Origin of the sequence: Paenibacillus sp. yr247 (genome assembly GCF_900103825.1) — a bacterium.
Lineage (GTDB): Bacteria > Bacillota > Bacilli > Paenibacillales > NBRC-103111 > Paenibacillus_E.
In genome coordinates this window covers 115,344-173,014 of record NZ_FNIF01000008.1, presented here as the reverse complement: position 1 = coordinate 173,014, position 57,671 = coordinate 115,344, and the positions used below count along the sequence as shown (strand labels likewise).

The following is a 57,671-nucleotide window of genomic DNA, read 5'->3' as shown; positions in this document are numbered from 1 at the left end:
ACATCGCGAACGCTATTGCATTTATACGAAAATATAAGTAATTCATTCCAAATCGAAAGAGCTTTGCAAAAGCAAAAAGAGCCTTGTAAAAAGGCTCTTTTTGCTTTATTACTTATTTTACTAATTTCAAAGCTTCGTTTAATTTATTAATTTGTTCCTTCAAAATGGCTTGATCCAATTTACTTTGTTTTACACCTGCTTGAATCACTCCAAGCGGGTCTTCAACTTTACCGTATACATCGGCTTGATTCTTTTTCACATCGTCCTCAAATGTTTGCCAGTTCTTTTCAAGAGCTTCTGCATTTTCTTTTACTTTTGCTGCATCATTTGCTTCTACGTTTTTTTGCATTTCTGTCAGGATGCTCTGCATTTTTTTTGCACCGTCTGTCGTAGATACGGATTTTGTAGAGCAAGCTGAAAGAACTAATACCAAACTTAGAATCAATAGTAAACCTTTTGTTATTTTCATTTCATAACCCCCATTAAATTATTGTTAATTTATAATGATCTTGTGCTGAAGTTTTTGTTCTCGGAGACGTTTCCAGACAACCACAACTACTGCAGCAAGCAAAAGCACGCCTTGAGGAATGATATTTTCCCAAGTAGGATAAAGACCAAGGAATTCTACTGTAGGTAAAGCATAAGTATGGTTGGCACTCAGTATTCCCGCTAATTGTAGACCGTGAATTCCCATGCCCAAAAATTTAAAGCATAAATAATAAACGAGAATGCTAGAAATTAAGAAAAACGGTCTCATCGGAATTTTTATTCCGACCTTGAGAATCAAAAAGGCAAGCGCACCTAATATCAAAAGACCAATCATAATTCCTGTTAGCAGAGTTGCCAAGCTAATGGAAGATGCCATTCCAATAAAGAAAAGTACAGTTTCTGTTCCTTCTCGAAACACAGCCAGAAACGCTAGAATAGCAATGGACCATAAACTTCCGGTAGCTAACGCTTGCGTGCTTTTGTTGTTAATGTATTGGTTCCAACTAGCAATACTTGATTTACTGTGGAGCCAATAGCTCATATAAATGAGCATGACAGCGGCGAAAAGTCCTGTGCAGCCTGCAATCAAGAAATTGTTGTTTCCAAACGTGCCTGAGGAAAACAAAAGCTGGACCACAATGCCAATCACAACACTGACAAAAACGCCTGCACCTATTCCAAACCAGAGCCAATTTTTTTTCTCACCATGTCCGGATTTATTTAAATAGCCAAGGAGAGCGACAATGACCAAAAGGGCTTCCAGACCTTCACGCAGCAAAATGGTAATTACATCTACCATGGTGTAGCTTGTTTTTGAGGAAAGGGGAATCAAGTAGTCACGCATGTTAAGTACTGTTTGCTTCGCATCTACAACTTTTGGTGGATTCGACGTGAGCAGCGCATAGGAGGAGACCATGTCTCTTTCAGCGTCTGCGTAGACCTTGGAGGATTGACTCAAAACAAGTCCTTCAATTTCTAACCACGAATTTCGGAAAGTTTGGATATGTTCTTTAGCTGCTTGAACATCATTCTTATCCAAGGAAGAATTTACTTGATCTAATAGTTTAATGAGATCATCGATTGTTGTTTTCCCATTTGAAGTTGGATCTTTGAAAGAGGACAAGTCCCCTGAAATCATTTTTTGGTTGGTTTCATTCAATTTTTTCAAACTAGAAATAACTGATTCTTTAGTTGTGGGTTTCTGGGCAAAAGCAAATTGAACTTCTCCCATATTTTCTTCAATAGAGCGATATGCACCTTTTGATTTTTTCTTAATTCCTTCTTCAATCCGATACCAGTCTGTATTGTACTTATCGTATTGTTCTTTCGATTGGATTAAATCGTTTTGTTCTGCAAAATTAATTGCTTTTACTATGTAATCATTTACTTTTTGGAGATCATCAGAAGCTGTATCTGCGAAAAGAGAAGAAGGAAACAATAAAATTAGGAGTAGAAACAGAGCAGGTATTTTCAACTTCAATTCCTCACCTCAAATATGAATGATAATCGTTATCAGTTGTTCGACTTGTATTATAATAAACAGATCAGCTTAAATTGTCAATAGTGATTTTCATTCTCATTAATATTTGTGAACGATGATTAATACGTTATCCTAGCAGATAAAAGATAAATTGCAGTACTATTTATTGCAAAAATAAGCAATGCAAGTGATATAATAGACTTGTTGTTTTACATATTCTGGTGTATAGAAGGAGAGACAAGAATGAGTGCTAATCTATCCTTACCAAGAAGCAAGCCTGAGCTCCAAGGTATTTCGTCTGCCTCGATTACGAGTTTTCTAAAAGCAGTTCAAGATCGCAGTCTAGAGCTTCACAGCTTCATGCTCGTCCGACACGGGCACGTTGTATCGGAAGGCTGGTGGGCTCCTTATTTGCCTGATCGTCCTCATATGCTATTTTCTTTAAGTAAAAGCTTCACTTCAACGGCCATCGGATTATTAGTAGGAGAGGGGCGAATCTCACTGGATGATAGGGTTATCTCCTTTTTTCCCAAAGATGTGCCGGCGGAAGTTTCACCAAATCTATCTGCGATGACGATTCGACATTTGCTTATGATGGGTACAGGTCACGCGGAAGATACTACGGGAAAGATGCAGGTAACCGACAACTGGATTAGCAATTTCTTAAAGCTTCCCGTAGAGCATGAGCCAGGTACGCAGTTCGTATATAACAGCGGGGCTACCTATATGCTTTCGGCCATCTTGCAGAAGGTTACCGATCAAACGTTGCTGGACTACCTGCAGCCACGACTGTTTGAACCGCTCGGCATTCAAGGCGCTACTTCGGAAAGCTGCCCCCGCGGCATCCATATTGGTGGCTGGGGAATGAAGATCAAAACCGAAGATATTGCCAAGTTTGGACAGCTATACCTGCAAAAAGGTCAATGGGCTATGAAACAGCTCATTCCTGATTCTTGGGTGGAAGAAGCGACATTTAAGCAAATTTCCAATGATTCCAACACAAAAATAGACTGGGCTCAGGGGTATGGGTATCAATTCTGGAAATGCCGTCACGGTGCTTATCGAGGTGACGGAGCTTTCGGACAGTTCTGCATTGTTCTCCCGGAGCAGGACGCTGTCATCGCAATAACGTCCGGACTGGAAGATATGCAAGCCGTTCTTGATACGATATGGGAGCATCTGCTGCCAGCCATGAAATCTGAGGAGCTGCCTGGCGACAAGGAAGCGGCTGACGTGCTAACCCAAGAGCTGCATGGACTGCGCTTGGAACCGCCTAGATTTCATTCAAACTCAACGCGGGAGACCGACATTTCGGGAATCGAGTTCGAGTTAGAAGACAATGAAGAACAACTCCGTACAATTTCTATTGATTTTACAGAGGAATCTGCCAACGTAACGCTTCAAAATAACACCGGAAAGCATACTGTTTATTTTGGTAGAAACGAATGGTATGAGGGAACGTACACGCTATATATGCGAAAGGAAAATGTGGCATTTTGCTCAGCAACATGGCAGGATTCGAACACGCTCTTATTAACGCTAAGATATGTGGAGACGCCATTCTGCCTGACTACAGTTTGCACGTTCCAAGATGGAAACATCCAACTCCAAATTCGACAGAACGTTTCTTTCGGCAATGAGGAACCTAAGACGATTCTTGGAAAAGTTAGATGAACCTGTGAAATTATATCATATTCAATTCGATGCCAGACACGAAGCAGGTCATAAGTCATAAGACCTGCTTCTTTTTATGGTTTTGTCTTATAAAGAGATACGTTTTAGGAGTTCGTCAATCCCACAGGTATGACAGAACACAACCTGGCATATGGATACAAGTAAACCGATATTTTTGGAGGTTACTTGGATGAGTAAAGCATCTTTTTTTGACTTTGATGCGGAGTACGGCAACAAGTATGAGGTCACGATCCGCAAAATTCTTCCCGCATACGATAACCTGTATGTAGCAATGAACGCCTTGCTTCAGAATCAGCTAAGGGAAAAGGCTTTTGTACTGATTGTGGGAGCGGGGGGCGGCAAGGAACTGTTGACCTTTGGCGGAAATAACCCGAAATGGAACTTTACCGGTGTTGATATTAGTGAGCAGATGATGCATCATGCTAAACGTAAAATTGCCGGAAGCGATATCGAAAGCAGGACTTCATTGCACGTGGGTCAACTGCAGGATTTAGAAAAGACGCGTCAATATGACGGGGCAACCTGCATTCTTGTAATGCACTTTGTACCTGATGATGGAGCTAAAGAGTCACTTTTGCGTAACATCGCAAGCCGCTTAAAGCCAGGGGCTCCCCTCCTTCTGGTAGACATCAATGGTGATCCGCAAAGTGAGGAGTTCCAGATTTATTTTCACGCATTAAAAAGAAAGCTATCCCTCTCCAACTCCATGAGTGATCAGGAAGCAGAAAGCGTACTGAGGCATGCGCTGAATGAGATGCACTTTTGCACCAGAGCTCGAATGAATGAGTTGATGACATTAACCGGTTTTTCTACCCAGTATCACTTTTTTGCGGATTTGCAATTTGACGGATGGCTCGCCATCCGGAACTGAATGAAGCCAACCTTCTCAAACAGGAGGTTGGTTTTTTATGCGTTCTTAGCTGGACTAGTATAAGTAGGGAGTATGACTGGTTGTAAGTAAATAACAAGAATAGTTTTTTGAAATTTCTGATAGAAATTATTAACGAGTATATTTTTGCGTAATAGAATTATCAAAACTGTCTATAAAGGAAGTGAGGCCATGAGGAGATATCGATGGATCAAGTGGCGTAAAATTCTTCTCTGGCTCGTAGCCCTCGCTCTTGTCGGCGTGCTATTTTGGGCTGGGGGGCCGACATCCTGGATGATCGGATTGAGTCTTGTCAGCGTTGTGTTGCAGCTGCTTTTCGCTATTATGATGGTCATCATTCAATTCGTTGCCCTCTTCTGGTTTCTTGCTCGGGGGCGAACGTACTGGATCCTGCCTGGTGAAACCGGCGCCACCTGGGACGATTACCGGGGCAATCCCGAAATCGTTGAAAATGCGAAAAGGATTGTTACTCTACTCAAGGGAGTCAAGGAATTCAAGGAGATGGGTGGCGAGGCGATAAGGGGGTTCCTGCTTTGTGGACCGCCAGGGACCGGAAAGTCTTATTTGGCTCAGGTCATCGCCAATGAAGCACAGGTCCCGTTTGCTTACGCCTCGGCCCCGAGTTTCCAAAACATGTTCTTCGGCGTAGGTAACCTGAAGGTAATGAGCCTCTATAAGAAGGCTAGGAAGCTCGCGACAGTTTACGGCGCCTGCATCATCTTCATCGACGAGATCGACGCCATCGGCATGAAGCGGCAGGCTGGCGGAGGTGGAATGATGTTTGGCATGGGCGGTGGCTCTGGCTTGCTCAACGAACTGCTTTTGCAGATGGACCCGCCGAATCTCGACAGCTCCCGGTTCGCCAAGCTGCTCCGCTCGCTCGGGCTGCGGCGCAAGAAGGCAGAGCGGCCGGCGGTACTGACGGTCGCAGCGACCAACTTGCCCGATGTTCTCGATCCCGCGCTGCTCAGGCCAGGTCGCTTCGACCGGCAGCTTTGGGTTGATTCTCCTGACTACGATGGTCGGGTGGACGTCTTTCAGTACTATCTACAAAAGGTGAAGCGGGACTCTACCCTTACCTCAGAGCGGGCGGCGCTCGACACGATCGGATATAGCCCGGCGCAGATCAAACACATCGTCAACGAGTCGGTCGTTATCGCCCACCAACGAGGCGCGCAGGTTGCCGGTTACGAGGACTTCCGAGCCGCCATGGAAACCTATGAGTGGGGAATTAAGCAGCCGCTCCGCTCCATGAGCGAAGACGAGAAACGGAACGTCGCCTACCATGAGGCCGGCCATGCGGTCGCCCAATATCTGCTGAAGCCCCATGAACGTGTCTGGAAGGTTACGATTATCCGCCGTGGCGGCGCGCTTGGTCTCGCTGCCACCAAGCCAACGCATGAACGGTATAACAGAAGTGACAGTGAAATCTTGGCTGAGATTCAAGTCTGTCTGGCTGCCCGTGCGGTAGAGGAGGAGTTCCTGGGGAAGAAATTTAATGGTGTCACCTCTGATCTTCAACAGGCTACGATGCTGGCAGGCGCATACCTTGGTATGGTCGGTATGGGCGATGAGCTGTTCAGTTGGCTTGCGTTAGGCTCTCAGGCTGATGCACTCAAAGTGCTCCGGCCAAAGATCAATGAGTTGCTGAAGAACCAGATGCTCCATGCGAAGAAGCTAGTAAGGGACCGTGGCGACTTCGTCCATGCCATTGCCGAAGAGTTGCTGAAACGAGGTGATCTGACCGGCGAGGAGATTGAGCAAATCTATGTTCGATTGTATGGACATAGTCGACCTGAGCCGCCTGAGATAAAGCCCGGGGCATATTTCGATTCGATTGCTGAGGCGGCTTCGGTGCAACTGGCGGAGGAAGACGACTATGATACGAAGGATTCCGGATAATTTTCTGCCAAACTCATGTGTTCTCTTACGAGGATTAGACTCATATGAACTAAGTACCCACAGCACGTGCTGTGGGTCTTTTTTAGCGATAGGACACTTACTTATTTAGTTAATCTTCCAACCATCGGCATTTTTGTTTATATTTTCATCCGTGATAGAGCAGGTCTGGTCAACAGAGTTGCCAATGTCTATTCTAGTATCGATGAAATTGACAATTCATTGAAGAGGGACTTTTTGGGACTAAAGGACCTGTTGAGGACAATCTTCTTTTCCGATATATCAAACGAGGTATAAAGGTAAACCTTCATTTCCAAATAAAAAAAGGAAAACAAAGTTTGCCTCAATAATGAAAACCCGATCTCAGTAGGTCGGGTTTTTGCAATGTTTATGATATGTCGCTTGCGTTTGAAATTATTTGTATGTAAAACAATCCCAATGATAACCATATATAATAATTACCTAATCGTAAAGGAAGTGTCTGTTATGCATATGCATCTGTCGAGTGTAGTTGAAACAGTATTCATCATACTGGCTTTATTAGCCATTTGGTACTCTTTTTCTAATTTCACCAACATAAAAAGGGTTTTTATAGGCAGACCAATGCGGACTAAAGAGCTGAATGCTCAGCACACCAAAATTTTCTGGATGTTAGCACTGCCCATTCTTTCTGCTGATCTATATTCGTCAGTAGCCTATGGACCGGAATCTGGAATAACTGAACTATTATCTCTTGGTCCTGCGGCAAAGTGGTTTATATTGCCAATAACAATCGCCACGGTGGTTCTCCTTGGAATTCTGATTATATCCTATATTATGGGTGTTATTGCGTATCCAAGTGGTGGAGGAGCCTATGCGATTGCAAAAGATAATTTCAAGAAATCATGGCCGTCGTTAATCGCTTCTAGTTCCTTACTTGTTGATTATTTGTTGACTGTTGCAGTTTCTGTATCGGCAGCAGTAGAAGCCATATCATCCGCGTATCCAGCAGTTGCACCCTTCGAAACCACATTGGCGATCCTTTGTGTTTTCTTGTTGGTGATAATCAATTTACGTGGTGTAGCCGAATCTGCGGTTGTCTTCGCCTGGCCAACTTTTATATTTATGGCATGTATGCTTTTCTTAATAATTACTGGCTTTTTAGATGAATTGCAGCATGGCTTCGTTCAGAATGCTACACCACCTTTTGGAACGTTTCCGCAAGGAATAACAACTTTGTTGATACTAAAGGCGTTTAGTTCCGCTTGTTCGGCTTTAACTGGAATAGAAACGATCTCGAATGCAGTACCAATTTTTCGGGAGCCTAAACAAAAAAGTGCGATCAAGACTTATATCGCCCTAGGAATCATTACTGGAATCACATTAATAGGGTTTTCGTACCATTTGTATGTAAAAGGGATTACGCCAGATCCGAAAAATACCATGTTATCTCAACTGGCAGAGGGTTATTTTGGGCATGGGGTCATCTATCAGATCATCATTTGGTCTACATTCATTGTCTTAATATTAGCCGCGAACTCCACCTTCACTGGATTTCCTCAATTGTCAGCAATCGTAGCGTCAGACGGCTATTTACCGCGTGCCTTAACCAATCGTGGAGATCGTTTAGGGTACTCCAACGGGATTTTGGTTTTAGCCGGACTTGCCAGTATTCTGATCATTTCATTTCATGCTCAAACGAATGCATTAATACCGCTTTATGCAATCGGTGTTTTCCTCTCCTTTACCGTAGCCCAAATCGGACTTCTACGGCGATGGAAAAGAGTCAAGGGACCAAATTGGCAATTAAAATTTACGATTAATTTCATTGGCTCAGTAATAACGGCTGTTGTAGCCATGATATTTTCTATTACCAAATTTGTTGATGGAGCATGGGTTGTTTTGATTGTATTGCCACTGATTGTTGCCTTTTCGTACCTAGTAAAAAAACATTACAATCAAGTGGCAATGGAACTTAAGATTGATCCTAAACAAACACGTCCCAGTGAACATAGGATTATTTCCATTGTATTGGTGTCTGGCGTGCATCGTGTCGTCAACAATACCGTTACTTTTGCAATGAGTCTGGGAACAGAAGTGATTGCTGTTTATGTGGGTTTTGATGATGATGCCATCGAAAAGATGGAATCGAAGTGGGAGGAATGGGGAAACCCGTGTAGGTTAGTTACCCTCAAAAGTTCATATCGTTCCATTCTTGAGCCAATTTCACGGTTCATTCAAACAATTGAAAGATGGGAAGGGGGTAAACCTGACCATATTCATATTATTGTGCCTCAATTCATCCCGAAAAGATGGTGGCACCATATCCTACATAATCAAAGTGCGTTACTGTTGCGTGCTTGGTTATTCAGGCACAAAGATGTGATCATTACGACGGTCCCTTATCACCTTCAAAAATAAGAAAAAACAAATTTTTAATGAAGACCTCCTTTTCACTTGAAGGCGGTCTTTTGTTTTGCAAAGAAATGAAGTGAAGAAGTATTTTACTCAGATGGATGGGTATATTAATTTTCATTCGCATCTTGGGCAGTTTGTTACAAAATGTTGAGGGGGTTGGGATAATGATAAAAAAAAATGTCGCTATCTTTAGCGGTAAGACGGCGGGTAAATTAAGTCGATTATTAGGTAATAATGGGTCTACTCTTCCGGGAGTAGTGGCATTAAAAATCGATCCGAACATTATAAGGAAATTATCTCGTCATATAAAACATTTTATTTTTATAACCGGTACAAACGGTAAAACGACAACTTCAAATTTATTAGCACACCTCTTAAGATCAACGGGAATGAAAATTCTGAATAATTCCGAAGGGGCAAATATGATTTCTGGGGTAGCCGCTTGTTTAATAAATAATACTTCGATCTTGGGCCATATAGATTACGACTATGCTGTACTGGAAATTGACGAGGCAAGTCTTCCAGTTATTTTGAAACAAATCACTCCGCAAATGCTCATTATTACTAATTTTTTTCGTGATCAATTAGATCGTTACGGTGAGATAGACATGCTTATCAAAGATATTGAAAAGGCAATACATCCTATAGAAACGAAAATGATATTAAATGCGGATGATCCCAATGTTTTTCGTCTGAGCTCTCATAACAAAGATAACATTTATTACGGACTTGGTAAAAAGGCATATATGTTTGGAGATTATGGGATGAGTGAGTCAAAGTATTGCCCAATGTGCGGTGAAGAAATGCTGTATGATCACATTCATTTTAACCAGTTAGGATTTTTTTCCTGCTCCTGTGGATTTGAACGACCAATCCCAAATTACGAAATCGACAACATTCAAAGCAACCCGTTAACCTTTTCTTTAAAAAATGAAACCTACCAGATGAATATGACGGGTACCTATAATGTTTATAATGCATTGGCAGCTATTACTTGTGCAGCTGAACTTGGTATACAGGATAGAAACATAAAAAAATCCTTACATAATTTTCATTTGACCAATGGACGAATGCAGTTGTTTTTTTATAAGGGATTTCCATATATCGTTAATCTTAATAAAAATCCTTCTGGCATGAATGTCTCGTTATCAGAGATCCTCTCAACTCATTATGAGAAGCAAATTGTTTTCTTCATTAATGACTTTATTGCGGATGGGAGAGATGTTTCATGGATCTGGGACATTGATTTTGAATGCCTGCAAAGGGAAGATATCAAAAGAATAATTTGCTCTGGCAGCCGAACTTCAGACATCATGCTTCGTCTTAAGTATGCAGGTATTGATCCTAATAAAGTTATCAAAATTCCATCTATAGAGAAAGCAATACAAGATGCGTTCAGCCACCCGATGCCTACTTATTTCTTACCGACCTATACGGCATTACAAGAGGTTAAAAACCATACTGAGAGGAGTATAAAGAAGGAAAATGAATCTTGTGCTCTATAACTTATTCCCGGATAGATTAAATTTATACGGCGATAGAGGAAATGTGATTGCTCTTCAAAAACGGTGCGAATGGAGAGGCATTCATTTAAAAATTGTGGATATAAAATCGGCAAATGACATGAACTTATTGTCCGTAGATATTATTTTCATCGGTGGGGGAAGTGATCGTGAGCAAGGTCTGATTACAAAGGAATTACTAAAAATCAAAAAGGATTTTAAATTATGTGTTGAAGATGGTATAAGTTGTCTCGCCATATGTGGCGGATATCAACTTCTAGGGAGTTATTACGTCACTTCAGAAGGGAATAAGCATATGGGAATGGAAATATGTGATTTTTACTCCGCAGCACAAAAGGATCGTCAGGTCGGTAACATTTTAATTGAAACAAAGGAATTCGGTAAAGTAGTAGGTTTTGAAAATCATTCTGGGAGAACCTATCACCCGTACAAACCGTTAGGTAAAGTCATCAAAGGTTATGGTAATAATGGGGAAGATGGCACAGAGGGCCTGTGCTATAACAATGTAATTGGAACTTATCTTCATGGTCCAATTTTGCCTAAAAATCCATCATTAACGGATCATATCATTGCCGCGGCGATTGAAAGAAAATATGGAAAAAAAGAACTCATAGAACTTGATGATGCTTTGGAATACGAGACAAAACATAATGCGGAAAAAATTTGTCTTACCTTACAACGCAGCTGAAGGGGAGAAACAGCAAATTGAAATTACAATTTCTTATGAAGTTAATACTGGGACTAACCGTTGTGACTCCTATGACAGCGGCGGCTTCAGCCCCTAGCAGCGAAGTGATTTCGAAAATAGAAACCGACCATAAATGGATTGCTATCACGTTTGACGACGGTCCTAATCCCGTATATACGCCGCAAATCCTAGATCTATTGAGCCAGTACCAGGCTAAGGCTACTTTCTTTGTTTTAGGTAAACGTGTACAGATGTACCCCACAATTGCGATCCGCGAGGTAAATGAAGGTCATGAAATCGCTAATCATACATTCGATCATCATTTCCTGAAAAATTACCCTGCTCGAAAAATAATTGATGAAATCCGTCAAACGCAGGAGCTCATTTTTGACCTAACAGAACAAATGCCTCATGTTTTTCGGCCGCCGGGGGGGTTCTATAATGAAGAGCTGTTAAATTCAATGAAGGAAGATAAGCTGACCGTCGTTATATGGTCTTGGTATCAAGATACGAAAGATTGGCGTAAGCCGGGAGTGAATAAAATTGTAAACCAAGTGATCAGTAATGTTCATAATGGTGATATCATTTTATTCCATGATTTGGAGGGGGATTGCAGTCAAACCGTAGAATCACTGAAAATCATTCTTCCCGAGCTTCAAAGGCAGGGCTATCAATTTCTGACCGTTTCCGACTTAATCGCCAAAGCAAAAAAATAAGTGTTACAGCTCCCCAGAAATGGGGAATTTTTTTGTTTTCATTTGTTTTTAAGGAACTAAGAATATAATAAATCTCGTAAAAGTTTAGAAATCAAATACTGGCGTATTTTTATATAGTTAGATTGACTTTATTTGGGAGGATTTGGAATGAAGAAAGTGGTGTTCATCATCGTTATGCTCGCAGCTGTGCTGGGCCAAGTAGGAATTGCTTATGGAGAGGCCAATCCTCCAGCTATTTATAGCGGCACAGGTGTTGTGATCGATAGTTCGACAGGAGAGGTACTCTTTCAAAAAAACAAAGATGAACAAGCGTTTCCTGCTAGCTTAACAAAGCTTATGACCGCCATTCTCCTAGAAGATCATATGGCGGACGGTGAATGGATGTCCGCTAGTAAAAAAGCCACACAGCAAGAAGTAAGCAATTTTGTTTTCAATATTAAAATCGGCGAGAAGATGCAAAAAGAAGAAGCTTTGAGGGCACTGCTCGTGATCTCGGCCAATGATGTAGCGATGATGATAGCCGAACATATTGGAGGCGATGAGGCCGCTTTTGCCGCGATGATGAATACAAGGGCAGCGTCAATCGGCATGACACATACGCATTTCGTAACACCTAACGGTCTGCATGATCCAGAGCATTATACAACTACCTATGATTTGGCTCTGCTTGCCAAAGAAACCATGAAATATCCAGCCATTATGGAAGCAATGGGAACCGAAAAGATAGAGGTGAAGACGGACCAGCGGTCTGTGCTGATAAAAGATCGCAGCCTCATTTTTCAAAATCCAATAGCATTGGGCGGGAAAACAGGCTATACTAGCCAAGCTCGCAATACTTTAATTGAATATATGAAAAAAGACAATAAGACGGTCATTGCAGTCGTAATGAAATCTACGCGAGGAAATGAATATCAAGACGTGCAAATGATAGGCAATTATGGACTCGACCATCTCGATGTGCAGATGATGTTTCAAAAAGGGGATATCGCCGGTGAGACGACCTTTTATGGTGAGAACGTTCAAGGCGTCCTGGGGAATTCCTATGTTTTGACCAAACGAAAAGGTGATGCCGCTGTTTATACGTATACGCCTGTTTTTACGCCGTGGCAAAGTGGGCAGAAAACGATCGCAGCCGGCGAGGTGATTGGCGATTATCAGATTAAGAAAAACGGGGAGCTGCTGACGCAAATCCCAATTGTTTCTTCCAAACAAGTCATTCATACGGATCCTTCCCCAATCAACCAAGAGGTAAGTCAATCTTCATCAACAAATTGGCCGTTTTGGATTGTTGCGGGCATAGTCCTCTTTGCATTCGGCTCATTCAGCCTGATACAAAAGCGAAAACAACAAAAGCTAATATCTACATTCTCCCAGAAAGAGTATGATGCCTAAGTATGGCGAGTATTGGGATCTTACTTAAATATCACTAGAAGAGGGGGGAGGAACCGCACGTGATCAAAGATATGTTGCTTAGAGCGAAAAAAATTGATCTTATCATTATTGCCTTATTGTTATGTTTCATGGCTATCAGTACGATAGTGATCTACAGCGCCACACATAATACAACGAAATTTGCTGGACTGCATGTGAATAACCTAGTTATGTTCTCTGCTATGTTTGTGCCTATGCTGATCTTGGCCATGCTCGATTACCGGGGGATTGTACGACATTTATCCGTAATTCTATATGTAATCGGAATTCTGCTTTTAATCTTTGTCATGTTTAAAGGCATGAACATTAATGGATCTCAGCGATGGATCAATCTGCATTTTATGCAGTTTCAGCCTTCTGAATTAGCAAAAATATTCGTCATCTTGCTGTTAGCCAAAATGTTGGAAAACCGTAAGGGTGAATATCTACGATTGTTTCAAGATATACTTCCCATGATAGTGGTTATGGGAATACCCTGTCTGATGGTTATGAATCAACCGGATCTCGGAACATCGATTGTTTTTGTCTGTATATTGATTGGTATGTTATGGATCGGGAAGATTCGTATCAAGCATGGACTCATCGGGTTATTTGGGATAGTTGGGATTATTGGCAGTATTACAATGCTGTACTTTGTGGATGTCCCATTATTCAATAAAATTGTAAAGCCGCATCAACTTCATAGAATTCAAACTTTTATAAACCCGGCTAGCGATCCAGATCAAAGTTATCATGTTCTCAATTCCATTAAGGCAGTGAGTTCGGGTGAGTTGATGGGTGAAGGATTCCTTCACGGTAAAATGGTACAGAGCGGATACATCCCCTATGATTATGCAGATTCGATTTATGTTGTCATTGGTGAAGAATTTGGTTTTGTTGGATCAGCAGTACTTTTGCTGCTTTACTTTTTTTTGATTTATCGAATGATTCGAATTGCTATGGCAAGCGAAGATGTAGCTGGTTCCTATTTGATAATTGGTGTGATATCGATGTTTACTTTGCAAATTTTCGAAAATATAGCCATGCATACAGGACTTATGCCACTTACTGGAATTGCACTCCCATTTGTTAGCTATGGAGGAAGTTCTCTAATGACAAATATGCTTTCTATGGGTTTGGTTCTTAGTGTATCGGTTCATCAATCGAAACCTTTTCATTTTGGGGAGGAATAGAACAGTAACGGCAAAGAAGCTGAGCGACAGCTTCTATAATAACTCAGTCAAGCATTGGATAAATCGACGTAAATATTATCGATGAATAATCCCGAGTATTGAAAGAAGTCGAAGCAAAGGAATAGAGGAACGCATACGTAAACCGAGTGACAGCAGAACGAACATTTCTGCTGTTTTTTCTATATCAACCGATTGTGAAATAACCCCATGAACGCTGGCCGGTCCACAACGTTCATAAAACGTTCATTTTTTCTCATACCGACTATTGGTTTATAAATACACTGAAGTTGATTCCACAAATTGGATGTTTTGAAAATGAAACAGACGGTCATAAAGTGTAAATGTTTTTCGAAGGTTATACGGGTGCCAACCATCATACTAAATTATAGGGGTAGTATATCTTGCATAGACTAAAAGCGATTAAATTTAACGTGGAAAATGTGATGTGGTTAACTCCAGCATTGATTCTTGGGATTGGTTTTCTTCCAAATGTCGCGGATAGCGATTGGTGGAAAGCATTAGGGACTGTCCTTTTTTTGACCATCATTTCCTTATGTGGCTGGGGATGGCGTGAAAACTAAGCTATAACAGAGTATGCCATTTCTGAAATTCATCATCCCTGGTTAATCTTCTTATGTCCGTTCTGGAGCACCCAACCGTCCCCGTCCGGAGTCATTTCGCTTTTATTTAACAATTAATCTTGTTCTAATAAAATCTTAATGTTTCTATTCTATCATTGATCTAAGGGAGTGATAGATATGACATCTTCTTACTTCGATCAATGGCTGGATGAATATAATGACTATATGAGGCTATATCAGATCTTTGGAGATAAGGAATATTTAGAAGAAGCTGGAGAGATACTCAATAGTTTGGAAGTTATAGTAACTAGAGCTGAACAACATAAATCAATTGTTTCGAAGATGATGAGTAAAAAGATTCATGCATTTTGAAAAGCATGTTATGCACGGTTTTCTTTTTCCGGGAAAGTGAATGTTTGGATTCATGCGGGAGCTATTCACCTCAGCAGTGGAGCATGTAGTATTTAGGAACTTTTTTTTCGGTTTGGGCTTCTTTATCTTATGAATTGAGAGTAAAATAAAGGACAAGAGGAGGATTGATAAAGGATGAGTACGCTGAAAAGTTTCACTGATTCTGATCAACATATTTCGTTGGAGTTAAGAGATGATCATTTAACGGTGCTTCGTTTGTACGGTGAAACATCCATTTACCCTTTCAAAAATATTACTCTTGCCTCTGGGCCTATCCCTGAATATCCACTGAACCGCGTAGCTTTAACGGTTATTGATTTCAACACCGGTGTAACCGATTTCAAATTTTCTTCTAGTAAAAATGATTTTGAGATATTCGTCCAAAAACTGATAGAAGTTCATAGTGAATTTATACCAAACCACTAGACACGGCTAATAATTGAATCCCCAGAAGGACAGACGATTCCATTCGTTCTGTCCTTTTTCTATGGCTTATGCAACATATAATACGCTGGAGGTTTTTTTGAAAAACGTTTAGGATGGAGTGATCATTGAACTAACGAAATTCTTCCGGTTGGTTCTTTTTGCTGTATTGGTTTCTGAAAACTTCGGGTGTCAAACCAACTGATTTCCGAAATGTCGAGATGAAATGCGAAGCGTCGAGGAAACCGGTCGCATCGGCGACCTGTTTCACTGTGTGATCCGGCTGGGCAATCAGCAATTCTTTGGATTTCTGAAGACGCAGCTGCAGTAAGTATTGGTAAGGGGAGAGATCGAATGATTTACGAAATAACGTATTGATGTGCTGCGGGCTAACCCCAAGCACTTGAGACATCCAAGTAAGTCCGACATCAGATGATGCGAAGTTATTTTCCAATTGAAACAAAAGCGGCAGCAAACGCTCGTGACTTTGGGAAAATGATGCTCTTTTATTAACGTTACCGTGCTTTTTGAGTAAAGTGAGGAATTGATAAATTTCAAGCGAACCATTCATACCGGTGAAGTCATGACTGTAGCGGTATTTTTCGTAATAGTACTCGTGAATATTAGCAAGCGGTGTATCCACACCCCAGCTTATTTGCGTAGATAACGGTATCTCTAGCGCATATACAGTAGAGGCCGCTAGTGCGCCATCGAAGGTTAAATACCATGTTGACCACTTGGATGAAGGGACTTTGTACTCATGCGGGACGCCCGCGAGCAGGAGCATACCTTGATTCTCGCCCAATTTGACCGATCCGCTATCGAGGATGATTTCTCCGCTGCCTTCAATCGTTTGCAGCCAGTGGAAGCAGGGATAGCCTTCTTCCCTCTTGTAAAATTGCTGCTCGCTTTCGTAGCCGACTGTTTCCAAGATGAGTGGAAGTTTCCGGTCCGTTTCCGTAATGACGAAGAATTTCCTATAATCTGTAGCCATATAATGCAGTTCAGCTCTTTCATTTTTTAATATGCCATGCGTAGTATCTTATATTTTAAAAGAAAATATTGTCTTGTACAATAAGAAGGTAGTTGATAATAATTATACAACCTATAAAAGTGAGGAATTCAACTGATGGCAAAAAAATTCGTATATACACCGCCCGTAAACGGTTTCCCGGAATGGAATAATAATCCTCAGATTTTTCAATTGAACCGCATAGAAGCGTTTGCTACATTAATGCCTTATCGGTCCGAAGAGGAAGCGCTTGCAGGCGTTCGTGAAGCATCCGATTTTTACCATTCTTTGAACGGTACTTGGAAGTTCCATTTTGCTGAGAATGCACAAGACCGTCCGCAAGAATTTTATCAGAGCGACTATGATTGCAGCAGCTGGGCGGATATCGAGGTGCCTTCCCATTGGCAGCTGCAGGGCTTTGACTTTCCGCAATATACGAATATCATATATCCATGGGTGGGGCATGAAGATTTGAAGCCCCCTTTTGCTCCTGTTAGATACAATCCTGTCGGCTCCTATTCCCGCAGCTTTGCAGTACCAACGGACTGGGCAGGTCAACCCGTATATCTGAGCTTTCAAGGGGTAGAATCAGCTTTCTATGTGTGGGTAAACGGGGATTTGGTGGGCTTTAGCCAGGATTCGTTTACACCTGCGGATTTTGATATTACGCCTTACTTGGTAGAGGGTGAGAATAAACTTGCCGTAGAGGTTTACCGTTGGAGTGATGCGAGCTGGCTGGAGGATCAAGATTTCTGGCGGTTAAGCGGTATTTTCCGTGATGTATATATGTATACCACGCCAATAACGCATATTGCTGATTTCAAGGTGATGACGAATCTGGACGACGCCTTCGAGAATGCGGAGCTGCGTATTCAAGCGAAATTAACGAACTATGATGGACTTGGCATTGGTACCCGTCGTGTGGAAGCTGTCTTATATGATAGTGATTTGAAGCCGCTATGGAAGGAGCCTATATCTGTACAAGTAAATGTCAGCGGAGCCCAGCAACAGGAAGTGGAGCTCTCCACTAACGTTGATTGTCCGGCTAAATGGAGCGCGGAGAAGCCAAATCTCTATACGCTTGTTTTGAGTTTAAAAGATGAAAATGGATCGCTGGTGGAAACGGAAAGCTGCAAGGTTGGTTTCCGTAAATTTGAAATACAAGACGGTTTGATGAAGATCAATGGTGAGCGCATCGTATTCAAAGGCGTTAATCGCCATGAATTTGATACGGACCGCGGTCGTTCTGTCGATAAGGTAAGTATGCTTTCTGATATTTTGCTAATGAAACAATATAATATCAATGCTGTGCGGACCTCACACTATCCTAATAATCCGTACTGGTATGATCTATGTGATCAATATGGGTTGTATGTGATTGACGAAACGAATCTCGAGACACATGGCACATGGAGCTATGGATTAGACGATGATAGAGACGCCGTACCGGGAAGTAAGCCGGAATGGACGGGAGCGGTTCTGGATCGGGCAAACTCGATGATGCAAAGAGATAAGAACCATCCTTCGATTGTGATTTGGTCGCTGGGGAATGAGGCCTACGGTGGAGACAACTTTATTAAAATGCACGACTTCCTTCGTGAAGCAGACCCATCGAGAGTTGTCCATTACGAGGGTGTTTTTAACTTCCGCGCATCGGAAGCTTCCTCAGATATTGAAAGTCAGATGTACGCCAGAATTGAAAAAATCGAAGAGTACGCAAGAAATAAGCCAAAGAAGCCTTTTATTCTTTGTGAATACAGTCATGCTATGGGGAATTCATGCGGCAATTTATTTAAGTACTGGGAGTTGTTTGATAAATATCCCGTACTCCAAGGCGGATTTATTTGGGACTGGATTGATCAATCGATCCGTACGACAACACCTGAGGGCATCACATATCAAGCTTACGGCGGCGATTTCGGGGATACTCCGAACGACGGCAACTTCTGCGGAAATGGATTAATATTCGCAGATCGTACACTATCACCGAAAATCTATGAAGTGAAGAAGTGCTATCAGAATGTGAAGTTTGAAGCGCTGGATCTTGTTAAAGGCCAAGTCAAGGTGACGAATCAATATTTATTTACGGATCTGAGTGAGTTTGATTGGACCTGGATAATCGAGCGCAATGGGGTGTCGGTTGGAGAAGCGAAGCGTGGACAATTTGCCGTGAAACCAGGGGAATCAGCTGTTGTTGAATTAGCTTTGGATCACACGGAGGCAGCTTCGCCGAAAGATGAGTTCGTTATGACGATCAGTCTACAGTTGAAAGAAGATACACTATGGGCTCAGAAGGGGCATGAGATCGCTTGGGAGCAGTTCTTGCTTCCTGTAAGCAAGACAGCGTGGTCTCATGTTGATCTGGCTATACAAGGAGAATCCGCTGCGCCCCTTTCCGCTCTAGAAGCTATACAAATTGTATCAACAAAGGAAGAAATAAGCCTTAAGGGGGGGAACTTCTCACTTCAATTCAACGCGGCAACCGGTGATATCACTTCCTACGTTTACGAAGGAAGCGAGCTGTTTCTGACAGGTCCGGCACCTAATTTCTGGCGTGCTTATACCGATAACGATCGAGGAAATCAGCATCATATTCGCTGTGAGACATGGCAAGAGGCTGGCAGTAGAAGAACGCTGCAATCTTTGCAAGTGAAGTCGATTGCCAATGGCCGTGCAGAGGTGCTTGTTCGTTTTGAATTAGCTACAGAGCCAGCTTCCGAAGTGCAATTGGTTTACACGGTAGTGCCAAATGGGGAAGTCGAAGTGCGTCTGGAGCTCGTGCCAGGGGCTCATTTACCTGAAATTCCGGAAATCGGCGTGCTCCTCCAATTAGACGGTTCCTTCCAACAATTAAACTGGTACGGCCGTGGGCCGCAAGAGAATTATTGGGATCGTGCGCTTGGAGCCAAATTGGCTTTGCACAGCGGAACCGTAAAGGAGCAGTTCGTACCGTACCTACGCCCACAGGAATGTGGAAACAAGACGGATGTGCGTTGGGCGACTTTGACAGATGCTAAGGGCCGAGGCCTCCGAATTACAGGGCTGCCAACCGTTGAATTGAATGCACTGCCATATTTGCCATCAGAGTTGGAGGCCCATGACCATACGTATAAGTTGCCGACTAGCAACAAAGTCGTGCTGCGAGTGAACTACAAGCAAATGGGCGTCGGCGGAGATGACAGTTGGGGAGCCAGAACACATCCAGAGTTCACGCTGTATGCCAACCGTACTTACGCGTACTCCTTCACATTTAAAGGAATTTAGATCATAGAAAAAGTGCCACCTCATCTACAGATTTGCTGTAGTGAAGCGGCACTTTTTTTAATGAGACATCGATCCTTCTTGCGCAGTAAGATCCAGCTTCTCTTTGCTCATCGCAATTGCACAAATGAAGGCTAGAACAGCAGGAAGCACAGTCCATGCAAAAGTGAGGACGATGGAAGACGATAAGGCGCTTGAGATTTTCTCTAAAATAGGGGCAGGAATCTCCATACGTTTGGTTGGATCAAGCAGGGTATGCGGGTCGCCGGTAGGCATACCAGCCGGCATTTCGCCTTGACCGGCAAACGCATCTGTCAGCTTTTTCGTAAACGCATGACTTTGAATAATTCCAAACACGGTGATACCGATTGTCATCCCCAAGGAACGAAGAAAGTTCAGTGTTGAGGAGGCAGAACCACGCTGCCGTGCTTCAAAAAGATGAATGGCTGCATTGCTTAATACAGAGAAGGAAGCACCAATGCCGAGTCCGACAATAACCATGTAGATCGTTACGAGCCAACGCGGCGACTCAGGAGATAACGTAGTCAGCAGAGCTGTTCCGCCAACAAGAATGAGGGTCGTTGGAATCATAATTGCTCGGTAACTGATTTTATTCATTAAGAAACCGCCGCCTGTTGCAGTTACAACAGAACCTAACATCATAGGCAGTAGGACTAAGCCGGAATTGGTGGCAGTTCCGCCTAATACACCTTGAATGAAAATCGGGATATAGACAGATGCTGTAATGAAAGCCGCGCCGCTAAAAATAGCAACTGCATTACTTGAGGCATATAAACGATTTTTGAACATAGCAAAAGAGATAATAGGCTCGGCTGCCCGACGTTCCACAAACACGAAAATTAGTGTTAACACAGCAAATAATGCGAATAAACCAAGTATAAAAGCTGAGTCCCAAGCGTATTTCTTACCTCCTAATTCTAAAGCGAACATGAGGGAAACGATGGCGCCAACTAGCGTAAATGCCCCCCACCAATCAATCTTTTGTTTGGAATGCTCAACGGATTCCCGATAGAAGAAGGCGATAAAGATAAAGGCGATCAAACCGAGGGGGAGGTTAATGTAAAATACCCATTTCCAGTTCACATAATCCGTCATATAAGCGCCAAGCAGCGGGCCGAAAATACTGGACATCCCGAACACGGCACCGAATAATCCACCAAGTTTACCGCGGCTTTCAAGCGGAACCGCATCGAACATTATCGTAAAAGCTATCGGTACCAGAGCACCGCCGCCGATTCCTTGAATTGCGCGATAAATACTAAGCTCAATAATGGAATTCGCTGTTCCACACAGAATGGATCCAAGCATAAACACGATAATACCAAAGATGAAAAACTTCTTGCGCCCGTACATATCGGACAGTTTCCCGAAGATTGGCATTCCCGCCATTTCTGCCACCATATAGGCCGAAGTTACCCAAACGAATTTATCCAATCCGCCTAATTCCCCGACGATGGTACCCATAGCTGTGGCTACTATGGTATTGTCCATAGCGGCCATCAATATGCCCAGCAAAAGCCCGGCAATGACAATTCCTAAACCTTTGTTTTTGTTTTCCGCCGACATAACGTTGGTTTTCCTCACTTTCAGCGAATCCGATTTATTTTTTCTCTAAAGGGCAAAGGCACTAAATGATAGTAACATGACTCAAATTGGCTTTAAACCCTTTCAACAAGGCATAAGTCCCTTTATCCATCTTGGCACCATCGAAAATGGCCTTTTTGACTTCTGTTTTGAAAGAGCAGCTTTGAAAAATGGCATTGCGGAAGGAAGTACCTCTTAGACCTGTATAATGAAAGGTTGTTCCAGTAAAAGTTAGGTTATCCAAACACACGCCAGATAACTCCGAGGAGCTGAAGTCCGTGTAGTCCAAAATGCAATTTCGGAAGCTGGCTCCTTTGAGACTGGATTTTAAAATCTTTGCCCTGGTCAAGTTGGTGCCTTCGAATTTAACCCGGTCTAAGTTACTACACTTAAAGGAGGCGTTGGTTAAGTCCGAATTGCTGAGGTCAGAATCCTGCAGGTTGCTGTAATTAAATTTCCCGTCATGGACTTGGATGGCCTTCAAGTCTGACTTTTGAAGATTCTGCTTGGAAAAATCAAGGCCAATGATTTGTTGAAGCTTCGTTGTACTGGCATGAATACTTTCGATTAATTCGGATATTTCGCCTATGGATGCGATAGTCCGCTCAAAGGCGGCTTCTTCATCAAAACCATCCTCTTGCAAATCCTGAAGTCTTTCCTGCAAATCATTCGAAAGCTCTTCTTTCAATTCCTGAAGGGGCTTTAAACCCTCATAGTGTGAAAAAACATCATCCAAATAAGCTTTGAGCCTTGGATTCATTCCGCATACCGCCTTTCTTATAGTAGCAAATCGAGAATGGTCTTCGCATGTTCCCAATTTAGCTTGTTAGTGAGGTAAGTCTCTTTGCCTTTATCCGTAATGCTATAGTATTTCCTTCGGCCGCCTTGCGTTTCATCCCCCCAGTAAGAGGTAATGCTTTCTTCCTGCTCTAACCGCTTGAGACTGGAGTACATGGTGGCTTCCTTCAACTCATATTCCCCGCCAGAGGTAACCAGCACGAGCTTCGCAATTTCATAGCCATACTTGTCACCGGAAAATAAAAGCTTAAGAATTATGCTATCAGTGTGTCCACGAATGAGATCAGATGTTATTTTCAAGTCTACGATGACCCTCACCTCCTGCTTTACAATATACATCAAAGTACTTTGTCTGTCAAAGTACTTTTGTCACGGTAATACATCTTTGTTTGACCGGAATCACAGGGGATGGTAACTTAAGAGTTATAACTAGAAAAATTGATCATTTTGGGCATTATGAACTGGTTAAAATGAAAGGTGGTATTCATCGTGTCAATCAATCCGGCACAAACCGTTGTTGGCCTAGTAGGTACAGGTGTCATGGGCAAAAGTATGGCAGGTCATTTTATACAAGCAGGTTACAAGGTACAACTATATAATCGAACGAAATCCAAAGCACAGGAACTGCTGGGTCAAGGTGCTGAGTGGCAAGATTCACCGGGATTATTAGCACAGCAGTGCGATGTCATTATTACAATGGTAGGCTTCCCAAGTGACGTAGAAGAGATTTACTTAGGCGATAATGGCCTCCTACGTAACGCAAAGCCGGGGAGCTACATAATTGATATGACAACCTCAAGTCCAAAGCTTGCGAAACAGATTTATGAAGAAGCTCTCTCGCGTCAACTGTACTCCCTCGATGCACCTGTATCTGGCGGTGATGTTGGAGCCAAGGAAGCCAGATTATCGATTATGGTTGGGGGCTCGCGTGAAGCTTTTGATTACGTGCTGCCGCTTTTTCAGAAGATTGGCACCAATATCGTATACCAAGGAGAAGCGGGTGCAGGTCAGCATACGAAAATGTGCAATCAAATTGCCATTGCCAGTAATATGATGGGCGTTGTGGAAGCGCTAGTATACGCGAAAAAATCAGGTCTCGATCCGTCGACTGTGCTCAAAAGCATTGAATCGGGCGCGGCGGGCAGTTGGTCTTTAAGTAATCTGGCACCGCGGATCATTGCTGGTAATTTTGCTCCTGGCTTTTACGTAAAACACTTTATCAAAGATATGAAAATTGCCCTTCAATCTGCTGAAGAAATGAACGTGGAGCTGCCAGGACTTGCTTTGGCGAAATCCCTTTATGAGCAGTTAGCTGCTTCCGGAGAAGAAGATAGCGGTACCCAAGCGTTGTATAAAATCATTAATAACCGTGCTTATTCCCATGGCTGACGAAGAATGATTAATGCAAAAAGCGGAGCATGTGCTGCGACACTAGGGCATCCTGTGAGGGATGCCTATTTGGCGTAAGTCTATTAGTAAAATAGCTAACTGACGTTCCTTTCTAAAACGTTTTACTGGTGAAATTGGTAAGTACGGGCTTCAACGAATTATATTGTGGCGAACTCAGCATAGGAGTATGATGAAGCATCATATCAAGACAGGTTCTCGAATACATATGAAATAGGGAATGAAGGGTTGTCATATCCATATCCTATAAGCGATGAGAGCGCTTAAAACGGAGCTTCGCCATTATACTTAAGAGGTGATTTGATTATGAGTACGGAAAAGAACAAGCTTACGACCAGCTGGGGGGCACCTGTCGGGGATAACCAAAACTCCATTACAGCAGGTTCGCGTGGTCCAACATTGATCCAAGATGTCCACCTTTTGGAGAAATTGGCGCACTTCAACCGGGAGCGCGTTCCTGAGCGGGTCGTTCATGCGAAAGGTGCCGGCGCACATGGCTATTTAGAAGTCACGCAAGATTTGACGAAGTACACAAAAGCGAGCTTATTCTCAGAGGTAGGCAAGCGTACACCTTTATTCGTTCGTTTTTCGACCGTTGCCGGTGAGAGCGGTTCTTCGGACACAGTCCGGGATCCACGCGGATTCGCTGTGAAATTTTACACGGATGAAGGCAATTATGACTTGGTAGGGAATAATACGCCCGTGTTTTTCATCCGCGACGCGATTAAATTTCCTGACTTTATTCATACGCAGAAGCGTCATCCTCAAACCCACTTGAAAAATCCAAATGCTGTCTGGGATTTCTGGTCGTTATCCCCCGAATCTTTGCATCAAGTCACGATTCTGATGTCAGATCGCGGTATTCCGGCTACACTGCGGCATATGCATGGTTTCGGCAGTCATACGTTCAAATGGGTAAATGCTGAAGGTCAAGGTGTGTGGGTGAAGTATCATTTCAAAACTGAGCAAGGCGTTCAGAACTTAGCTCCGGATGTCGCAGCGCAGCTAGCAGCCGACAATCCAGATTATCATACTGAGGATTTATTTAATGCGATTGATAAAGGCGACTTCCCCGCGTGGAAGCTGTGTGTGCAGATCATGCCTTTGGAGGATGCGAACACGTATCGCTTTGACCCTTTCGATGTCACGAAAGTTTGGTCGCAGAAAGATTATCCTTTAATTGAAGTTGGGCGTATGGTGCTGGATCGTAATCCTGAAAATTATTTTGCGGAAGTGGAACAAGCCACGTTTTCGCCAGGAACACTTGTACCAGGTATCGATGTTTCCCCGGATAAAATGCTGCAAGGTCGATTGTTTGCTTATGGAGACGCACATCGGTACCGGGTAGGGGCTAATCATCAGGCATTGCCTATTAACCGCCCGCATAGTGAAGTGAATACTTATCAGCGAGATGGTCAAATGCGTGGGGATAACAACGGTGGGGGCTCCGTTTACTACGAACCGAACAGCTTAGGTGGCCCAAAAGAAACGCCTGCCAATAAACCGGCGCCCTACGAGGTATCTGGTTCAGCTGACAGTGTAGCGTATGATCATCATGATCACTATACACAACCGGGTGATTTATACCGGCTGTTAAGCGAAGAGGAACGTACTCGTCTTGTTCAAACGATTGTAGGTGCAATGAAACCAGTCGAGCAAGATGAAATCAAGCTTAGACAGATTGGTCACTTCTATAAGGCAGATCCCGAGTACGGCATCCGTGTCGCAGAGGGTCTAGGGTTATCCATACCGGAATGAATTAAATAAGTGTGAGGCAGCTACCTTTTCGCCGTAAAGGATAGCTGTCTTTTTTCTATTGGCATATGCGGTAGGTAGTAAGGCAAATAATCCGAAGAGGTGATCGAGCGTGGGAACTCGTTTATTATCCGAGCAGCTAGTGAGAAATCGTTTTCCGCATTTAAACTATATAAGAATTCATACGCCTGAAAAGCACAAAGCTACGATTTATGCATGGAATGGCGATTTACACTTACCGGAAAAGGATGCTCACAGCTTGCAAAAATATGCAAGCGGTTACTTATATCCCTATGTTTGCTTTCAAGTGAAAGCCTATAACTTGGTTCAAGCGGATAAGGTTCCACAGCTGCAGGAAGTACCTGAAGCGATCATCCAAACGGCCAAGCGCAGAAACTTGAATCAATTTGGCATCATTGAGGCGATAAATCGTTTATTTCCATGTGGTCGTTTAACATTTAATAGATATCATGCGGCTGAAAGCATCATTCATTTTGATTTTCACGCTACCAGATTACTCCATGATCGTGAAAAGGAAGGCATGTATAATTATCTTTATGAGATGATTCCTCTTGGGTCCTATTGTGAAGTTACCTTTTATTAAGGCTGTTAGCGTTCCTCTATACGGAACTCGGACTCATCCCGCAAATAATTCGTTTCGCCAATCTTTACGTAAAGAGGCGTATACTTCTCTATGACGCCGGTAGCAACGAAAACAGGGATATCATCCGCTGTCCATTGTATGACGGCGACATTAGCTTGCGCCAATGCCGCCGCGAATAATTGCATATCTGTTGACAGCGTCTTATTCATTACATATTCACCTCCGGGCTCCTTATCTCGTTAGCCGTTCCCCTGGTTCTAACACAGGAACTTTAACGTTAACGGTGTCCGGATATTTGATGCCTGCGCCTGTGTTCAGAACAACGACACATTCATCTTCGCCTATCCAGCCTGATTGTCTAAGTTTTCTTGCTGCTGCAAAAGTGGCTGCTCCCTCGGGACATACGAAGGCTCCTTCAAGCTCGGCCACGCGCTGTTGTTCTCTCAATAAATCCTCGTCGTTTATGGAAATGGCGCATCCGCCAGTTCGGTATACGGCATCCAGCACTAAGAAATCACCCAGCGCTTTAGGAACGTTAATACCGAAGGCAACTGTCTTGGATTCAGGCCAGAATTCAGATGCTTTTTCTTGGTTCTCCCAAGCTTTTACAATAGGGGCACAGCCTTCGGCTTGAACAGCCACGAGTCGCGGTAATTGGCCTTGAACCCAACCTAAGGTTTGAAGTTCCTTGAGCGCTTTATAAATACCAATTAATCCCACGCCGCCGCCAGTTGGATATAAAATGACATCGGGCAGCTTCCAGCCAAGTTGTTCTGCGATCTCAAGCCCCATCGTTTTCTTACCTTCGATACGGTAAGGTTCTTTGAGCGTAGAGGCATCATAAAGGCCATAGGATTTTACTAGGTCCGCGACGATACGGCCGGCATCGCTAATGAGGCCGTTAACCAGGTACAGATTGGATCCGGAAATCGCACATTCATTACGCGTAATGAGCGGCGCATCAACGGGCATGATGACGGTAGACTTAATCTTAGCCCTAGCCGCATATAAAGCCCAGGCGGCGCCTGCATTGCCGTTGGTTGGCATCGCAAGCTCTTGGACACCGAGTTCCTTGGCTTTAGAAATACCGACAGCCGCTCCCCTAGCTTTGAAAGAGCCGGTAGGCAATAAGCCTTCGTCTTTCATAAGCAGACCCGGAATATGCATATCTTTTCCTATGCTTGGAGTTGGAAGTAATGGTGTAAAGCCTTCTCCAAGAGTGACTACATGCTCTTGATCGATGACAGGCAGAAGCTCACGATATCTCCATAAGCTGGGTTCGCGATCGCGTAATTGGGAAGGGGCAAAGGAAAGAGCTAAACTCTCCATATCATACGCAACTAACAGAGGCGATCCGCAAATGCAAAGCTGGTGCTTGTCTTCAGTGTTATAATGGGCGTTACATTTCGGGCAAAAAAGATGAGAAACAAAACTATGCTTCATGGATGTAAGTCTCCTAAATGATCATTTTGAGGTTGTTTATACTAAGCTATCGTAATGGAAATGAATCCTAAGTGTCAACGCTGCTTTTCAAGGTGACTATCGGATCATGCCATAGTCACGAATCGTGGCTTCGACTTCCACCCGGATATCCACGCTGGGATAGATAGATTTCCAATTCAATTTGTTCCATTCCTCATAGCTCATACTATTGCGGACGTAAGTGCCGACTCCCAAATTATCCCCGCCGCTACGCTGCACTTGGCTAACAATCGCTTGTAATTGTTCACGAACGGCTTCGGACAAGTCTTGGTCTAATTTTTTTTGCTCTTCCGGTTTTTTGAATGTCGATTCTCCTGTATATTCCAAAATAATGCCGCTCAAACGAATATGGATAACGACTTCGGGGAGGTTGCCAGCACGTTCCTGTTTATTTACCTTCACTACTCTTTTACTCACGATCGAGCTAATCATTGCGCTTTCTTGCTTTCCGGAAGAATGATCCATGAATTTGATATCGAATTCGCCGCCTTTAAAGCTTTCGTGCAGGATAGCAAACAAGACAGTACGTTCTTGACTGATTTTGCCAATGTATCGATCTTTTTTGAATAGAGCGATACCGTCAATTTCCACATTGTCATTTTTCTTGATAAGCAAAGGTGCGATGGGATCAGTCCCATCGTCATAATAGTCGCGAACGAAACTGTAGAGAGTGACTTCAGGAACCTCATGGATTTTGGACTCCTGGGTTAATAGCTGATCAATGTGATTCCCAACGGGACGTATCTGTGTATAGTTATGGGTCAACATGTCCACAGCGCTGCCGTTCACGACGATAATTTTCAGTCGTTCTCCCACGGAATAATCGCGGCGATACGAATCCAGTTCCTTAAAAATCCCCTGTTTAGCCAATTCTTTCCCAAACACGATACTTCTCAATTGTCCAGCAACAAGGACTTTGTCAATCTTACGAGATAACTTGCTCCGCCCTTCTTTTGGCGAATCGGCTATTGTTTGAAGTATATTTGCTTGCTGTGTCTCCACTTTTCCAGCTATCGGGATGGAGACAGCCATGGACCGTTCTGTTTCTGAAGGTTTTCCGTTCTCATCATACACAGGGTCTAAAGCAACGGCATCTGACATTCCTATTTTCTCAATACGATATTGTTCGACACAACCAGTGAGACACAATAGAACGACAACAATGACACATCTACGCATAATTCCGCCCTCGTTTAATTAGAAGTAGGATGAATAGGAAGATCGGGAGCAAGAAGGCAACCCCTACTTCTGCATATCCAAACAAGCTTAGCCACTGACCTGTCTTTTCAAGCGTTGAAGGTATGACAAACAATGCAGCTAGTGCGAAAATAGCTAGAATTACATAGGGAATCCACTTCTTTTTAGCAGCTGGAATGAGCCATTTCATTGTTTCAAGAGCTGCCCAGCCATATAGGACATTCGTAACGAGAACTCGAAATATGGTTATATTAAATACAAGATCATCTATTCGTTTCACAAAGGGGAGTTCCAAATACGAGAGTAAATTGAGTAAAGGATATTTCATATGCTGTAGTTGATGTATACTGAAAAAGCCAAAGGAAATAAAGGCAACAAGCGTATATGAAAATGTGGTGAGGAGATTAGCTATGTAAAAGGCACGGATTAAGCGCGATTTTTCATTGGCATATGGAAACAGAAGCAAGCAAAGCTCATAGCCCAGAAAGGCTATATAAACCTCGAGCCACCCCTTGAGTGAGTGAGAGGCCTCCTTAAACCAGAAGGTAGTCATTCGCGGCATGTCAAAATCATGATAGGAATAAACAAGCAGTAAAGTATTCCAGATGATCACATAATAACCAAGAACCGCCGCATTGGAAATACCTATAATGCCCTTGGTTAAGAGTAAGAAAACAAGAATCTCAAAAATGATATACAAATAGGCGGGGTGGAGGGCTGGGAAGGATACCGACTTTAGTATGAGAATGTATTCTTTACCAACTAAACTTCCCAGGATAGCCCATAATCCAGCTAGGACACTGAAAAAAGATACCAGAATGATTTTCGGCAAAGCGGATTGTGCAATTTCGAAAATGGATCTCCCTTTGCTGAGTCGGTAAACGAATGAAATGAGCAGTATATTGAAAGCAGCGATGAATGAGCAGATTAATAAAGCAATCCATCCGTTTGTGCCGATATTCTCTGATAGAAGACGAGGAAGGCTGAATACGACGACACCGGTTTGAGCGAAGTTTGCCATAATGGTGGTCTGATAAAATGGAAGCTTTGCACGCATAAGTGTCTCCTTCACTTGTTTTGGATTAGGGGGGGGGTAGACTTTTTTAGTTTGGCCAAAATTTGTACGGGTGCCCGGATAATCAGTTCTAACCAACGACTCGGTTTCGATGGTGCTAAAGGGTATAAATAAGAGAGGCCAAACATGTTTAGACCGGAAAGTTGAACCATAATAAAGCTGAGTCCGCATACCAAGCCAAAATTTCCGAGGAGACCGGCCATAATGATGATCCCAAAGCGCAGCAAGCGAATGGAAGAGCTCATGTTATAGTTTGGAATGACGAATGAGGCGATAGCCGAGATAGCAACCGAGATAATGAGAATGTTACTTGTGATACCAGCTTGAACGGCCGCTTGGCCGATGACAATGCCGCCGACAGTGCCAATGGTAGGCCCGATTTTAGTAGGTAAGCGTGCTCCTGCTTCACGAAGCAGCTCAATGGTCATTTCCATGAAGATGGCCTCGACAAGTGGTGAAAAAGGTACTTTATTGCGGGATTCCATCAAGTTGAGCAGCAGGGAAGGTGGAATCATTTCATAGTGATAAGTAACGAGTGATACATAGAGTGCAGTAAAGCAGAGTGTAATGAATAAGGCAATGAAGCGTAGAATTCGGACAGCGGAGGCAACAGCCCATGGGAGATAATAATCGTCGGGTGAGGAGAAAAACTCGACAAAGGAGGTAGGCGCGCTAAAGGCGACTTGACTCCCGTCGAGCAGCCCAACAATTTTGCCGTTTGTTAGCTTGTCCGCCAAATGATCGGGTCGCACACTTGTCAAGAACTGTGGGAAAATCGAAAAATGATCAGGACTTAAGTATTGTATGAGTGTATTCGTATCAAAGATCGTTTGGATATCAAGCTTTTCGATCATTTCGCTTAACTGCTGCACATGAAGGGGATCTGCTAGATCCTCCAAATAAAGGAGATTCATCGTCGTACCTGTTTTTCTCCCAATTGTGAATGAAATCACTTTTAGACCAGGATCCTTGATACGCCTCCGAATCAAAGACAGGTTTGTACTCAGCGATTCGGTGAATGAGTCCATAGGACCGTTAATGACGCTTTCAGTCTCGGAATTTTGAATAGAGCGAGATTCAGGCGCGTAAGCTTCGTACAAGTAAGCTCTATTTCTATAATAAATAGCGATATTTCCTGCCAGAATGCCATTAACGATTTCGCTGGCATCAAGTTTATGATTGTAAGAAGTTCGGCTTAATGTCGTAACCACATTAGCGTCTATGACACTGAAAGGCTCGATGACATCTTTTCTAAGAGTCTCTGTGCTTACGAGGTGACCAAAATAAACGAGATCGAACTCCTGCAACGGAAAATGTTGGTACGTCAAATCCGAGCAATTACAGAGCATTTGCAGGGTTTGATCTAGCAGACTGTTCTCAGTCTTCATGTCTCCGCTCATGCTTACCGTTCTCCTTTTCAACCGTCATTCGAAATTTCACAATATTTCCATACTTTATTATGTATCTTTTCCGAAATTGCTATTCGAGTTCAGGAAACGAACATGATCACTTAAGCATATACATCGTCATCGAGACAACGTCATATGTTATCATGTATGAGAGAATGAACCAGACGATCAACAAAAAAAGGAGCTCGAACCTACATGATACGACGATCCCCCTACATTCTTTTAGTTCTTGCCACATGTATTTGGGGAGGCAATTTTGTTGCTGGCAAAGTGCTTGTGCTGCATATACCGCCCATTACGCTTGCTTCCTTGCGTTGGTGTATTGCTTTCTTATGTCTGCTGCCTTTCTTTGGCAAGCAAGCCTGGCAGTTACGAACTGATTTTCTCCGAAATTGGAAAATGATCCTGTTCTTATCTGCCACCGGTGTTGCCGGATTTAATACATTAACTTATGTGGCTGTCCAATATACGGGTTCGATTAATGCCTCTTTAATGAATTCAGCTACGCCCATTATCGTGGTGATACTAACCTGGTTAGTGATGAAAGAGAGGTTCGCTTGGACGGCATTACCTGGGATTTTGATTTCCATGGCCGGTGTAAGCTGGATTATTAGCCGAGGGAGCTTGTCAGCTCTTTTGAGTTTGTCTTTTAATAAAGGCGACTTGCTTATGTTGGTGGCGGTTTTCTGTTGGAGCTTATACTCGGTAGGGATGAAAAAGGTGGCCGGTCGGTTCCCCTCTAGTCCTTTTCTACTCGTCCAAGTCGCTATGGCCTTAGTCTTATTAATTCCACTTTCGTTGATAGAATGGGGGCTGAAATCCCCTCAGATAGATTGGAATCCTCCACTTGTGACGGGACTTATTTATATCGGTTTATTTGCTTCAATCATTGCCTTTTTAAGCTGGAATCGTGCGATCGAATTAGTTGGACCTCAGCGTTGTGCGGGTTTTCTGAATTTAATCCCTATGTTCAGTGCCATTTTTGCAACTGCTTTTACAGGGGAATCGTTACGTCTATATCATCTGTTAGGTGCTATATGGATAGTTGTTGGTGTTTATATGACGAATTATGCGATGAAAAAACGGCAATCTCGGGCCGCAGTTGAAACGTGAGGAAGGCTTTTAAGCATTTGAAAAAAGGAGCAAGCCGAATGTTGGCGAGCTCCTTATTGCATGTAATCACTTTATTACAAATGCCCATGATTGCACCGTATTAGATCAATCGCTCCAGGTGCCTATCTTTCATCCAAAATAAATTAAACTTAGAGTATTAATCGGGATGATCGGGATTATATTTGACTTTTATCTGGCATTATAAGGGGAAATATCCGAAAGGATTAAATAAATTGATTGGACATTTTCCTGACTTTAGTTCAAAATAGAATTAAGTGCAGGGGAGGTCAACCAACATGTCGATGAATAATTTACGTCAATTAAGAAGCATTTTTTGGACATTTCTTCGTATCAGTCCACTCACCTTCGGTGGTGGTTATGCCATGCTTCCTGCTATCCAAAGAGAAATTGTTGTTACGAACAAGTGGATGTCCGACGATGAGATGTCGGAACTACTCGCAATTTCAGGTGCTGCTCCAGGCGGAGTGGGCGTTAATGTATCAGCTTTAGTAGGGTATCATTTGGCAGGAATTAGAGGAGCTGTAGCAGCCGTCATCGGCATTACGCTTCCTACCTTTTTTATTGTGATGATGCTTAGTATGATTTACACATTCCTCCAAAATTATCCGAAGATGCAGGCCATTATGGAAGGCATCCATGCCGCTATCGTAGGACTGATCGCTGCTGCCGCCTTTAAAATGGCGAAATCCTCCATTATAGATAAAATGACGCTGTTTGCTGCAGTTAGCACAGTCGTTGTTCTCCTTTTCATCCCGATATCGCCTATATTGATCATCCTATTCGGTTTATTGATTGGGATTACGGTTGTTTTCCTGAAACAAAAATGGGGAATGAAGGATCCGATCCCGAGGAAAGAAGGGGCTCAACCAGGGGCAAAAAGCAATAGGGCTGCAGATTATTTCATCGCAGATGGGATATAAGGATGGGGTGGATATATGCTCTTAAGTTTGTTTATTACTTTCTTTAAAATTGGGTTTATCTCTTTCGGTGGCGGTTACGCGATGATGCCTGTTATCCAGCGTGAGGTGGATAAGCACCAATGGCTCTCTCCGGATGATTTTAATCATATGATATCCTTGGCTGGTACAGGTCCTGGACCGATTGCAACGAATTGTGCCACATTAATCGGTTTTCAGACGGCAGGTGTGCCTGGAGCCATTGTGGCTACACTTGGGATGGTGCTTCCGTCCCTCATACTTATCATTCTTTTGGCCGCATGCTTGTATAGATGGCACACGAATAAATGGTTCAAATCTTCTTTTTACGGCTTGAAGCCCGTGGTGACTGGTTTTATCATTTTTGCTGCGATACACTTCGGATGGACTGGATGGGGAACAGAGAAATTCCATATTTCCTGGAATCAGATTGCTACGCTGTTAATAACGGTTGGTGCGTTTCTGGGAATTATTAAATATAAGCTGCATCCGTTTATGATCATTGTAAGTGCGGGTATTATGGGGATTGTTTTTTTTCAATAAAGCAGACTCTTACTTGACTCTTTTTTCATTCCCTTCAAAAGGAGTGAAAGGAGAGTTTTTTGCAATCATGCTTCTCTTTGAGGTCGAAAAGTGATAAAAATTTATTTTTTGTGCTATAAACAATGTTATTTTCATTTATTTTGCTATATAATATATAATATATAATAAATAGAACACACTATATAAGTGGTTTCTACTCATTTAGGAGGGAAACATCATCGAGCTTACATCCCGCCAGTTAGAAATTATTGATCTTGTGGGCAAATATGCACCCATCACGGGGGAGCGTATCGCTGAGCTTTTGGGCATAAGCCGTCCGACGATTCGTTCAGATCTAGCCGTTTTGGTCATGCTTCGGCATATTGATGCCAAACCTAAGGTCGGTTATTTCCTTGGAAAGGCTGCTCTTGAGGTAGATTCACCTTTTAAGCACATTGAAGCTATGAAAGTAAAGGATGTCATGGGTATACCTGTCGTTCTGCGGGAAACCGTTACTGTTAGCGATGCTGTTGTGACTCTTTTTCTCGAAAATGTAGGAAGCTTAATGATTGTGAATCAACTGGGGGCCTTAGTTGGCATCGTTTCAAGAAAGGATTTACTCAAGGTTACGCTGGGGCAAGCCTCGGCAAATACGATGCCCGTTTCGCTAGTCATGACTAGGCATCCTAACATTGTTAAGGTAAACCCGGAAGACAGTGTTTTAGAAGCAGCACGGAAAATGATTCATCATCAAGTGGATGGACTGCCTGTGGTAAAGCCAGCGGCTGATCTTGATCATGAAGAAGTGGTTGGCCGAATTACGAAAACGACGATGACCAAATTGCTGCTCGATGTAGCGCTAGGGACTTAATCAGGAGGAGTGTAAGTGGGAGAGAAGATGCATACGATTTTCGTTTGTTCGGATTCTGTGGGGGAAACGGCAAATACCGTCGTACAAGCAACGATCCGTCAATTTAATGCAAGCCAAGTACATGTCAGGCGCTTCGGGTCTATCCGAACAGAAGATGAAGTACGCTCCTTAGTGGAAGAAGCATCGAAAGTGAATGGCTTTATCGCGTATACGCTAGTTTTGCCTGAGCTTAGAGAAATGATGCGGCAGGAAGCGATCCGCTTGAATGTGAATGCAATCGATATTATGGGACCGATGATGCAGGCTTTCATTGATACCTTTAAGGATTCACCAAAGAGGAAAGTTGGTTTGCTCTATCAGTTGGATGAACAGTACTATCAACGCGTAGAAGCGGTGGAGTTCACAGTAAACAGTGACGACGGCAAGGACCCAAGCGCGATGAAACAAGCGCACATAGTTTTGCTCGGACCTTCCCGAACATCCAAAACACCGCTCAGCATTTATTTGGCACACAAAGGCAATAAGGTGGCGAATTACCCGCTTGTTCCTGAGGTGAAGCCGCCTGCAATTATATATGAGTTAGAACCGAGTAAATTAATTGGCCTAACGATGAGCCCAGAGCACCTGGTACGAATTCGTACGGAACGACTGAAAGCGGTAGGACTTCCTTTTGGTGCCAAATATGCGACTGTGGAGCGAGTCGAAGAAGAGTTGGCTTTCGCGATGAAATTATATCGTGAGCTTGGCTGTACGATCATCGATGTCAGTGAGAAAGCCATTGAAGAAACGGCTGGACTCATTTTGGCTGAAAGGTAACAAGGTAACAAACATTTCCTAAGTAGAAAGGGTGAATGGATGTATGCAAAGAGATTTGTCACTGGAAATTGTACGGGTAACAGAAGCTGCTGCTTTGGCATCCGCACGTTGGACAGGAAAAGGAAACAAACACAGCGCTGACGAAGCGGCAACTTCTGCCATGCGTTCTATTTTTAGCTCCATTCCTTTCCAAGGAACTGTTGTCATTGGTGAAGGTGAGATGGATGAAGCCCCGATGCTCTACATTGGTGAGCCAGTCGGGAATGGGATGGGTCCAGAATATGATGTAGCAGTAGACCCGCTTGAAGGAACAGACATTGTCGCAAGCGGCAGGAACAATGCCCTCTCTGTAGTAGCCATTGCCGAGAAAGGGAACCTGCTGCATGCGCCAGATATGTATATGGAGAAGCTTGCCGTAGGGCCGCGCTTGGCTGGCAAACTGAATTTGGATGATCCACTGGAACTAACCATCAGAAAAGCAGCTGCACTTTTACAAAAAGAGATGACTGATCTAACCGTTTCCATCCTGGATCGAAAAAGGCATGCAGATAAAATTCTTATCTTGCGCACGCTTGGTGTCAAAATTCATTTGCTAATCGATGGCGATGTTGCGGGTGCCATGGCAGCGGCTTTCCCAGAAACGGGCATTGATTTGCACGTTGGCTCAGGGGGCGCGCCGGAAGGGGTGCTCGCAGCGGCCGCACTTCGTTGTATGGGCGGCGAATTTCAAGGGCGGCTTCTGCCAGATAATGTAGAAGAGAGACAACGCTGCATCGAAATGGGGATTGTCGATCCGTCTAAAGTGCTTGGTATGTGCGAGTTAGTGGGTGAATCTGACATTTATTTCGCAGCAACGGGTGTAACCTCAGGCGATTTCCTAAGCGGAGTTAAGTTTCTATTTGGGGGACGCGCAGAAACACATTCGGTCGTCATGAGAGCACAAACGCAGACCGTGCGTTTCATCCAATGTGTCCATCAGATGCATGAATACCACCTCGGGAGCGCCTGAAAAGACATAAGCAAGACTTCCAAGTATGCGTGAGCACACTGAAAAAAAAGGCCATGTACATCAACAATTGTTGAGATTCATGGTCTTTTCGTTGTTTAGTAATCATCCCTTAGGTTTATGGCGAGCTTTTTATTGCCTCTCATGGTCCAAGTTCTCTGCCGCATATACTTAAGTTGATAATGATGCGAAAAGAGGGATAACGATGAGTTTGACCCCAATTGATTTCCTTTCCGTCGTACGTAGCTGTATACCCAAGGAAGCAGAGGTCGTTCTATTGCAGCAGCAGGGGAATCCCGCGGCTATTCTTTATGCCGACGTGGATGGTGACGGTCAGCCCGAAATCTCGGCCTTGTACAGATATGTAGACAATCAGTATTTGTTTACTTTAAAGGATTATTCCGGTAACTGGTTTCCTATCGGATCCGCAACAACGGGGAGAATCCAAGCAGTTACCGATTTCGCGGCTGCTCCTGTGTCACGAAGAGAGGGATGGGACCTGCTTATCGGCTGGCTAAATGAGACTGGATCCTCAGAGCTCGATATTATACAGTTGACAACTACCGGCTTCCAACGTCTAATTCCACCTGGAACTACTTATAATCATTTGGAAATTGAAGATATGCCTAGCCGTGATGGGAGAGACGGTCTTTGCGAAATAGCGCTGTGGGTGCAGGATCATGATCATGCCTATCAAGTGCAAACCTATCGATGGGATCCATACAGGCTTATCCCCACGCAAGATGTACATCCGTACTATTTTCAGAAGGTCACTCGCTACTACGAGGATTTAATCCGAGAACATCCGGATCTGCAAGCCTATAGAAGCTATTTGGAAGATGCGCAAAGAAAAGCTGGTAGGAATTAGTGGTACAACAATTTTAAGATTCAACGGTATGAACCAGGGGGCTAACGACCGTCTGGTTTATTGTGTCGTAATTCCTTAGTCTAACTGTCTTAATGTTAGACTAAAAATATCGTATTTCCTGTGCTACATTTAGAACAGATGTCTTAATATCATATATAGCGAAGAGGTAATCTAATGAGCAAAACGTTGAAGATCGGCATTATTGGAAGCGGTGGTATTGCTGGCGCTCATGTTAAAGCCTATCGAGAGCTAGCCGATGTAGAGATTGTAGCGGTAGCGGATACGATACCGGGCAAAGCTGCGCAGTTCATTGATTTATGGCAAATTCCTTCGGCACAAGCCTTTGATGATTATCGACAGCTGTTGGAATTGGATCTTGATGGGGTGAGCATTTGCACACCGAATGTGGCTCATCATAGGACAACTGTAGATTCGCTGCTTGCGGGCAAGCATGTGATGCTAGAAAAGCCGATGTCGGTCACACTTGAGGAAGCGCTTGAGATGGCACAAACGGCAAAGAAAACGGGCTTCATGCTCAATGTTGGATTCCAACCGAGATATGATCCTAATATGAAAATAATTCAGGACGTGGTTCAGTCCGGTCAACTTGGCAAGGTCTATTATGTAGAAACCGGCGGAGGACGCCGCAGAGGCATGCCAGGCGGTACATTTATCAGCAAGGAAATCGCCGGCGCAGGAGCAATGGCGGATATTGGCTGCTACTCGTTAGATATGGCGCTGAATGCGATGGGGTATCCGAAACCGCTTACCGTATCCGCTTACAGCAGTAACTATTTTGGGACGAATCCGTTATATCATAAAGAAGCTAGTCGCTTCGATGTAGAAGATTTCGGTGTTGCGATGATTCGATTTGAAGACGATCTCGTGCTGAATTTTAAAATTTCTTGGGCTATGCACATGGACACGCTAGGACCGACTCTATTTCTTGGAACAGAAGGCGGACTTAAAGTGACACCTGCCGGCAAAGGACCTTGGAGTGGCGTATTTGATGGCAGTGTTGGTTCCATTTCCTTGTACCATGATATACGAGGACATCATACGGAAAGCCAAATTCCACTGATTGAGCATAAGAAAAATTTGTTTCACGAGAAAGTCCGGGATTTTGTTGAAGCGGTTCGTGAAGGCAAGCCGGCACCGATCCCCGGTGAACAAATTGTACGCAATCAAGCGATCATTGATGGCATCATCCGGTCATCGCAAATAAAACGCGAAGTCACCATCGAACTTCCTAATTAACTCAAAACTAAACCTACTCTGGGGGTATTCACATGTCACGTATTTTCCGTATTGGTATCATTGGTTGTGGAGGCATTGCAAAAGGCAAACATTTGCCAAGTTTAAAAAAGCTTGCGAATGTTGAACTGGTCGCATTTTGTGACATCGTTAACGAACGAGCAGAAGCTGCTGCTGAGAAGTACGGTGCTGAAGGCGCTAAGGTTTACGAGGATTACCGTGAGCTTTTACTGGATGCTTCCATCGATATCGTTCATGTGCTAACGCCGAATGATTCACACGCCGAAATTGCCATTGCTGCGCTTGAAGCAGGCAAGCATGTTATGTGTGAGAAGCCTATGGCTAAGACAGCGGCTGATGCAAAACGTATGGCGGAAACAGCGAAGCGTACAGGTAAGAAGCTAACAATCGGCTACAACAACCGTTTCCGGGCAGACAGCCAGCATTTGAAGCGTGTATGTGAGGAAGGGGAGCTTGGCGAGATTTATTTTGCCAAAGCGCATGCCATCCGTCGTCGCGCCGTTCCGACATGGGGCGTATTTCTGGATGAAGAGAAGCAAGGCGGAGGACCGCTGATTGATATCGGTACACATGCTTTGGATCTGACGCTTTGGATGATGAATAATTATAAGCCGAAAGTCGTGCTGGGAACGTCTTACCACGAGTTGTCCCAGAAAGAGAATGCCGCCAATGCATGGGGTCCTTGGGATCCGAGCAAATTCACCGTAGAGGATTCCGCTTTCGGGATGATCGTCATGGAAAACGGAGCTACGATTATGCTGGAATCCAGCTGGGCACTGAATACGCTGGAAGTCGACGAGGCGAAATGCTCACTTAGCGGTACCGAAGGCGGAGCCGATATGAAAGGCGGGCTTCGCATCAACGGTGAGAAGCATAGCCGCTTATTTACAACCGAAGTTGATTTGAAAGCAGGCGGGGTCGCTTTTTATGACGGTGCTAAGGAAAGCGATGCTGATCTGGAAATGCGTACATGGATTAATGCGATTGAAAATAATACAGAGCCTGTCGTGACACCTGAGCAAGCTTATGTCGTTTCGCAGATTCTTGAAGCGATTTATGAATCAGCGCGCACAGGGAAAGCCGTTTATTTGAATGCTTAGCACTTCGAAACAGGAGAGATTTAACAAGGAGCGGCCCTGAGCCTCTCCTTTTTTTTATTAAAATTTGAAAAAATGAGTGAAACAGGAGTATGCTTGAATTATTGCTGTGCCCAACTAAGGAATGATGGAAAGGAAGCGTGAAGCGATGCAATTAGGATTGCAGGGTAAGGTGGCCTTGATTACGGGAGGAAGTAAAGGAATCGGTCTGGCCACAGCGATATCCTTATCGAGAGAGGGAGCCAAAGTAGCAATTCTAGCTCGGAATGAGGAGCAGCTGCAGGAAGCCGCTAACCAGATTGCAAAAAAAACAGATGGCGAGGTGCTTACCATTCAAGCGGATGTGACCTCGGAAGCAGACTGTCAACGAGCTGTAGAACAAACCGTTCAGAAATTTGGAAGCCTGCACATTCTGGTGAACAATGCGGGTACGTCCGCAGCCCAACCATTCGAACAGGTAGGTACTGAAGTATGGCGGCAGGATCTTGAACTAAAATTGTTCGGAGCTATTCATTGCTCCCGTTATGCCATACCTTATATGCGTCAAGTCGGAGGCGGTTCGATTGTTAATATTACGACTTCCGCTGCCAAAACACCGCCAGCTTCTTCCTTACCTACATCCGTCAGCCGTGCGGCAGGACTTGCATTAACGAACGCGATGAGCAAGGATCTCGCTGCTGATCAGATTCGCGTTAATACGGTCTGTATCGGGAAGATTCGCAGTGATCAGTTGGAGAAAGGCTGGAAACGCGAGGCACCTGAACTGTCTTGGGAAGAATATGCACGAGATCCAAGACATGACATCCCGCTTGGACGCATAGGGAATGCGGAGGAAGCAGCTAACGTGATCACCTTTTTATCCTCTGATGCGGCCTCCTATGTTACAGGTACTTCCGTTAATATAGATGGCGGCAAAAGCGCATCGCTGTAAGAGGTTTCAATTATATAGGGGGAACACTCGAATGAAACTCAGTGTGTTAGATCTTATCCCGGTTATCGCTCCAGCTGACCCTGCTTTTGCTTTAGAACAGTCCGTCAAACTGGCGCAACATGCTGAAAAATGGGGCTATACGCGCTATTGGGTTGCCGAACACCATGATATGCCGGGACTAGCCTGTACGTCCCCCGAGGTACTTCTGGCGCATATTGGTGCACGAACACAGCGGATTCGGATTGGTTCGGGAGCCTTGCTGCTGCCTCACTATAAGCCATTGAAAGTGGCTGAAATCTTTCATACACTAGCAACCTTGTATCCGGGAAGGATAGATCTTGGGATAGGTAGGGCTCCTGGAGGATCAGCCCATGTAACGATCGCGTTAAGTGGCAACTTCCTAGAAAACGTTCGAGAGCTGCCGAATTCTTTGAAAGCTTTAATGGCTTTGCTTGATGACCGATTTGAGTGCGAAGGGGAAGGAGTAAGCGCAAGGCCGTTACCGTCCATACCGCCAGATGTATGGATGCTCGGCACCAACCGTAAAAGTGCTGACTTCGCAGCAGAGTTCGGAACCGGATATGTATTTGGGCAATTTATGAGCGATAGTGATCCTGTTGAGATGATAACGGCTTATCTTGAAGCCTTTCAACCGTCGAGACTAGCCCCAAAACCTCGTGTAATTGCAGCAATGGGAGTGATTTGTGCAGATACGGAGGAGGAAGCACAGGCATTAGCTTCTAAGGGAGCCCCTTGGTTGAGACCGCCAAGGGACTCGGCTTCTGTTTCTTCTCAGCTTGAGGAGAATCCACCTTTATCAAAGCATAAATTTTTTATTGGAACAGCGGAAAGTGTGAGTCTTCAATTAGGGGGTTTGGCCATAGATTGTGGTGTTGACGAATTCCTTATTGTCACCCCTATTCCTGATTATGAGAAAAGGCTTCGGTCTTATGAACTGTTGAGTTCTGTTATAAAAAGAGAAATCTAAAGTGATTGACCGTCCGAATTTATTTCCATCAATCGTAAATAGGCTGCATCCCCAGAAGAAATTCTAATGAGGATGCAGCCTATTTACTTATTTTTTTTGTAAGGATATGTCATGTTATGCTCGGCGTTTTTTTCTTAAATACCAGACCAACATGGAGATAGTGTCCCGGATCGAAGCGGTTTGGTGAAAAGTAAGTGTTATTGTCATAAGCAAGAAACCTCCCTAACCCTGAAAGAATGTCATGCATGAAAAGTAATACGTACGAAGGATGAGGATGGTTTTATTTTTTTTTAATAAGTTAATCACTGCCGCAGCAGCGATGACACCGAGCAAAGATCCAGTCAAGCTTTGAGTTGCATGGTGGGAAGGGCATGCGCGCCACCAAGAAGAAAGATCGAGGAGCCTGAGTGAGCGAAGGTATTCGGCCTCTTTTTGGTGTTTTTTGCTTGACAGGTTAAACGTTTCAATTTAAGCTAATGGAGTATGTTAAACGTTTAACAAAACGGAGTTGAAACACGTATGAGCAAGCCCAAACAAGTCACAATTGTAGAAGTGGCAGAAGCAGCTGGTGTATCGATTGCCACCGTCTCCAATGTGCTGAATCGAGGTGGTATTCGCTCGTCTAAAGAGACGATTCGTAAAGTCGAATTGGCTGCTGAGCAACTGGGATATCGACGGAATACGATGGCAGCGGGGTTAAGTCGGAACAAAACCTATGAGCTCGGTCTCATTGTACCTGGGTTGGTTCATTACTATGGAAAGCTCGCGGAACATTTGCAAATTGAAGCACATAATGCGGGTTATCACTTATCCGTATTTTCATCAGGTGGATTCGATCCAGATATTGAGCGAAGGAATCTAGAAGTTTTGCTGCAGCGTAGAGTAGATGGGTTGATTTGTCATGGTTTGGCCATGGGCTTTGAATCTACCCGATCAATTGTAAACAGCGGCACACCTTTAGTTCTGATTAATGGCTGGAATTGGCCGGAGGACATAGCGCTAGGCGCAGTGAATCTAGGCTTTGCCGAGGCTTGTAAACAATCCATAAAGGTGCTGGTGGAACGTGGTTGCCGGGCACTTTGCTATGTAGGGAATAAAGGTTCCAAAGTTATTGATGAACAGCGTCGTAACGGTTTTACGGATGGCATCCTGCAATATGGGACTGATCTCATTCATGGGATCGTGGATGCTAAGGATTTGGACATCGAAGCTTTTCTAAAAAGCTTATTGCTGCGCCATCCGATACCCGTAGGCATTGTTGCTTTTGATGATCATGTAGCATTACGACTGCTTTCGGCAGCTAACAAGCTTCAGATCAACATTCCAAAACAGCTTAGGATTGTTGGAATTAATAACGATTATATTGCTAAACACAGTTTTCCAGGCATTTCGAGCTGGGATATTCCTTACACCTATCAAGCCCAAATGGCCATTAACAAACTACTTAACAAGCTTAGCAAAAAGGCTGAGACTGGTGAGGATCGAGAGATCGAGGTCCCGCTTACTTTCATAGAGCGTGAAACAACCAAATCATAGAAGAGCGGAGTGAATAAATCATGTGGAAACAAGCCATTGAAGATGCTTTGCAAAAGACGAGAGTGAATATCGAACGTTTTGGAGATTTATTCCCTCATGTTAGTGAGAACGATGTATATCACCTAAATCCAAACAATGACTGGACAGACGGCTTTTGGTCCGGTATTTTATGGCTTAGTTACCAATATAGCGGGGACAAAGCATTCCAACAAGCGGCCATGAAAACGGTTGCGAGTTTTAAGCAAAGAATTGAAAATAATGTAGCTCTGGATCACCATGATATTGGGTTCTTATATTCTTTATCCTCTAAAGCACAATGGATCATTGAAAAAGATGAAGCTGCGAAAGCACTAACCTTACAGGCAGCTGATGTGCTGATGAAGCGTTGGAGACCCAAAGGTCAATACATACAAGCCTGGGGCCCTGAAGGTGATACAGCGAACGGGGGACGCATTATTATTGATTGCATGATGAATCTGCCGCTGCTGTATTGGGCATATGAGCAAACTGGCGATTCAAAATATAAAGACGTTGCTATTATTCATGCGGATTTAAGTCGACGTTATTTGGTACGCGGTGATGATTCATCCTATCATACATTTTATTTCGATCAAGAAAATGGTGAGCCACTGCGTGGTGGAACGCATCAGGGTTATCAAGATGGATCTACATGGACGAGAGGCCAAGCTTGGGGGATTTATGGTTTCGCGCTTTCCTATCATTACACAAAAAATCCGTTGTATTTGGAAACAGCGAAACGATTGGCCCGTTATTTCTTCGAACGTTTACCGGAAGATGACGTGGTGTACTGGGATTTCAATGCTCCTGTGAATGCCGAAACCAAACGGGATAGCTCAGCTTCAGCGATTGCATCGGCGGGAGCTTTAGAGATCTTAGAACATTTGCCGCAGGATGATGCAGATCGAGCATTCTTGAAAGACGGCGTTCAACGTTCCATGGCAGGATTGGTGAAAAAGTATGCTACCATCGGCAAGCCTGATGCACAAGGTTTTCTCGAGCGCGGTTCATATAGCGTTCGTGGCGGAAAGGCCCCTGATGATTACATGATTTGGGGCGATTATTACTATTTGGAGGCACTGGTTCGCTTAGAAAAGGGAATCAAGGGATACTGGTATGAAAAATAGCCTCACAAACGGTAAGGAAAGAACCTATTGGTTAAACACGATGCTTCGTATCGCCGATCCTGTGATTAAGGCACTGGCATCAAGAAAGCTGCGAGCAACAATGCCCGTAGAAAATAAAAAAGAAGAGCAACTGCAGTATTCGCATCTGGAAGCATTTGCGCGTACACTTGTCGGCATCGCGCCATGGTTGGAGAATCCTGCGCTGGATGCAGGGGAAGAAAAGCTTCGTGTGCGCTATGGCGAGCTTGTCCGAGCTGCTTTGGAGGCAGCGACAGATCCGGAATCGCCTGATTGTTTAAACTTTAGCCAAGGGATGCAGCCAATTGTTGATACTGCTTTTCTTGCTAATGCGATCTTAAGAGCGCCTAAAACGCTATGGCATCGTCTGGACAGCCGAGTTCAGGGCAATCTTGTGAAAGCGATGAAGGCTACAAGGACGCGCAAGCCTGGTTTCAATAACTGGCTCCTGTTTGCCGCTATGACTGAAACGGCTTTATGGGTCATGGGCGAGGATTGGGACCCCATGCGCGTGGACTTTGCCCTTAAGCAGCATGAACAGTGGTACCTTGGTGATGGCATGTACAGTGATGGTCCGAACTACCATGCCGACTATTACAATAGCTTCGTGATTCAACCCATGCTGGTCGATATCATCGACCAGGTTAGTGGGCAGTACGAGGACTGGGCACGCATGCGTGAGCCTATTTTAGTTCGAGCACAACGCTATGCAGCCGTGCAGGAACGATCTATTTCACCTGAGGGAACGTTTCCTGTAATCGGCAGGTCCCTTTCTTATCGCTTCGGCGCCTTCCAATCGCTCTCACATACAGCGCTGCGCCGCGAGTTACCTAACGGAGTTACACCTGCTCAAGTAAGGTGCGCACTGAGTGCGGTCATCCGAAGGCTGATTGATGCCCCTGGCACATTCGATGAGTCTGGCTGGCTAAAGATTGGTCTGTGCGGACACCAGCCTGAGCTTGGCGAAACGTATATTTCTACAGGCAGCCTATACTTATGTTCAGCTGTTTTCCTTCCTTTAGGCTTGCCGGCAGATGACTCCTTTTGGCAGGGAGCCGATGCTCCTTGGACATCTCAAAAGGTGTGGTCAGGGCAAACAGTTGCCATTGATAAAGCGTTATAATAGATAGTTGAATAAAAGCGTTCTGTTTCTTAGTGAAACAGGCGCTTTTTTCATGTACACTAAGAATGAAAGTTGAATTGGATCTTAAAAAAAGAAGCCACCTTAATCGGTGGCTTCATTCTCCTAATTTCCATCAATACTTGCCCTACATGTTTCGGGTGTTGTTATTTCCGAGTTTTCGTTAAGTTGATTAGACTCTTTAACCTCTTTAGTTGTATTTAATACATCTGTAGTTGTTGATATGGATTGAATTTTTTTCGAATTTTCATTAAGCTTATTATCCATTTATCTCATGACCTCCTGTCTACCCTATGTTTAATATGTAACATTAATGGGATAAATATGCTTTAATGCATTTATCCACATACAGCATGACAGGACGATTGTGGATAACTTTTACGAGCGGGAAGAAAGTAGAGTGACTCTTTTGAATCAAGATTATCAATTAACGGTACAAGAAGTGCTGAGACGGCCTTCTTTCAAGCAAGCCTATGTAGCTGCAGGCGAGCAGGGATTACAGCGTCTGGTCCGCTGGGTTCATATCATTGAAGTTATACAGTTTGAACAATTGCTGCAGGGTGGAGAGATGATCCTGACGACAGGAGCAGCTTTTAAGAGCGATACGGAATCGTTTATGATCTATCTAGAGCAGCTTATTAATAATAACGTGTCATGCCTCTGCATCGAGATGGGACACTACTTGAGTTCCATCCCACAAGCGTGGATACATGCGGCGGAAACCTATAATTTGCCGCTTATTATTTTCCCGCAAGCGGTACGGTTCATAGATATTACGCAGGATATTCATGCCCATATCATCAACCAACACCATAAAGCACTTCAGGATTTGGAGAAAATATCGCGTGAATTCCACCGAATGACGCTATCATCACAAGGTGTATCCCACGTCCTGGGGCTGCTACAGAGTAGTACGAAAGCCCAAGTCATATATGTGCCGCAAGATGGGCAGCCCAAGTTTATTCCACAGCTAGGGAGCCGCGAATCAAGTAAGTGGCTAGATTTTCTAGATGGCCGACTCGTTGAAAGTTCGAATAATAGAAATACGGTGTCTCTCTCTGTTTTGGAAGAAGAAGGGCAAACTGTTATCATACAGCCCGTTGGCGCGATGGGTAAAACCTGGGCCCATCTCATCCTCGTGCTCAATCGAAAGCCACAGGAATATGAGTACTTAATACTGGACTCAGCTTCCTTGTCTATCGCGCAGGATTTGCTGCGTAAGCGATATATAGAAGAGCGTAAATTGTATTCTCAGACGCTTTGGGTGGATGATCTGCTGCATCTGCGGATTCGTGATGAAGAGCAAATCAAAGTACTGATTGGGAATGAATTTAAACAGCTTAATGAGCTTCCCTATCACGTGATCCTGATCGAATTTGAGCATGAACAAGCAGAAGGCCAAACCACGATGGTCGACGGTATCGAGTCTTTGGGCATTCATCTTTCTCTTGCCGTACGATCGGTTTTTGAACAGCATACTTTCCATCCGTTGATTACTTTGAAAAATAACAGACTCGTCGTCGTAGCTTTTGATAAAGCGCCGAAGCGACCCTCCAAAGATCGACTGCAGCAGGTATTCCAGTCACTTGGGCTTACGAAGGCAGAGGAAGAGATCAGGCTGACTATCGGAGTTGGACAAAGAAATCGAAGTTTTATGCAAGCTCACCTAAGCTATCAGGAGGCACTTCAAGCGATTTCGTTGGCTCCTACGCTGCAAGGTAAGGTGCTGTTTTTTGATGAGCTTGGTGTTTTCCAACTGCTGTTTCACATCGCGGATAAACAAATTTTGCATTCCTTCGTGCGCACGTATTTGGGGCCGATCATCGACCATGATCAGATGAAAGGCAGTGAACTTCTGCGTACACTTAAAGTGTATCTCGACAGTGATGGATCGAAGCAAATCGCCGCCCAGCAGCTTTTTATCGTCAGGCAATCCCTCTATTATCGCTTGGAGAAAATGGAAGAGCTGCTAGGAGCCGATTACATGCTGCCGGAAAAGCGCCTGGCGCTGCAGGTAGGTATTCGTGCCTATCAGCTGTTGAATCCGGAAATAAAATTGTGAAAAGAAATGGTAAAGATTCTTTACAATTTGTCTAATGGAACGTCCATGGATCAGTCTTATACTTGGAATCGACAAGATGAGATTGATCCCCTTTTAAGGGGTCATTAAGAGAGGTAGATGCATAATGATTATTGGGGTTCCTAAGGAAATAAAAAATAATGAGTTTCGCGTGGGCATGACACCTAGCTCTGTTCTTTCATACAAAAAAGCGGGACATGAAGTATTGGTAGAAACCTTAGCAGGTCACAGTATTGGATTCACGGATGAAGACTATGCTCAGGCCGGTGCTACAATCGTTGAAACTGCAGCCGAAGTATGGTCAGCCGAAATGGTTGTTAAAGTAAAGGAACCGCTTCCAGAAGAATACGGATACTTCCATGAAGGTATGATTTTATACACGTATTTACACCTTGCACCTGAGGCTGAATTGACTCATGCCTTAGCTCAAAATAAAGTAACAGCTATCGCCTATGAGACGATTCAACTAGAAAATGGCAGCCTTCCGCTGCTGACGCCAATGAGTGAAGTGGCAGGACGCATGTCCGTTCAGATCGGCGCTCACTTTCTGGAGAAAGCGCATGGCGGTAAAGGCATTCTGCTAGGCGGCGTACCGGGTGTTGAACCAGGTAAGGTAGCTGTGATCGGCGGCGGGATTGTTGGTGCCAATGCGGCGAAAATGGCAATCGGACTTGGAGCCGATGTCAGCATCGTTGACTTGAATCCAGATCGCCTACGCCAATTAGATGATCAGTTCCAAGGTCGTGTGAAGACAATTATGTCCAATCCCTACAACATCGCCGAGGTTGTGCGCCGCGCTGATCTGGTAGTAGGAGCTGTCCTTATTCCGGGAGCTCGCGCACCGCGTCTCGTGACGGAAGAGATGGTTAGAATGATGAGCCCGGGCAGTGTTATCGTTGACGTGGCGATTGATCAAGGCGGATCGATTGAGACGATCGATCGCATCACAACACACGACCAACCGACCTATGTGAAGCACGGTGTCATTCATTACGCGGTGGCTAACATGCCTGGAGCCGTAGCGAGGACGTCAACACTGGCGCTCAACAATGTAACGACACCATACGGTTTGCAAATTGCCAATAAAGGATATGCGCTTGCAGCTTTGGACAACAAAGCAATTGCAAAGGGCATCAACGTAGTGGCAGGTCATGTGACTTACCAAGCTGTTGCTGAGGCGCATGGCTACATGTATACGGATGTTTATTCACTCTTACAGTAAATAGTAGTAGCAATGGGGACTTCCGCAATTATGCGGAAGTCCTTTTTTGGCAGGGTTGTTCTAAGGGAATGACAATCCGCTAATTTGGAATAATTGCGCTAAAAATTAATTTAGAGGAACGTGAGTGAGTTATTCGATGAAATTAGTGCTATCCGGAGACAGAACAACGGATTAGCGAATCGTCGCGCAAATGTAACTCTTAGAACGAGGACCTGAGGTTTAGCCTTAGGTTCATTTTATCGTAAGCCGCAAAGAAATCATCAAACTGAAAACACTTGTACAACGGGTAGATCCATCCGCGTTTTTCACCTTCAGTGATGTGAGGGAAGTGGTTGGGAAAGGATTCGCTAAGCATGGCCAATAAACTTAGGTCGGAAGTTCATCGGATCGGACTTAAGTTGTGAAAAAAGCTGATCTGCTAGGTCTATAAAGAACTAGCAAATCAGCTTTTTGTTTCAAGCGAAAGGTTGCTTAGAACGCAGGCACGATCGCGCCTTTGTATTTTTCTTCGATGAATTTTTTCGTTTCAGGGGAATTCAGTTCCTTAGCTAGCTTTTGCATCGCTTCGGAATCCTTGTTGTCCGGACGGGAAACGAGGATGTTCACGTAAGGCGAGTTTTTGTCCTCGATGAACAGAGCGTCTTTCGTCGGCATTAAATTCGCTTGCAAGGCGTAGTTCGTATTGATCAGGGCTAGATCGAATTCACCGATTGTACGCGGAAGCATAGCTGGGTCTAATTCTTTGATTTGCAGCTTCTTTTTATTCTCTATGATATCTTGAACAGTCCCCTTGATGCCAACGCCGTCTTTTAGCTTAAGCAGACCGTTTTTCTCTAACAGAGCAAGCGCACGTCCAGCATTGGAAGGATCGTTAGGAATAGCTACGGATGCGCCGTCTTTCAATTCAGCAGCGGATTTCACTTTTTGCGAGTATGCGCCGAACGGTTCGATGTGAACACCAACGACTTTTACAAGGTTTTGCTTTTTATCTGCGTTGTATTGATCTAGGTAAGGCTGGTGTTGGAAGAAATTAGCGTCCAATTGCTTTTCGAACACTTGCACATTCGGCTGAACATAGTCATTAAACTCGATCACTTCTAAATTAACACCTTGTGTTTTCAATTTCGCTTTAATGCCATTCAAAATTTCGGCATGAGGAACCGAAGAGGCTCCGACTTTCAGTGTAACTTCTTTTACCGCCCCAGATGTGGCAGAAGCAGCAGGTGCTGAACTTGCAGGTTTTTCAGTTGCTTTCTGTCCGCATGCTGCTAGCGCAAGCACAAGGAATAGGGCGACTAACGATACATTAAGTTTTTTCATGATGAGGTGACCTCCGATATCATTTATCTTATTTACGGTTGTATTTGGTGACTAAACGATCTCCCAGCATTTGCAGGAGCTGAACGAAAAGAACGAGAATGACGACCGTCACGATCATGATATCGGTACGGAACCGCATGTAGCCGTATCGGAGCGATAGATCGCCGAGCCCGCCGCCGCCAACTACGCCTGACATGGCGGAGTAGGAGAGCAGGGCAACAGCCGTAACTGTGACCGCTGAGATCAAACCCGGGCGCGCTTCTGGCAGAAGGACGCGCCAGACGATTTGCCACGGCGTTGCGCCCATCGACTGAGCGGCTTCAATAACGCCGCTCTCGATCTCGCGCAGCGCGGATTCCACCAGTCGCGCGAGAAACGGAGCGGCAGCGATAACCAGAGGCGGGATTGCGCCTTTAACCCCGATGGTGGTATGTACGAGAACCTTCGTGATCGGGAAAACCGAGATCATTAAAATCACGAAAGGCACGGAACGCAGGATGTTTACGACCAGCGAAAGAACACCGTATAGCGGCAGATTTTGCAGCAGCTGCCCTTTGGAGGTAAGAAATAAAATGATGCCTAATGCCATGCCGATGATGACGGTGAAAAGGAGCGACCACCCCAGCATCACAAGCGTATCGCCTGTCGCTTTGGCAATTTCGGACCAGTTAATGTCCCAGGTCATATTCATGGAGTGAGCACCTCCACGTCGATCCCTTCTTGCTCAAGTTTGGCAATAACAGAAGCGATTTCCTCTTGATGTCCGCCTGTTAATTCGACGACCAATTGACCGTAAGGAACGCTTTTCATGGAAGAAATGGTGCCCTGCAGAATTGCAAAAGACACATTCGTCGACTTGACGGTTTCGAACAAAATCGGTTCGTATGTTTGCTCACCGATATATGTAATGCGGATCAATGTTCCGTGTCTATCACTCTGTATTATGCCCTGATCATTTCCTGAGCTTGTTGAGAAGTCAGAAACTTGTCCCACGAAATCTTTCGTCACCGGATGCTGAGGCTTCAGGAATACGTCGAGGACTTTCCCCGTTTCAACGATCAAGCCTTTTTCCATAACAGCTACACGGTCGCAGATAGCACGAATGACCTGCATTTCATGCGTGATGAGCAGGATAGTAATGCCGAGCTTCTGATTAATATCAAGCAGCAGCGCAAGAATGGCTTTTGTTGTCTGCGGATCAAGCGCTGAGGTCGCTTCGTCGCAAAGTAAAATATCCGGATGGTTTGCCAGTGCTCTTGCAATACCGACTCGCTGTTTCTGTCCGCCAGAAAGCTGGTTTGGATATTTATTTGCGTGTTCCTGCAGGCCGACCAAATCGAGCAGTTCCTGAATGCGCGCTTGGATCTTAGCTTGCTCCATGCCTGCCAATTTCAAAGGAAAGGCAATATTTTCAGCAACGGTAGAAGAAGAGAGCAGATTGAAATGTTGGAAAATCATCCCGATTTTGCGGCGTTTTGCTTGCAACTGGCGTGAATCCAATCGTGTCATTTCTTCGCCATCAATTTGAATGGTTCCTGAGGATGGTCGTTCCAGAAGATTTACACAACGCAGTAAAGTGCTCTTCCCTGCACCGGAATGTCCGATGATGCCGAATATTTCTCCGCGATTGATTTGTAAATGGATCTGCTGGATGGCGGGTACATGTCCCGGTATATCCTCATATACTTTTTGTAAATTTTCGATATGAATCAGGATGAACGCCTCCTATTCCATGCAAATATTGGTGATTGTATATTTTGACCAACGATAGATCATTTTATAAGAAATTGCGAGTCGTTGCAACCACCAGAAAATGGAAAATGTATACTTTTCTTCTCATTGACGCTGCATTTATTTGCATTTAAACTGATGTTAAACGTTTCAATCTACAAAGACAGCGCTTCATTAATGCGCAAGCTGCAATTTATTCATTTTTTTTCAAGGGGATGACAAAATGTGTCGAAATTGCAACAACGCCAAAACGAAATCATAACCAAAATTGCCGCAGCGGCATTCAAGCAGCCCCTTTTAAGCAGCGGATTCTTATTTCATCAAGATGTCCGGGATAATTTCTACTATGCTTCTTACTTATTTGCAGCTTCTCAGGAAGATGCCATTCTGTTTGAGGGGGATCGCGGACAGGCTAAGATCAAGGCAGAAGGTATTCTGTTACATTTGCTGGAGATCCAGGATCAAAATGAGAACAGTGGAACTTATGGTCATTGGCCGCTAAATTTAAGGCCTACTCCACAAGAGGCTCCTAAAAATACGCTTCCTGTCGAATTAATGGGTTGTCTGATGGTTTATTTTTATCAGCGCTATTCCGATGTTCTGAGTGAATCAGTACGCAGCGCTTTTGACAAAGCACTTCTGCATATTTATCGAAGCGACTTTTATCGAAAACCGTCCGAGCATTACAACCATCATGAAGCGAAATACACAGCAGCGAAGCTTATTTTCGGACAGCTTTATGAGGATAAGGCTTTACTTGAGGATGGCTACCAATGCTTACTCAGCACGCTGAATCGAGTCACTTCTATCGGGATGTCGGAGTACGGGGGGCTGCCATGGTTCTGGCACTGGGTGCAAGCTTTCACGTGCGCTTGGGAGCTTATAAAGGAGACACAAATTAAAGCGACATTAGCTCAGTTGCTGGACTACCTTTGGAGTGTTCGATCAACGTATTATTTGGGCGGTGCTTGGGTGGGCCCTCATTCGCGGATTTGGCCGCACGATATGCCGATGGATCTCAATGTGCTGCACGATTATGTGCAGTTCGGAGACTTCTCCTTGCCGGATGAGATGCCTCGAACGGAGTATGCAGGTTTTCTAGCGTATGAGGCTTCGTCAGAAGTTCGAAGCGCTGCTTTACACCGCTCGGTTCCCGTGGAAGTCAAATGCAGAGTCCCCCAACAAGCTATTGTAGCTATTAGTGAGGAGAATATCCTTCACAGTTATGTATTTATCACAGAAAACTTTGCGATAGGCGGTATGTGGGAGCGAGTACTTGAGTTTGACAATGAACAGCATCGTTGGGATGTGACACTTCCGCTCTATACCGTCGATGGTGTTAATCATGCTTATTTTTTCCAACCAGGACAAAGGTTTACGGAAGGAGATTTGCGGCATCAAAGCGAATATTCAGAAGTACTTTTTCATCGAAATGCCTTGATTGCAAACTATCAAATTCCTAAAGATCAGCCTGAAAAGATCATTGGTTGTTTGCCTGTAGGAGATTGGATAGAGGAATCTAATGGATTGTACGGTTTGTGTGGGGATGTGTTCCTTGCTGTTCACGTACAGCAGCCGTATCAAAGAGAAGTGCACGCAGACCGGTTAGTTGTCATAAGCAAAGGTAGAACGAATTCCGTTGTTGTCGAATGTATCGACAAGATCGCAGCGCATAACATAGGGATTGAGGATGTACGTCAATTTGCGAATGTCATGAAGCAGAAACAACCGGTCTATACCCAATCCAATGTTGAGGAGTTACAAGTTACATATACGACTTTGAGTGAGGATACGATGGTTTTAGGTAGTGGCCCAGATGGCGAGATCACCAGACTAGTGAACGGTATAGCTGTTGATTTCACTTCATATACGGTCGCTTGAAAATAATAGAAAAGAGGATGTTAATATGCCATTATTTGATTTTCCATTAGACAAGCTAGTCACTTATGAAGGACGCAATCCACGTCCAGAAGATTTCGATGCTTATTGGGAGCGGGCTATCGCTGAAATGAAGGTAATTGATCCTCAAATCAAACTACGACCAAGTGAGTTTCAAGTACCTTTTGCCGAATGTTTCGACCTCTATTTCACAGGCGTCAAAGGGGCACGCATCTATGCGAAATATATCCGACCAAAACTTGCAGCAGCGTCTCATCCAGCGATTTTACAATTTCATGGATACTCCGGTAATTCCGGCGACTGGTCCGATAAAATTCAGTATGCTGCGCTAGGCTATTCATTCTTTTCGATGGATTGCCGTGGTCAAGGCGGTCTATCGGAAGATGTGGGTGGTATGAAGGGGACGACGCTTCGAGGACATATTGTTCGCGGCTTAGATGATCATCCTGATCAATTGTTGTTCCGAGATATTTTTCTAGATACAGCTCAACTCGCAGGCATTGCGATGAGCATGCCGGAGGTTGATCCCGAGCGAGTAGGAGCTATGGGTGGTTCACAAGGGGGAGCCTTGACGATTGCATGTGCTGCATTGGAGCCTCGCATCAAGCGGTTAGCGCCTGTTTATCCATTCCTTAGCGACTATAAGCGCGTCTGGGAAATGGATTTGGCGAAGGATGCCTACCAAGAACTGAAAGACTTTTTCCGCCGTCACGATCCGCAACATAAGCGGGAAGAAGAAATTTTCACGAAGCTGGGGTATATCGATATTCAGTTTCTTGCGGAGCGAATTCAAGGCGAAGTACTGCTGGCAGTAGGTCTGAGCGACACGGTATGTCCGCCTTCCACGCAGTTCGCTGCTTACAACAAAATCAAGTCGAAAAAACAGTTGGAATTGTACCCGGATTTTGGTCATGAAGGTTTACCTGGATTCAACGATATGACATTGCAGTTTATGTTGGGACTGTAATTATGAATGCCTCTCTCATCATCGTGATGGGAGTGGCATTTTTGTTTTATATTGCGGATGCCAATACTTTCTGGGGGTAACTCCGGTCATTTTTTTGAAAAGCTGGAAGCGAAGCTAACCCCTTATTTATAGTGGAAAGTAGCAAAATCCAACTGAGAAGACCAAAATGGACGTTTCAGATAAAACGTGGAGGTGTATTGGAGAAGCCCCACCAAATCAAGCGTTATTCTTCCGGTACACCCGTTCCGGGCGGCCGACCACACCGTAAGACAGATCGGCGTATAAATCGCCCGAGCTGACTAAGTGCTCCAGATAACGGCGGCCGGTAGAGCGGCTAACGCCGATTTCTTTGGCGATTTGGTCAGCGGTCAAGCCGTCAGGTGCGCCGGAAATCGCGTGGACGATTTTCACCAACGTCAGCTTGTCGATCCCTTTGGGTAGGAATGAGGTGTCCGAGCCGGATTCCTTCTTAGATGAGCCCAACAGAAGGCGGTCAACGTCGCTCTGATTAATCATTCCGCTATCGTTCATTCGCTTTAATTCGCGATGGAAATTCAGATAGCGCAGCAGCGTTTCTTGCAGTCGATTAAATACGAGCGGTTTCATAATGTAGTCGAACGCCCCTCCGCGAATAGCCTCACGGATGGCATCTATTTCTTTGGCCGCAGTTATCATAATGACGTCTGTTTCCCGATAATGCTGCCGAATAAAGGAAAGCATTTCTAAGCCATTGGCACCCGGCAAATAGACATCAAGCAGGACAAGATGTGGGGTCAGAATTTCCAACTGTTCCTTAGCTTGACCCACATCTGTGGCGATACCGACAACGTGGAATCCTGCAACTTTTTCAATGAATCTCCTGTTGATTTCGGCGATTTTCACATCATCTTCCACGATTAATACTTCAACGATCGGATTTTGGTGTTCCATTCAACTGACTCCTTTCTGCGAGATCACGGATCTTGGGAATCGCAACGGTGAATATGGTGCCGCCTGCCGGATTTTTATGAAACGTAATGTACCCATTCAACTTTCTGACAGCATGCTGGACCAGAGCGAGTCCGATGCCTCTGTGTTCCCCTTCTTTGGTTGAAAACCCCTTTTCAAATACAGCCATACTCGTTTCCTCAGAAATACCTACGCCCCGATCTTCACATTCAATAATGAGATCTTCACCAAGGTCAGTGAGAAATAATTTCACATACCGCTCATTCTGATCATCTTCGACAAGAACAGCTTCCATGGCATTATCGACGAGGTTCCCAATAATAGTGACGAGCAAGTTCCGATCAATCTGCTCCGGGATGTCGCTGAACGAGCTTTCGTGATCAATTTCGAATGTTAGCTTTAATTCTTGCGCGTGATTAAATTTGCCAATGAGCAGCCCGCCGATCATCGGATCCGGGATTTCCCGCATAATGAACTGTACCCAATTCTGGTGCACGTCGGCTTCCCGCGAGATCAGCTCGACAGCCTCTTGGTAGGATTCAAGTTGGATAAGTCCGGAGATAACATAAAGCTTGTTCGAAAATTCATGCGTTTGAGCGCGTAGCGCCTCTGCAAAACGTTTGACCTGAGATAGTTCCTCGGCCAATTGGTACAGCTCCGATTTGCTGCGAAAGCTGGATACGGCACCGGTCACACCGGATTTCCGCTCTATGATCGGTACCCGGTTCACAATAACCTCATGATCGCCAATCAGCATTTCATGGTCAAATTCGGCTTTACCCGTACGTACGACTTCATAAAGTCTCGTATTCGGAATGACTTCCTCGATTTGCCTTCCTGTAATCTTTGCCGTTACAGGCAAATGGAGCAGCTGCAGCGCATAGCGGTTTGCCATCGTAATAATGCCCTCTCGATTGACCGCAATGATACCTTCGCGAATGGACTCTAAAATCGCCTTCTTTTCGGTATATAAAGCGCCGATTTCCTTGGGCTCCAAGCCATGAATGGAACGCCGGACGTTATGAGCGATGAGGACAGAGCCGACAAGTCCAATGACAAGAACGATCAAAGAGATCATCTCGATTCGTGTTTGATACGCAGTGGTAATTAGTGCAATGTCCTCTGTCAGGAAGCCAACGGATACAATACCAATTACTTGACTATTGTCGTCAAATACCGGAGCTTTGCCGCGAAGTGAGGGACCCAGCGATCCAATAGCCTTGGAAATTATGGATTGCCCCTCGAGAACGGGACCATTATCTCCACCGACCATTTCTTTGCCTATCCGATCAGGCAGAGGATGAGAGTAACGAATCCCATCGCGGTTCCCAACAACGATATATTCCGCATCTATTTTCTCGCGAATCGTCTCCGCAATCGGTTGAATGACGGCCGAAGGATCTTTTAATTGAAAAGCATTTCTGATTTCAGCCATACTGGCTACAGTTTCAGCGACCTTGAGAGCGCGTGTACCAATCTGATCCTCAAGCGCAGAGGTCATAATGTAATAGAAAATGCTGCCAAGACTAACGATGATGAAGAAAAGCAGTGAACAAATAATCAAGATCAGCTTGGTTTGCAGCCTCATGCCTGAGTAGGCCCCCCCGTTTTTGCTAGTATTGTATCATAAAGCGTTATCATTTTGAGGGAAAACGATTTGGAGCTGCCGTGAACAATATGAACAAAATGTCCAAAACGGAGTTATTATAACTAATCTTGTTAAACTTTTCTAATTCCTATGCAGGTGATATTCTGAAAGCGCTTCATAGAAAGCGGATACATGAACAACACCAAACATATGGAGGGGTTTCAATTGATAAAA

The 57,671-nt window shown here is 44.3% G+C and carries 54 protein-coding genes (2 of these 54 cut by a window edge); 37 read left to right on the top strand and 17 right to left on the bottom strand.

Annotated elements, in window-relative coordinates:
• Window positions 1-41, top strand: partial view of a sugar phosphate isomerase/epimerase family protein gene (locus tag BLT91_RS16530; RefSeq protein WP_090822815.1) — the end only. Its footprint begins 829 nt before the window's first position; the window shows 41 of its 870 coding nt (coding positions 830-870); its start codon lies beyond the left edge, outside the window; the stop codon is at window positions 39-41.
• 71 nt (window positions 42-112) lie between these two features.
• Here BLT91_RS16530 and BLT91_RS16525 read toward each other — a convergent pair whose 3' ends face one another.
• Complete coding sequence (locus BLT91_RS16525; RefSeq protein ID WP_090822814.1) at window positions 113-469, bottom strand: hypothetical protein; 357 nt, start codon at window positions 467-469, stop codon at window positions 113-115.
• Window positions 470-493: 24 nt separating this feature from the next.
• A complete protein-coding gene (locus BLT91_RS16520) occupies window positions 494-1,963 on the bottom strand; it encodes an FTR1 family iron permease (protein ID WP_368086812.1) in 1,470 nt (489 codons plus the stop codon).
• 249 nt (window positions 1,964-2,212) lie between these two features.
• Here BLT91_RS16520 and BLT91_RS16515 point away from each other — a divergent pair, with 249 nt between their 5' ends.
• The 12 genes from BLT91_RS16515 (at window position 2,213) to BLT91_RS16460 (ending at window position 15,797) form a co-directional block, all read left to right on the top strand.
• The gene (locus BLT91_RS16515) at window positions 2,213-3,643 is read left to right on the top strand and encodes a serine hydrolase domain-containing protein (protein WP_090822809.1); all 1,431 of its coding nucleotides are present in this window, start codon (window positions 2,213-2,215) and stop codon (window positions 3,641-3,643) included.
• A gap of 190 nt (window positions 3,644-3,833) precedes the next feature.
• The gene (locus BLT91_RS16510) at window positions 3,834-4,535 is read left to right on the top strand and encodes a class I SAM-dependent methyltransferase (protein WP_175532335.1); all 702 of its coding nucleotides are present in this window, start codon (window positions 3,834-3,836) and stop codon (window positions 4,533-4,535) included.
• 291 nt (window positions 4,536-4,826) lie between these two features.
• Window positions 4,827-6,455, top strand: coding sequence for an AAA family ATPase (locus BLT91_RS16505; RefSeq protein ID WP_254776984.1), 1,629 nt, complete (start codon window positions 4,827-4,829; stop codon window positions 6,453-6,455).
• Between the two features lie 483 nt (window positions 6,456-6,938).
• Window positions 6,939-8,852: an APC family permease gene (locus BLT91_RS16500; protein ID WP_090822803.1), complete on the top strand. Its 1,914-nt coding sequence runs from the start codon at window positions 6,939-6,941 to the stop codon at window positions 8,850-8,852.
• Window positions 8,853-9,013: 161 nt separating this feature from the next.
• Window positions 9,014-10,354 (top strand): Mur ligase family protein, encoded by a 1,341-nt coding sequence (locus BLT91_RS16495; RefSeq protein ID WP_217635232.1) that lies wholly within the window; start codon window positions 9,014-9,016, stop codon window positions 10,352-10,354.
• Window positions 10,335-11,060 (top strand): type 1 glutamine amidotransferase, encoded by a 726-nt coding sequence (locus BLT91_RS16490; RefSeq protein WP_090822799.1) that lies wholly within the window; start codon window positions 10,335-10,337, stop codon window positions 11,058-11,060. The genes BLT91_RS16495 and BLT91_RS16490 overlap by 20 nt, the downstream gene beginning before the upstream one ends.
• Before the next feature lie 17 nt (window positions 11,061-11,077).
• Window positions 11,078-11,776, top strand: a complete 699-nt coding sequence (locus tag BLT91_RS16485; protein WP_368086811.1) for a polysaccharide deacetylase family protein — start codon at window positions 11,078-11,080, stop codon at window positions 11,774-11,776.
• Window positions 11,777-11,923: 147 nt separating this feature from the next.
• Window positions 11,924-13,168, top strand: coding sequence for a D-alanyl-D-alanine carboxypeptidase family protein (locus BLT91_RS16480; protein WP_090822798.1), 1,245 nt, complete (start codon window positions 11,924-11,926; stop codon window positions 13,166-13,168).
• Window positions 13,169-13,227: 59 nt separating this feature from the next.
• On the top strand, window positions 13,228-14,379 hold the full coding sequence (locus BLT91_RS16475) for an FtsW/RodA/SpoVE family cell cycle protein (protein ID WP_254776983.1): 1,152 nt from the start codon (window positions 13,228-13,230) through the stop codon (window positions 14,377-14,379).
• A 401-nt stretch (window positions 14,380-14,780) separates the two neighbouring features.
• The gene (locus tag BLT91_RS16470) at window positions 14,781-14,960 is read left to right on the top strand and encodes a hypothetical protein (RefSeq protein ID WP_090822796.1); all 180 of its coding nucleotides are present in this window, start codon (window positions 14,781-14,783) and stop codon (window positions 14,958-14,960) included.
• 177 nt (window positions 14,961-15,137) lie between these two features.
• The gene (locus BLT91_RS16465) at window positions 15,138-15,332 is read left to right on the top strand and encodes a hypothetical protein (RefSeq protein WP_090822794.1); all 195 of its coding nucleotides are present in this window, start codon (window positions 15,138-15,140) and stop codon (window positions 15,330-15,332) included.
• Window positions 15,333-15,506: 174 nt separating this feature from the next.
• The gene (locus BLT91_RS16460; protein WP_090822792.1) at window positions 15,507-15,797 is read left to right on the top strand and encodes a hypothetical protein; all 291 of its coding nucleotides are present in this window, start codon (window positions 15,507-15,509) and stop codon (window positions 15,795-15,797) included.
• A 130-nt stretch (window positions 15,798-15,927) separates the two neighbouring features.
• On the opposite strand, the gene BLT91_RS16455 is transcribed toward BLT91_RS16460, so the two are convergent.
• Complete coding sequence (locus BLT91_RS16455) at window positions 15,928-16,788, bottom strand: AraC family transcriptional regulator (protein ID WP_090822790.1); 861 nt, start codon at window positions 16,786-16,788, stop codon at window positions 15,928-15,930.
• 135 nt (window positions 16,789-16,923) lie between these two features.
• Here BLT91_RS16455 and BLT91_RS16450 point away from each other — a divergent pair, with 135 nt between their 5' ends.
• Window positions 16,924-20,070, top strand: a complete 3,147-nt coding sequence (locus tag BLT91_RS16450) for a beta-galactosidase, LacZ type (RefSeq protein ID WP_090822788.1) — start codon at window positions 16,924-16,926, stop codon at window positions 20,068-20,070.
• A gap of 57 nt (window positions 20,071-20,127) precedes the next feature.
• On the opposite strand, the gene BLT91_RS16445 is transcribed toward BLT91_RS16450, so the two are convergent.
• The 3 genes from BLT91_RS16445 to BLT91_RS16435 form a co-directional block, all read right to left on the bottom strand.
• The gene (locus BLT91_RS16445) at window positions 20,128-21,654 is read right to left on the bottom strand and encodes an MDR family MFS transporter (protein ID WP_090822786.1); all 1,527 of its coding nucleotides are present in this window, start codon (window positions 21,652-21,654) and stop codon (window positions 20,128-20,130) included.
• Window positions 21,655-21,715: 61 nt separating this feature from the next.
• A complete protein-coding gene (locus BLT91_RS16440) occupies window positions 21,716-22,432 on the bottom strand; it encodes a pentapeptide repeat-containing protein (RefSeq protein WP_090822783.1) in 717 nt (238 codons plus the stop codon).
• 17 nt (window positions 22,433-22,449) lie between these two features.
• A complete protein-coding gene (locus BLT91_RS16435; protein WP_090822875.1) occupies window positions 22,450-22,779 on the bottom strand; it encodes a PadR family transcriptional regulator in 330 nt (109 codons plus the stop codon).
• Between the two features lie 180 nt (window positions 22,780-22,959).
• Here BLT91_RS16435 and BLT91_RS16430 point away from each other — a divergent pair, with 180 nt between their 5' ends.
• The 3 genes from BLT91_RS16430 (at window position 22,960) to BLT91_RS16420 (ending at window position 26,236) form a co-directional block, all read left to right on the top strand.
• Window positions 22,960-23,859 carry an NAD(P)-dependent oxidoreductase gene (locus tag BLT91_RS16430; protein WP_090822781.1) on the top strand — a complete coding sequence of 300 codons (900 nt, stop codon included), beginning with the start codon at window positions 22,960-22,962 and terminating at the stop codon, window positions 23,857-23,859.
• Window positions 23,860-24,183: 324 nt separating this feature from the next.
• Window positions 24,184-25,635: a catalase KatA gene (gene katA / locus BLT91_RS16425; protein ID WP_090822779.1), complete on the top strand. Its 1,452-nt coding sequence runs from the start codon at window positions 24,184-24,186 to the stop codon at window positions 25,633-25,635.
• A gap of 109 nt (window positions 25,636-25,744) precedes the next feature.
• Window positions 25,745-26,236, top strand: a complete 492-nt coding sequence (locus BLT91_RS16420) for a hypothetical protein (RefSeq protein ID WP_090822777.1) — start codon at window positions 25,745-25,747, stop codon at window positions 26,234-26,236.
• A 5-nt stretch (window positions 26,237-26,241) separates the two neighbouring features.
• Here BLT91_RS16420 and BLT91_RS16415 read toward each other — a convergent pair whose 3' ends face one another.
• The 5 genes from BLT91_RS16415 to BLT91_RS16395 form a co-directional block, all read right to left on the bottom strand.
• Window positions 26,242-26,445 (bottom strand): hypothetical protein, encoded by a 204-nt coding sequence (locus BLT91_RS16415; RefSeq protein WP_090822775.1) that lies wholly within the window; start codon window positions 26,443-26,445, stop codon window positions 26,242-26,244.
• A 22-nt stretch (window positions 26,446-26,467) separates the two neighbouring features.
• Window positions 26,468-27,679 carry a threonine synthase gene (locus BLT91_RS16410; protein WP_090822773.1) on the bottom strand — a complete coding sequence of 404 codons (1,212 nt, stop codon included), beginning with the start codon at window positions 27,677-27,679 and terminating at the stop codon, window positions 26,468-26,470.
• 96 nt (window positions 27,680-27,775) lie between these two features.
• Window positions 27,776-28,897, bottom strand: a complete 1,122-nt coding sequence (locus BLT91_RS16405; RefSeq protein ID WP_090822771.1) for a Ger(x)C family spore germination protein — start codon at window positions 28,895-28,897, stop codon at window positions 27,776-27,778.
• Window positions 28,890-29,972, bottom strand: a complete 1,083-nt coding sequence (locus tag BLT91_RS16400; RefSeq protein ID WP_090822769.1) for a GerAB/ArcD/ProY family transporter — start codon at window positions 29,970-29,972, stop codon at window positions 28,890-28,892. Before BLT91_RS16400 ends, BLT91_RS16405 begins: the two co-directional genes overlap by 8 nt.
• A gap of 11 nt (window positions 29,973-29,983) precedes the next feature.
• On the bottom strand, window positions 29,984-31,390 hold the full coding sequence (locus BLT91_RS16395) for a spore germination protein (RefSeq protein ID WP_090822768.1): 1,407 nt from the start codon (window positions 31,388-31,390) through the stop codon (window positions 29,984-29,986).
• A 204-nt stretch (window positions 31,391-31,594) separates the two neighbouring features.
• On the opposite strand from BLT91_RS16395, the gene BLT91_RS16390 reads away from it, so the two are divergent.
• The 14 genes from BLT91_RS16390 (at window position 31,595) to BLT91_RS16325 (ending at window position 45,664) form a co-directional block, all read left to right on the top strand.
• On the top strand, window positions 31,595-32,512 hold the full coding sequence (locus BLT91_RS16390) for a DMT family transporter (protein WP_090822766.1): 918 nt from the start codon (window positions 31,595-31,597) through the stop codon (window positions 32,510-32,512).
• A gap of 296 nt (window positions 32,513-32,808) precedes the next feature.
• On the top strand, window positions 32,809-33,453 hold the full coding sequence (locus BLT91_RS16385; RefSeq protein ID WP_090822764.1) for a chromate transporter: 645 nt from the start codon (window positions 32,809-32,811) through the stop codon (window positions 33,451-33,453).
• A gap of 15 nt (window positions 33,454-33,468) precedes the next feature.
• Window positions 33,469-34,011, top strand: a complete 543-nt coding sequence (locus BLT91_RS16380; protein ID WP_090822762.1) for a chromate transporter — start codon at window positions 33,469-33,471, stop codon at window positions 34,009-34,011.
• A 214-nt stretch (window positions 34,012-34,225) separates the two neighbouring features.
• On the top strand, window positions 34,226-34,861 hold the full coding sequence (locus BLT91_RS16375; RefSeq protein ID WP_090822760.1) for a helix-turn-helix transcriptional regulator: 636 nt from the start codon (window positions 34,226-34,228) through the stop codon (window positions 34,859-34,861).
• 27 nt (window positions 34,862-34,888) lie between these two features.
• On the top strand, window positions 34,889-35,677 hold the full coding sequence (locus tag BLT91_RS16370) for a pyruvate, water dikinase regulatory protein (protein ID WP_090822873.1): 789 nt from the start codon (window positions 34,889-34,891) through the stop codon (window positions 35,675-35,677).
• A 43-nt stretch (window positions 35,678-35,720) separates the two neighbouring features.
• Complete coding sequence (glpX, locus tag BLT91_RS16365) at window positions 35,721-36,686, top strand: class II fructose-bisphosphatase (RefSeq protein WP_090822758.1); 966 nt, start codon at window positions 35,721-35,723, stop codon at window positions 36,684-36,686.
• 202 nt (window positions 36,687-36,888) lie between these two features.
• Window positions 36,889-37,551, top strand: coding sequence for a hypothetical protein (locus tag BLT91_RS16360; RefSeq protein WP_090822756.1), 663 nt, complete (start codon window positions 36,889-36,891; stop codon window positions 37,549-37,551).
• A gap of 174 nt (window positions 37,552-37,725) precedes the next feature.
• Complete coding sequence (locus BLT91_RS16355; protein ID WP_090822754.1) at window positions 37,726-38,808, top strand: Gfo/Idh/MocA family protein; 1,083 nt, start codon at window positions 37,726-37,728, stop codon at window positions 38,806-38,808.
• A gap of 32 nt (window positions 38,809-38,840) precedes the next feature.
• The gene (locus tag BLT91_RS16350) at window positions 38,841-39,926 is read left to right on the top strand and encodes a Gfo/Idh/MocA family protein (protein WP_090822752.1); all 1,086 of its coding nucleotides are present in this window, start codon (window positions 38,841-38,843) and stop codon (window positions 39,924-39,926) included.
• 145 nt (window positions 39,927-40,071) lie between these two features.
• Entirely contained in the window at window positions 40,072-40,854 is a 783-nt protein-coding gene (locus tag BLT91_RS16345; RefSeq protein ID WP_090822871.1) for an SDR family NAD(P)-dependent oxidoreductase, read from the top strand.
• A gap of 31 nt (window positions 40,855-40,885) precedes the next feature.
• Complete coding sequence (locus tag BLT91_RS16340; protein WP_090822750.1) at window positions 40,886-41,842, top strand: LLM class flavin-dependent oxidoreductase; 957 nt, start codon at window positions 40,886-40,888, stop codon at window positions 41,840-41,842.
• Window positions 41,843-42,361: 519 nt separating this feature from the next.
• On the top strand, window positions 42,362-43,378 hold the full coding sequence (locus BLT91_RS16335) for a LacI family DNA-binding transcriptional regulator (RefSeq protein ID WP_090822748.1): 1,017 nt from the start codon (window positions 42,362-42,364) through the stop codon (window positions 43,376-43,378).
• Between the two features lie 20 nt (window positions 43,379-43,398).
• Window positions 43,399-44,523 (top strand): glycoside hydrolase family 88 protein, encoded by a 1,125-nt coding sequence (locus BLT91_RS16330; protein ID WP_090822746.1) that lies wholly within the window; start codon window positions 43,399-43,401, stop codon window positions 44,521-44,523.
• Window positions 44,513-45,664, top strand: a complete 1,152-nt coding sequence (locus BLT91_RS16325) for a DUF2264 domain-containing protein (protein WP_090822744.1) — start codon at window positions 44,513-44,515, stop codon at window positions 45,662-45,664. Before BLT91_RS16330 ends, BLT91_RS16325 begins: the two co-directional genes overlap by 11 nt.
• A 123-nt stretch (window positions 45,665-45,787) precedes the next feature.
• Here the strand turns inward: BLT91_RS16325 and BLT91_RS31670 are convergent, their stop codons facing one another.
• Window positions 45,788-45,949 carry a hypothetical protein gene (locus BLT91_RS31670; RefSeq protein WP_175532334.1) on the bottom strand — a complete coding sequence of 54 codons (162 nt, stop codon included), beginning with the start codon at window positions 45,947-45,949 and terminating at the stop codon, window positions 45,788-45,790.
• 133 nt (window positions 45,950-46,082) lie between these two features.
• Between BLT91_RS31670 and BLT91_RS16320 the strand changes: the two genes are divergently transcribed.
• From BLT91_RS16320 to BLT91_RS33875, 3 genes are all read left to right on the top strand, one after another.
• Window positions 46,083-47,744, top strand: a complete 1,662-nt coding sequence (locus BLT91_RS16320; RefSeq protein ID WP_254776981.1) for a PucR family transcriptional regulator — start codon at window positions 46,083-46,085, stop codon at window positions 47,742-47,744.
• A gap of 124 nt (window positions 47,745-47,868) precedes the next feature.
• Window positions 47,869-48,984 (top strand): alanine dehydrogenase, encoded by a 1,116-nt coding sequence (gene ald / locus BLT91_RS16315; RefSeq protein WP_090822743.1) that lies wholly within the window; start codon window positions 47,869-47,871, stop codon window positions 48,982-48,984.
• Window positions 48,985-49,222: 238 nt separating this feature from the next.
• The gene (locus BLT91_RS33875; protein WP_090822867.1) at window positions 49,223-49,348 is read left to right on the top strand and encodes a DUF2179 domain-containing protein; all 126 of its coding nucleotides are present in this window, start codon (window positions 49,223-49,225) and stop codon (window positions 49,346-49,348) included.
• 107 nt (window positions 49,349-49,455) lie between these two features.
• On the opposite strand, the gene BLT91_RS16305 is transcribed toward BLT91_RS33875, so the two are convergent.
• The 3 genes from BLT91_RS16305 to BLT91_RS16295 are packed head-to-tail and all read right to left on the bottom strand — an operon-like array spanning window position 49,456 to window position 52,017.
• Window positions 49,456-50,304, bottom strand: a complete 849-nt coding sequence (locus BLT91_RS16305; RefSeq protein ID WP_090822741.1) for a MetQ/NlpA family ABC transporter substrate-binding protein — start codon at window positions 50,302-50,304, stop codon at window positions 49,456-49,458.
• Window positions 50,305-50,332: 28 nt separating this feature from the next.
• Window positions 50,333-50,989 carry a methionine ABC transporter permease gene (locus tag BLT91_RS16300; protein WP_090822865.1) on the bottom strand — a complete coding sequence of 219 codons (657 nt, stop codon included), beginning with the start codon at window positions 50,987-50,989 and terminating at the stop codon, window positions 50,333-50,335.
• A 2-nt stretch (window positions 50,990-50,991) separates the two neighbouring features.
• Window positions 50,992-52,017: a methionine ABC transporter ATP-binding protein gene (locus BLT91_RS16295; protein WP_090822739.1), complete on the bottom strand. Its 1,026-nt coding sequence runs from the start codon at window positions 52,015-52,017 to the stop codon at window positions 50,992-50,994.
• 243 nt (window positions 52,018-52,260) lie between these two features.
• Here BLT91_RS16295 and BLT91_RS16290 point away from each other — a divergent pair, with 243 nt between their 5' ends.
• The gene (locus BLT91_RS16290; protein ID WP_090822737.1) at window positions 52,261-53,916 is read left to right on the top strand and encodes a hypothetical protein; all 1,656 of its coding nucleotides are present in this window, start codon (window positions 52,261-52,263) and stop codon (window positions 53,914-53,916) included.
• 25 nt (window positions 53,917-53,941) lie between these two features.
• The gene (locus BLT91_RS16285; protein WP_090822735.1) at window positions 53,942-54,901 is read left to right on the top strand and encodes an acetylxylan esterase; all 960 of its coding nucleotides are present in this window, start codon (window positions 53,942-53,944) and stop codon (window positions 54,899-54,901) included.
• A 216-nt stretch (window positions 54,902-55,117) separates the two neighbouring features.
• On the opposite strand, the gene BLT91_RS16280 is transcribed toward BLT91_RS16285, so the two are convergent.
• Both BLT91_RS16280 and BLT91_RS16275 read right to left on the bottom strand, forming a co-directional pair.
• Complete coding sequence (locus BLT91_RS16280; RefSeq protein ID WP_090822733.1) at window positions 55,118-55,831, bottom strand: response regulator; 714 nt, start codon at window positions 55,829-55,831, stop codon at window positions 55,118-55,120.
• Window positions 55,806-57,437 carry an ATP-binding protein gene (locus BLT91_RS16275; protein WP_090822731.1) on the bottom strand — a complete coding sequence of 544 codons (1,632 nt, stop codon included), beginning with the start codon at window positions 57,435-57,437 and terminating at the stop codon, window positions 55,806-55,808. The genes BLT91_RS16280 and BLT91_RS16275 overlap by 26 nt, the downstream gene beginning before the upstream one ends.
• Before the next feature lie 225 nt (window positions 57,438-57,662).
• On the opposite strand from BLT91_RS16275, the gene BLT91_RS16270 reads away from it, so the two are divergent.
• Window positions 57,663-57,671, top strand: partial view of a Bug family tripartite tricarboxylate transporter substrate binding protein gene (locus BLT91_RS16270; protein WP_090822729.1) — the beginning only. Its footprint extends 1,059 nt past the window's final position; 9 of the gene's 1,068 nt are visible here — the first part of the coding sequence; the start codon lies at window positions 57,663-57,665; the stop codon falls past the right edge of the window.

Bases quoted from the DNA above. Each gene is read 5' to 3' on its own strand.
- BLT91_RS16325 (WP_090822744.1), top strand. From the start codon at position 44,513: ATGAAAAATAGCCTCACAAACGGTAAGGAAAGAACCTATTGGTTAAAC.
- BLT91_RS16360 (WP_090822756.1), top strand. From the start codon at position 36,889: ATGAGTTTGACCCCAATTGATTTCCTTTCCGTCGTACGTAGCTGTATA.
- BLT91_RS16345 (WP_090822871.1), top strand. From the start codon at position 40,072: ATGCAATTAGGATTGCAGGGTAAGGTGGCCTTGATTACGGGAGGAAGT.
- BLT91_RS16495 (WP_217635232.1), top strand. From the start codon at position 9,014: ATGATAAAAAAAAATGTCGCTATCTTTAGCGGTAAGACGGCGGGTAAA.
- BLT91_RS16440 (WP_090822783.1), bottom strand. From the start codon at position 22,432: ATGAATCCAAGGCTCAAAGCTTATTTGGATGATGTTTTTTCACACTAT.
- BLT91_RS16275 (WP_090822731.1), bottom strand. From the start codon at position 57,437: ATGAGGCTGCAAACCAAGCTGATCTTGATTATTTGTTCACTGCTTTTC.
- BLT91_RS16330 (WP_090822746.1), top strand. From the start codon at position 43,399: ATGTGGAAACAAGCCATTGAAGATGCTTTGCAAAAGACGAGAGTGAAT.
- BLT91_RS16410 (WP_090822773.1), bottom strand. From the start codon at position 27,679: ATGAAGCATAGTTTTGTTTCTCATCTTTTTTGCCCGAAATGTAACGCC.
- BLT91_RS16490 (WP_090822799.1), top strand. From the start codon at position 10,335: ATGAATCTTGTGCTCTATAACTTATTCCCGGATAGATTAAATTTATAC.
- BLT91_RS16505 (WP_254776984.1), top strand. From the start codon at position 4,827: ATGATCGGATTGAGTCTTGTCAGCGTTGTGTTGCAGCTGCTTTTCGCT.
- ald (WP_090822743.1), top strand. From the start codon at position 47,869: ATGATTATTGGGGTTCCTAAGGAAATAAAAAATAATGAGTTTCGCGTG.
- BLT91_RS16460 (WP_090822792.1), top strand. From the start codon at position 15,507: ATGAGTACGCTGAAAAGTTTCACTGATTCTGATCAACATATTTCGTTG.
- BLT91_RS16335 (WP_090822748.1), top strand. From the start codon at position 42,362: ATGAGCAAGCCCAAACAAGTCACAATTGTAGAAGTGGCAGAAGCAGCT.
- BLT91_RS31670 (WP_175532334.1), bottom strand. From the start codon at position 45,949: ATGGATAATAAGCTTAATGAAAATTCGAAAAAAATTCAATCCATATCA.
- BLT91_RS16465 (WP_090822794.1), top strand. From the start codon at position 15,138: ATGACATCTTCTTACTTCGATCAATGGCTGGATGAATATAATGACTAT.
- BLT91_RS16525 (WP_090822814.1), bottom strand. From the start codon at position 469: ATGAAAATAACAAAAGGTTTACTATTGATTCTAAGTTTGGTATTAGTT.
- katA (WP_090822779.1), top strand. From the start codon at position 24,184: ATGAGTACGGAAAAGAACAAGCTTACGACCAGCTGGGGGGCACCTGTC.
- BLT91_RS16355 (WP_090822754.1), top strand. From the start codon at position 37,726: ATGAGCAAAACGTTGAAGATCGGCATTATTGGAAGCGGTGGTATTGCT.
- BLT91_RS16400 (WP_090822769.1), bottom strand. From the start codon at position 29,972: ATGCGTGCAAAGCTTCCATTTTATCAGACCACCATTATGGCAAACTTC.
- BLT91_RS16350 (WP_090822752.1), top strand. From the start codon at position 38,841: ATGTCACGTATTTTCCGTATTGGTATCATTGGTTGTGGAGGCATTGCA.
- BLT91_RS16500 (WP_090822803.1), top strand. From the start codon at position 6,939: ATGCATATGCATCTGTCGAGTGTAGTTGAAACAGTATTCATCATACTG.
- BLT91_RS16445 (WP_090822786.1), bottom strand. From the start codon at position 21,654: ATGTCGGCGGAAAACAAAAACAAAGGTTTAGGAATTGTCATTGCCGGG.
- BLT91_RS16395 (WP_090822768.1), bottom strand. From the start codon at position 31,390: ATGAGCGGAGACATGAAGACTGAGAACAGTCTGCTAGATCAAACCCTG.
- BLT91_RS16480 (WP_090822798.1), top strand. From the start codon at position 11,924: ATGAAGAAAGTGGTGTTCATCATCGTTATGCTCGCAGCTGTGCTGGGC.
- BLT91_RS16385 (WP_090822764.1), top strand. From the start codon at position 32,809: ATGTCGATGAATAATTTACGTCAATTAAGAAGCATTTTTTGGACATTT.
- BLT91_RS16415 (WP_090822775.1), bottom strand. From the start codon at position 26,445: ATGAATAAGACGCTGTCAACAGATATGCAATTATTCGCGGCGGCATTG.
- BLT91_RS16515 (WP_090822809.1), top strand. From the start codon at position 2,213: ATGAGTGCTAATCTATCCTTACCAAGAAGCAAGCCTGAGCTCCAAGGT.
- BLT91_RS16380 (WP_090822762.1), top strand. From the start codon at position 33,469: ATGCTCTTAAGTTTGTTTATTACTTTCTTTAAAATTGGGTTTATCTCT.
- BLT91_RS16280 (WP_090822733.1), bottom strand. From the start codon at position 55,831: ATGGAACACCAAAATCCGATCGTTGAAGTATTAATCGTGGAAGATGAT.
- BLT91_RS16340 (WP_090822750.1), top strand. From the start codon at position 40,886: ATGAAACTCAGTGTGTTAGATCTTATCCCGGTTATCGCTCCAGCTGAC.
- BLT91_RS16370 (WP_090822873.1), top strand. From the start codon at position 34,889: ATGCATACGATTTTCGTTTGTTCGGATTCTGTGGGGGAAACGGCAAAT.
- BLT91_RS16510 (WP_175532335.1), top strand. From the start codon at position 3,834: ATGAGTAAAGCATCTTTTTTTGACTTTGATGCGGAGTACGGCAACAAG.
- BLT91_RS16450 (WP_090822788.1), top strand. From the start codon at position 16,924: ATGGCAAAAAAATTCGTATATACACCGCCCGTAAACGGTTTCCCGGAA.
- BLT91_RS16390 (WP_090822766.1), top strand. From the start codon at position 31,595: ATGATACGACGATCCCCCTACATTCTTTTAGTTCTTGCCACATGTATT.
- BLT91_RS16405 (WP_090822771.1), bottom strand. From the start codon at position 28,897: ATGCGTAGATGTGTCATTGTTGTCGTTCTATTGTGTCTCACTGGTTGT.
- BLT91_RS16300 (WP_090822865.1), bottom strand. From the start codon at position 50,989: ATGACCTGGGACATTAACTGGTCCGAAATTGCCAAAGCGACAGGCGAT.
- glpX (WP_090822758.1), top strand. From the start codon at position 35,721: ATGCAAAGAGATTTGTCACTGGAAATTGTACGGGTAACAGAAGCTGCT.
- BLT91_RS16285 (WP_090822735.1), top strand. From the start codon at position 53,942: ATGCCATTATTTGATTTTCCATTAGACAAGCTAGTCACTTATGAAGGA.
- BLT91_RS16305 (WP_090822741.1), bottom strand. From the start codon at position 50,304: ATGAAAAAACTTAATGTATCGTTAGTCGCCCTATTCCTTGTGCTTGCG.
- BLT91_RS16455 (WP_090822790.1), bottom strand. From the start codon at position 16,788: ATGGCTACAGATTATAGGAAATTCTTCGTCATTACGGAAACGGACCGG.